Annotated in this window: 41 protein-coding genes and 2 pseudogenes; 21 read left to right on the top strand and 22 right to left on the bottom strand. The window is 44.2% G+C overall.

Translation table 11 applies throughout. The annotated features are described in order from the left end of the window. Positions 1-1,646 precede the first annotated feature (1,646 nt). From murI to pyk, 8 genes and pseudogenes are all read right to left on the bottom strand, one after another. Complete coding sequence (gene murI, locus H6G48_RS11440; RefSeq protein ID WP_190721794.1) at positions 1,647-2,498, bottom strand: glutamate racemase; 852 nt, start codon at positions 2,496-2,498, stop codon at positions 1,647-1,649. Between the two features lie 100 nt (positions 2,499-2,598). Continuing rightward, positions 2,599-4,497 (bottom strand): N-acetylmuramoyl-L-alanine amidase, encoded by a 1,899-nt coding sequence (locus tag H6G48_RS11445; protein ID WP_190721796.1) that lies wholly within the window; start codon positions 4,495-4,497, stop codon positions 2,599-2,601. A 253-nt stretch (positions 4,498-4,750) separates the two neighbouring features. Beyond that, the gene (locus tag H6G48_RS11450; protein WP_190721798.1) at positions 4,751-6,139 is read right to left on the bottom strand and encodes a cation:proton antiporter; all 1,389 of its coding nucleotides are present in this window, start codon (positions 6,137-6,139) and stop codon (positions 4,751-4,753) included. 95 nt (positions 6,140-6,234) lie between these two features. Further along, positions 6,235-6,510: pseudogene (locus tag H6G48_RS11455) on the bottom strand (zinc ribbon domain-containing protein); the annotation flags it as partial. Between the two features lie 272 nt (positions 6,511-6,782). Further along, a complete protein-coding gene (locus tag H6G48_RS11460; protein WP_190721800.1) occupies positions 6,783-7,235 on the bottom strand; it encodes a hypothetical protein in 453 nt (150 codons plus the stop codon). 118 nt (positions 7,236-7,353) lie between these two features. Continuing rightward, positions 7,354-9,192, bottom strand: coding sequence for a molybdate ABC transporter permease subunit (gene modB / locus H6G48_RS11465; RefSeq protein ID WP_190721803.1), 1,839 nt, complete (start codon positions 9,190-9,192; stop codon positions 7,354-7,356). A 3-nt stretch (positions 9,193-9,195) separates the two neighbouring features. After that, positions 9,196-9,993, bottom strand: a complete 798-nt coding sequence (gene modA, locus H6G48_RS11470) for a molybdate ABC transporter substrate-binding protein (protein WP_190721831.1) — start codon at positions 9,991-9,993, stop codon at positions 9,196-9,198. Between the two features lie 245 nt (positions 9,994-10,238). Continuing rightward, positions 10,239-11,660 carry a pyruvate kinase gene (gene pyk / locus H6G48_RS11475; protein WP_190721804.1) on the bottom strand — a complete coding sequence of 474 codons (1,422 nt, stop codon included), beginning with the start codon at positions 11,658-11,660 and terminating at the stop codon, positions 10,239-10,241. A gap of 210 nt (positions 11,661-11,870) precedes the next feature. On the opposite strand from pyk, the gene bchM reads away from it, so the two are divergent. From bchM to H6G48_RS11500, 5 genes are all read left to right on the top strand, one after another. Continuing rightward, positions 11,871-12,563: a magnesium protoporphyrin IX methyltransferase gene (bchM, locus tag H6G48_RS11480; RefSeq protein ID WP_002758172.1), complete on the top strand. Its 693-nt coding sequence runs from the start codon at positions 11,871-11,873 to the stop codon at positions 12,561-12,563. Between the two features lie 3 nt (positions 12,564-12,566). Beyond that, positions 12,567-13,334: a 3-methyl-2-oxobutanoate hydroxymethyltransferase gene (gene panB, locus H6G48_RS11485; RefSeq protein WP_147072148.1), complete on the top strand. Its 768-nt coding sequence runs from the start codon at positions 12,567-12,569 to the stop codon at positions 13,332-13,334. Further along, complete coding sequence (gene msrA, locus H6G48_RS11490) at positions 13,327-13,821, top strand: peptide-methionine (S)-S-oxide reductase MsrA (RefSeq protein WP_190721806.1); 495 nt, start codon at positions 13,327-13,329, stop codon at positions 13,819-13,821. Before panB ends, msrA begins: the two co-directional genes overlap by 8 nt. A 51-nt stretch (positions 13,822-13,872) precedes the next feature. Then, positions 13,873-14,181: a carbon dioxide-concentrating mechanism protein CcmK gene (locus H6G48_RS11495; RefSeq protein WP_002732196.1), complete on the top strand. Its 309-nt coding sequence runs from the start codon at positions 13,873-13,875 to the stop codon at positions 14,179-14,181. A gap of 104 nt (positions 14,182-14,285) precedes the next feature. Beyond that, positions 14,286-14,633, top strand: a complete 348-nt coding sequence (locus tag H6G48_RS11500; RefSeq protein WP_008200430.1) for a carbon dioxide-concentrating mechanism protein CcmK — start codon at positions 14,286-14,288, stop codon at positions 14,631-14,633. 104 nt (positions 14,634-14,737) lie between these two features. Here H6G48_RS11500 and H6G48_RS11505 read toward each other — a convergent pair. The 6 genes and pseudogenes from H6G48_RS11505 to H6G48_RS11530 form a co-directional block, all read right to left on the bottom strand. Continuing rightward, positions 14,738-15,926 (bottom strand): annotated as a pseudogene (locus H6G48_RS11505) (RNA-guided endonuclease InsQ/TnpB family protein). 97 nt (positions 15,927-16,023) lie between these two features. Then, the gene (locus tag H6G48_RS11510; protein ID WP_002782142.1) at positions 16,024-16,431 is read right to left on the bottom strand and encodes a 14-3-3 family protein; all 408 of its coding nucleotides are present in this window, start codon (positions 16,429-16,431) and stop codon (positions 16,024-16,026) included. 78 nt (positions 16,432-16,509) lie between these two features. Further along, the gene (gene cobA, locus H6G48_RS11515) at positions 16,510-18,027 is read right to left on the bottom strand and encodes a uroporphyrinogen-III C-methyltransferase (protein ID WP_190721808.1); all 1,518 of its coding nucleotides are present in this window, start codon (positions 18,025-18,027) and stop codon (positions 16,510-16,512) included. 53 nt (positions 18,028-18,080) lie between these two features. Next, a complete protein-coding gene (locus H6G48_RS11520) occupies positions 18,081-18,998 on the bottom strand; it encodes a phosphatidate cytidylyltransferase (protein WP_190721810.1) in 918 nt (305 codons plus the stop codon). A 42-nt stretch (positions 18,999-19,040) separates the two neighbouring features. After that, on the bottom strand, positions 19,041-19,631 hold the full coding sequence (gene cbiT, locus H6G48_RS11525; protein ID WP_190721812.1) for a precorrin-6Y C5,15-methyltransferase subunit CbiT: 591 nt from the start codon (positions 19,629-19,631) through the stop codon (positions 19,041-19,043). 626 nt (positions 19,632-20,257) lie between these two features. Further along, positions 20,258-20,710, bottom strand: coding sequence for an SRPBCC family protein (locus H6G48_RS11530; RefSeq protein ID WP_002758186.1), 453 nt, complete (start codon positions 20,708-20,710; stop codon positions 20,258-20,260). 104 nt (positions 20,711-20,814) lie between these two features. Here H6G48_RS11530 and H6G48_RS11535 point away from each other — a divergent pair, with 104 nt between their 5' ends. From H6G48_RS11535 to H6G48_RS11545, 3 genes are all read left to right on the top strand, one after another. Continuing rightward, positions 20,815-21,177, top strand: a complete 363-nt coding sequence (locus H6G48_RS11535; protein WP_190721814.1) for a cupin domain-containing protein — start codon at positions 20,815-20,817, stop codon at positions 21,175-21,177. A gap of 5 nt (positions 21,178-21,182) precedes the next feature. Continuing rightward, positions 21,183-22,028 carry a prephenate/arogenate dehydrogenase gene (locus tag H6G48_RS11540; RefSeq protein ID WP_190721816.1) on the top strand — a complete coding sequence of 282 codons (846 nt, stop codon included), beginning with the start codon at positions 21,183-21,185 and terminating at the stop codon, positions 22,026-22,028. Between the two features lie 67 nt (positions 22,029-22,095). Beyond that, the gene (locus H6G48_RS11545) at positions 22,096-22,554 is read left to right on the top strand and encodes a nitrate reductase associated protein (RefSeq protein WP_190721832.1); all 459 of its coding nucleotides are present in this window, start codon (positions 22,096-22,098) and stop codon (positions 22,552-22,554) included. Between the two features lie 285 nt (positions 22,555-22,839). Here H6G48_RS11545 and H6G48_RS11550 read toward each other — a convergent pair whose 3' ends face one another. After that, positions 22,840-23,031: a DUF2949 domain-containing protein gene (locus H6G48_RS11550; protein ID WP_002738067.1), complete on the bottom strand. Its 192-nt coding sequence runs from the start codon at positions 23,029-23,031 to the stop codon at positions 22,840-22,842. A gap of 265 nt (positions 23,032-23,296) precedes the next feature. Between H6G48_RS11550 and H6G48_RS11555 the strand changes: the two genes are divergently transcribed. Next, positions 23,297-24,253: a glycosyltransferase gene (locus tag H6G48_RS11555; protein ID WP_190721818.1), complete on the top strand. Its 957-nt coding sequence runs from the start codon at positions 23,297-23,299 to the stop codon at positions 24,251-24,253. Between the two features lie 183 nt (positions 24,254-24,436). On the opposite strand, the gene H6G48_RS11560 is transcribed toward H6G48_RS11555, so the two are convergent. Beyond that, positions 24,437-24,622, bottom strand: coding sequence for a hypothetical protein (locus H6G48_RS11560; protein ID WP_190721820.1), 186 nt, complete (start codon positions 24,620-24,622; stop codon positions 24,437-24,439). Between the two features lie 277 nt (positions 24,623-24,899). On the opposite strand from H6G48_RS11560, the gene H6G48_RS27470 reads away from it, so the two are divergent. The 3 genes from H6G48_RS27470 to H6G48_RS11575 all read left to right on the top strand — a co-directional run bounded on the left by H6G48_RS27470 (position 24,900) and on the right by H6G48_RS11575 (position 27,159). Further along, positions 24,900-25,064, top strand: a complete 165-nt coding sequence (locus tag H6G48_RS27470; RefSeq protein ID WP_423202540.1) for a DUF4351 domain-containing protein — start codon at positions 24,900-24,902, stop codon at positions 25,062-25,064. 70 nt (positions 25,065-25,134) lie between these two features. Continuing rightward, on the top strand, positions 25,135-26,607 hold the full coding sequence (locus tag H6G48_RS11570; RefSeq protein WP_190721822.1) for a BCD family MFS transporter: 1,473 nt from the start codon (positions 25,135-25,137) through the stop codon (positions 26,605-26,607). Between the two features lie 114 nt (positions 26,608-26,721). After that, positions 26,722-27,159, top strand: a complete 438-nt coding sequence (locus H6G48_RS11575; RefSeq protein ID WP_012267829.1) for a pentapeptide repeat-containing protein — start codon at positions 26,722-26,724, stop codon at positions 27,157-27,159. A gap of 387 nt (positions 27,160-27,546) precedes the next feature. Here H6G48_RS11575 and H6G48_RS11580 read toward each other — a convergent pair whose 3' ends face one another. Beyond that, complete coding sequence (locus tag H6G48_RS11580; protein WP_190721833.1) at positions 27,547-28,395, bottom strand: hypothetical protein; 849 nt, start codon at positions 28,393-28,395, stop codon at positions 27,547-27,549. Between the two features lie 65 nt (positions 28,396-28,460). Between H6G48_RS11580 and H6G48_RS11585 the strand changes: the two genes are divergently transcribed. Beyond that, on the top strand, positions 28,461-28,853 hold the full coding sequence (locus tag H6G48_RS11585) for a hypothetical protein (protein WP_147069247.1): 393 nt from the start codon (positions 28,461-28,463) through the stop codon (positions 28,851-28,853). A gap of 340 nt (positions 28,854-29,193) precedes the next feature. Here H6G48_RS11585 and H6G48_RS11590 read toward each other — a convergent pair whose 3' ends face one another. Beyond that, positions 29,194-29,457 carry a hypothetical protein gene (locus H6G48_RS11590; protein WP_190721823.1) on the bottom strand — a complete coding sequence of 88 codons (264 nt, stop codon included), beginning with the start codon at positions 29,455-29,457 and terminating at the stop codon, positions 29,194-29,196. 173 nt (positions 29,458-29,630) lie between these two features. On the opposite strand from H6G48_RS11590, the gene H6G48_RS11595 reads away from it, so the two are divergent. Further along, positions 29,631-30,170: a hypothetical protein gene (locus tag H6G48_RS11595; RefSeq protein ID WP_190721824.1), complete on the top strand. Its 540-nt coding sequence runs from the start codon at positions 29,631-29,633 to the stop codon at positions 30,168-30,170. Positions 30,171-30,195: 25 nt separating this feature from the next. Here the strand turns inward: H6G48_RS11595 and H6G48_RS11600 are convergent, their stop codons facing one another. Continuing rightward, on the bottom strand, positions 30,196-30,561 hold the full coding sequence (locus H6G48_RS11600) for a hypothetical protein (protein ID WP_004268810.1): 366 nt from the start codon (positions 30,559-30,561) through the stop codon (positions 30,196-30,198). 259 nt (positions 30,562-30,820) lie between these two features. On the opposite strand from H6G48_RS11600, the gene H6G48_RS11605 reads away from it, so the two are divergent. The 4 genes from H6G48_RS11605 to H6G48_RS11620 all read left to right on the top strand — a co-directional run bounded on the left by H6G48_RS11605 (position 30,821) and on the right by H6G48_RS11620 (position 34,675). Beyond that, positions 30,821-31,072 carry a DUF2283 domain-containing protein gene (locus H6G48_RS11605; protein WP_190721825.1) on the top strand — a complete coding sequence of 84 codons (252 nt, stop codon included), beginning with the start codon at positions 30,821-30,823 and terminating at the stop codon, positions 31,070-31,072. A 66-nt stretch (positions 31,073-31,138) separates the two neighbouring features. Continuing rightward, positions 31,139-31,363, top strand: coding sequence for an AbrB/MazE/SpoVT family DNA-binding domain-containing protein (locus tag H6G48_RS11610; RefSeq protein ID WP_012267820.1), 225 nt, complete (start codon positions 31,139-31,141; stop codon positions 31,361-31,363). Positions 31,364-31,367: 4 nt separating this feature from the next. Next, on the top strand, positions 31,368-31,598 hold the full coding sequence (locus tag H6G48_RS11615; protein ID WP_238141869.1) for a type II toxin-antitoxin system death-on-curing family toxin: 231 nt from the start codon (positions 31,368-31,370) through the stop codon (positions 31,596-31,598). A gap of 125 nt (positions 31,599-31,723) precedes the next feature. Then, a complete protein-coding gene (locus tag H6G48_RS11620; RefSeq protein WP_190721826.1) occupies positions 31,724-34,675 on the top strand; it encodes a CHAT domain-containing protein in 2,952 nt (983 codons plus the stop codon). 383 nt (positions 34,676-35,058) lie between these two features. Here H6G48_RS11620 and mnmG read toward each other — a convergent pair whose 3' ends face one another. Further along, entirely contained in the window at positions 35,059-36,966 is a 1,908-nt protein-coding gene (gene mnmG, locus H6G48_RS11625) for a tRNA uridine-5-carboxymethylaminomethyl(34) synthesis enzyme MnmG (RefSeq protein ID WP_190721827.1), read from the bottom strand. Between the two features lie 328 nt (positions 36,967-37,294). Here mnmG and H6G48_RS11630 point away from each other — a divergent pair, with 328 nt between their 5' ends. Both H6G48_RS11630 and cydB read left to right on the top strand, forming a co-directional pair. Continuing rightward, entirely contained in the window at positions 37,295-38,722 is a 1,428-nt protein-coding gene (locus H6G48_RS11630) for a cytochrome ubiquinol oxidase subunit I (RefSeq protein WP_190721829.1), read from the top strand. A gap of 8 nt (positions 38,723-38,730) precedes the next feature. Beyond that, entirely contained in the window at positions 38,731-39,744 is a 1,014-nt protein-coding gene (gene cydB / locus H6G48_RS11635) for a cytochrome d ubiquinol oxidase subunit II (protein WP_002753098.1), read from the top strand. An 82-nt stretch (positions 39,745-39,826) separates the two neighbouring features. On the opposite strand, the gene H6G48_RS11640 is transcribed toward cydB, so the two are convergent. Then, on the bottom strand, positions 39,827-40,321 hold the full coding sequence (locus H6G48_RS11640; RefSeq protein ID WP_039899628.1) for a phosphoribosyltransferase: 495 nt from the start codon (positions 40,319-40,321) through the stop codon (positions 39,827-39,829). Positions 40,322-40,343: 22 nt separating this feature from the next. Continuing rightward, a complete protein-coding gene (locus H6G48_RS11645) occupies positions 40,344-40,577 on the bottom strand; it encodes a hypothetical protein (RefSeq protein ID WP_002771307.1) in 234 nt (77 codons plus the stop codon). Between the two features lie 301 nt (positions 40,578-40,878). Between H6G48_RS11645 and H6G48_RS11650 the strand changes: the two genes are divergently transcribed. Next, the gene (locus tag H6G48_RS11650; RefSeq protein ID WP_190721830.1) at positions 40,879-41,568 is read left to right on the top strand and encodes a lecithin retinol acyltransferase family protein; all 690 of its coding nucleotides are present in this window, start codon (positions 40,879-40,881) and stop codon (positions 41,566-41,568) included. Positions 41,569-41,688 lie beyond the last annotated feature (120 nt).

Genomic DNA, 41,688 nt, shown 5'->3' on the forward strand with positions numbered 1-41,688 from the left:
GGCAGAGTTGGAAAAACAGATTAATCGACTTCCCCATTTGCCAAAGTGGTTTGTGGAAATCCCTTATCAAACCACTTGACTATTGGATCATCTTTTTTATGGAGTTCTCTTAAATAAATTTGAACAATGAACAATGGGGAGCATCTCACTTACGCGATGAGTAATTATACTTAGCTTAAAAGCCACTCTTAATCGTGTCTTGGAACGAAATAGAGGCTTTTAAAGACTGCGTACATAGAGAATTAAAACAAGAATTACCCTCGAAAAGCCTATTTTTCCCCTAAGTATTTATGCTCATTGCAAAGGTGAGATGCTCCCGAACAATGAACAATGAACAATGAACAATGAACAATCTAATTTTTTATGCTTGATATTCTAACAAATATCCTAGCTTCGCTGGTCAAATTATTCTCAAAGTATGATTGATTACGACGACAATCTTCTTCGCAAAATCTTGATTATTCTCCTTTCGATCGAGCTTAAAAAAATTTTTTCCCAGTCCTTGACAACTTATGTTAAGTTGATAGTGGCAGTTGCAAGAAATTAACCCCCAGTTCTCACCTAGGAATTGTTAAGATGAGGAATTTTTTCTCGTCGGTTTCTGGTGCGAAGAATGGAGTTGAAAACGATTACCTGTCCAACTCGATCCGGGTCCCTTGGTAGAGTGACTGACGGATAAGCTCGATCTGTTTGCAGATTTAGCTAGTTTTCTCGTCGCTAGTCATTCGATGATCAATGGGGAAAGATCGAGCCTACCTAATTTTAACTATCTTCTCTCCTCCCTAATCAAACAATGCCTACCATGACCTTAGTGTTACCAATGGTGTATTTACTGGTGATCTACCTCTTACTAGCGATCGCTAAAAAAGCTAAAATCAACTCCTAATCAGTGATCAGTGATCAGTTGATCAGATTTGAGTTTTAAGTGAGCAGTATTACAGCATTTCTCAGATACATGAGGTTCGTTCTTGCAGCTGAAATAGTTGATTAGCAGGTATTAGTGTCTGTGCTTCACCTTGACGAGAAAGGCTGTAAATAGCAGTTTCCTACTGTCTTTTCACTGATTACTGCTCCCTGATTACTGCTCCCTGAAAAAGGCTGACGGCTATAAAACGGGGACAGGCAATTGACGCTCCCGTCGCGCTCAAGCGAGGGATTCTTGATTCACCGAGTCCACTTAGACTAAGTACCTTGCGATTCTCAACCCAGAGGTGGTTCTCTCCTCAAGCGTTAACTTTGGGTGCGCCCCACCCTAGTTGTATTTCTACAAAATTTGCTTTAATTGAAGTGTTAGCTTCAAATACTGCTTTGTCTAGTTCCTGCAAAGATTTTACCTACCTACAGGTAGAAACTAGAACATTAGGTAGAACCCCATATCTTTGATTGTCAAGGTGCAGATAGCGTAGTGATTAGACTACAGGGGTTTTTCAAGCGGTTGTTTACCCTAGCCGCTATAGTTATATGGTAGCTATTTTTCGTGAGTACTTCAAACCTTTAAAGGAAAAAAGACTGCCAAGGCTAATGACCCCAAAAGAAGAGCAAGCGCACTTCGGCATACGCAACTAGAATGCCATTAACAATGTCAGAAGTCATTCGAGATTTCGCTCTTGAGACTAGACACTTATTTTTAGCTGTGGTTCGCTGTTCTATACTGGCCTTTGTTTCATCCCATCTGTAAAACCGAGGGTCTTCACCCGACATTGCAGATAAACCTTTTCTACCCGGGGAGAAAAACCGAGCCATTGACGAGATAAACGAGCAAAAGTGTCAGGATCACCGCTAACTGCGAAGTTGGTAGGTAGGGGTGTTTCGGGATTTTTTAGACCTAATAATTCTAGTTCTTTTTCCGCCGCTCGGACAACGGAAGCGGCGGGATCTACCAACCGCACGGAACTAGGTAAAAGACGACGTAAAACCGGGGAAAGATGGCGATAATGGGTACAACCATAGACCAGAGTATCAATATTTTCTGCTAGTAAAGGCTGAAGATATTCCCTAGCCACCTGCGTGGTGTAGGGGTCAAAAATGCGGTTAGCCTCGATCAAAGGGACAAATTCAGGACAGGGAATTTGCCAAACTTGGGCAGTAGGATCGATTTCTTGAATGGCTTGTTTATAGGCATTACTTTTAGCCGTAGCGGGAGTAGAAATCACCCCAATGCGCTTTCCTTTTTGCACGGCAGTTTTTGCCCCGGGTAAAATTACCCCCAAAATTGGTAAATCTTTAAATTCGGCCTGTACTTCTTCTAAAGCCAAGGCGGAACTGGTATTACAGGCCATAATCACCATTTTCACCTGGTGCTCGCTCATCCAAGTGAGAATTTCCCGGACAAATTCGATAATTTCCCCTTTAGAACGGGTTCCGTAGGGAAGTCTAGCGGTATCAGCGAAATAGAGAATTGATTCTTGGGGCAGTTGTCGATACAACTCCCTTAAAACGGTCAGTCCACCCACACCACTATCAAACACACCAATCGGACTAAGTTGTGATTCTCTCATAGATAATATCGAGGAAAACGCTGATCTAAAATAGCTTTATTTGATGATATTAAAACACGGATTTTTTGATCAGTAAACTAATGCTCCAATCATTTAATCATTAACGGAGATTTCGTTGAATATATTCAATAATTCCCCTTGCGATCGCCGCCGCCATTTGTCGTTGAAAGTTGACATTGGCTAATTTAGCAGCATCCTCAGCGCCGGTAACGAAACCCACTTCCACGAGGGTAGAGGGCATTTTCGAGGTTCTCAGCACATAGAAACGGGCCCGACGCACCCCCCGATCGGGCAGATCGACACTGCGGACAATATTGCGATGGATGGTGTCCGACAAACGGCGATCGCCAAAGTAATAAACTTCCAATCCGTTGACATCTGGTCGTCCTTTCCCCATAGAGTTAGCGTGGATACTGACAAACAGATCGGCATCGATCTGGTTAGCCAGATCCGTGCGACCTTGCAGGGTGACAAAAAAGTCGCTATCTCTAGTTAGACGCACATCGATGCCCTGTTGTTGCAGAATGCGGGTAACTTCTAGGGAAATGGGCAGAATTACGTTTTTTTCCTGAAGGCCACCAATTCCGATCGCCCCCGGGTCCTTACCACCGTGGCCCGGATCGATCACCACTAGAAAGCGGCTATTGCCTTGTCGGGGGGGATTAGGAGTGGGGTTAGAGGAGCGCGGCGGTGGGTTAAATTGCCCCGTATCTGGGGGTAAAGGGACAGGTATAGTGGTGTAGTCAGGAACCTGAGAAACGGGGCTAGAATTGCGGGAGGAAAGCAATTCTAGGGCTAGGGTTTGATTGCCCGTTTGAGTTAATTGTCCCAGTTGAAAACCCGCGGCCGTCTGTACCAAAATCAGCACCTTATTGGCGCTTTCCTGACGTACCCGCAATTGATAGATGGGACTAGAGCGACCAAAGCGCGGACCGCGAAAAGACTCGGCTAACTTAGCATTTTCGATGCTTAGTTCATAGACACCATCCCGGTTAACACTGCCGTTAGCTTTTAGGGGTAAATCCGCGCGAATTAACAGGCGATCGTTATTACCCGCCAGATCGATCGAGGAGATCGTGGCCAAACGATTGCTCGAAGGGGGATTATTGGCAGTTTTCGCGGGGGGATTATTGGGACGGGGATTGGGATTAGTGGCGCTAGTGGGGGGGGGAGAGGAGATATTATCCACGGAACCCAGACCACCCCTAGGCAGTAAAACCAAACCACCAAAACGACTATAGAGAGCTTGCCAATCGGGACTATCCTTATTAACGCTCAGGGAAATCTTGGCCCGTTGATTGGCAGTCTGACTGAATTGAATATCGCCGACCCCATAGCGATTGACGGGGATAGTTTGACCGGTGAGACTACTGGGTAAAGTGGCCCCGGGTAATTCAAATTCGATTTTTTTGCCGTCCCGGCTGCGTTGACTGCGGATTGATCGCTCATCACCATTTTGCTCTAAACGGACAAAAAGACCATTGCGAGTTACCTGAAAATCATCGTTGTTGTCCGTCTGGCTCACTGGAGGTGGGGGAGTGGGACGGGTGGAACCGCGATCGGGGGGAGGTGTGGGGTCAGGGGTGACGGGTGGTTGCGTTTCCTCCCTAATTGGTTGGGGTTCTGGCAATTCCACTGTCCATTGGGTGGGCGAAATTCCGCGAATTTTTACCTGTTGAGGATCAAAGGTGTAGCCTGGGGCCAATTCAATCACTAAACGGGTAGTTTCCGCATCAAATTGACCAATACGGACACTTCTGACGATATTGCCAATGGGCCGGTTAATATTGGGTTGCCCTAACTTGATCCCGGGCAGATCGATCACGATCCTGGTGGGGTTAGTGATCATTTGCGCTCGCGGTTGCACTCGATTGTCGGTGGTGAACACCAGACGATTCTCATTGGTGTCGAATCGCCAAAAGACGAGCTTGCCGGCCCAAGCAGGGGCCGCCACCAGCAACCAAGTTAATGCGCTTAGGAATAACCAATGAAATCTCACGATCGATGCTCCCGTTGCTCAGTTATCAATTACCTTTTTTCGGTAAAAATGGACAATTTTGTCGATTTTTGACCATCCATAGCTCCGTTAATGCTCTGAGAATGACTATCAATAAAAACAAGCTTATGGGACGTTGGCATGGTCTGCTATGTTTCTGATCAGTGATCAGGGATTGGTTGTTGGGGTGTTGGGGTTTTGGGGTTTTAGTTGAAATTACCCTATCTCCCTATCTCCCTATCCTCTAGCTCCTAACTCACTGCTCACTGCTCACTGATTGAGGGCTGGCGGTAGGTTCTTTAAATACTAACCTTAACAGGGGCGGAGCGATAAAGGTAGTCAAGATCACCATCATAATAATGGCCGCATCGGCAGCGGGGGATAAAGCGCCACTAGCAGCCCCGACTCCGGCAAAGACTAAACCCACTTCACCCCGGGGAATCATGCCAACTCCGATCGCCAAGCGATTGAGTTTTTCCTGACTGAAAACGGCTAACCCCGTTACCACTTTACCCAAAATAGCGACGACAATTAGGAAAGCGGCCAAGACTAATCCTTCTCGATTAGTGGGAATAGCGGGATTAAGGACACTTAAATCGGTTTTTGCCCCCACACAGACGAAAAATATCGGTACAAATAAATCGGCGATCGGGAACACTTGTTCTGCCAATTCCGAGCGCTTTTCCGTTTCCCCGAGGACCAGGCCCGCGGCAAAGGAACCGAGAATCGCTTCTAATTGGATAACTTGGGCAATATAGGCAAGAATAAAGGCGAAAATCAGGGAAACTAAGAGCAATTGTCCCCTAGTTTTCATGCTATTAACTAATTGAACGTAAAAGGGGCTTAAAAAACGACCGATCAGGATCGCACCCACCACAAAAGCGCTGGAACTAATCACTAGATAAATTACTTTGCTAATCTGCACTTCTCCAGTCTTCACCAAAGAAGCAACGACAGCGAGGATGATAATACCGAGAATATCATCGAGAACCGCTGCCCCGATGATAATTTGACCTTCTTTCGCCGATAACTGCCCTATTTCTGCTAAAACCTTGGCGGTAATGCCGATACTGGTAGCGGTTAGAGCTGCCCCGGCAAAAATGGCGGGAATGGTGGCCAGATGAAAGATATAGATTAAACCCAAAGTACCCACCAAAAAGGGAACCGCAACTCCCACCACTGCGACGACGGCTGCCTGCGGACCGACGCGAATTAATTCCTGCAAGTCTGACTCTAAACCGATCTCGAACAGCAGGATAATTACCCCCAATTCCGAGAGGACGGAAATCACCTCACTGGCAGCACTAAAAACGGCGGGAGATTGCTCCGGGGTGAGGGGGGAAGTGGATTGTAGGAAGTGAATTAGGAGAGAATCCTCGAATCCCGCTCCTCCTTCTGGAAAAACCAGTAATTTTAGGGCAGAAACCCCGATAATCACGCCACCGACTAATTCTCCTAACACGGGAGGCAAGTTGAATCGCACGCATATTTCTCCCCCCAGTTTACAGGCGAAATAAATAACGGTCAAACTCAGCAGCACGCAGGCTAAAACTAAGGCACTATCGGCAGTTTCGGCTGTAGCTGCCGAGGCTAACAGGGGAATGTTAAAACTCCAAGCGGAAGAAAGAAAAGGCTGTAGTATCATCGCTCGCTCAAAATTACTCTCAATACTCTAACAAGCTTGCGGCCTATTCAGTCATCCCTGCTCAAAGTTTGCCGTTCTATTAAACTTACTCAAATCTACTCATGAGCAAATTTGAAGCTAATTTCCTGCTTCAAGGTAGCAGTGTCGGCACTATCTACTCCCCAGGCTGACACGGTGGAACTCACCGCCAAAGAAGCTAGATTGAGACTAGCGTTCAAGTCTCTATCACAAACAAAAGAGCATTGTTCACAATCAAAAACTCTTTCGGATAAAGATAGAGACTCTTTTTTGTATCCACAATTGGAACAGATTTTGCTACTGGGGAACCATCTATCAGCTACGATTAACTCCGCACCATACAACTGAGTTTTTTTGTTGGCTTTTGAAACTATTTCAATAACTTGAACCTCCTTCTGAAGTGCGGAATGTAGCCCTCTAAAATACCTCTGAGGGGGTTGCGGGCTTTTTCTTCTAATTTTTTACCCCGCACCCAAAGGACAGCACAAAATCCGAACCGCTTCCTTGCCTTTTTCCCATATCCTAACTACCAATATAACACTATTTCATTAATCAGAAAAATTACTTAAAAAACTCTGTATCCTCTGGGTCTCTGTGGTGAGCAATCAATTACTCAATCGACACTTTAGACATCTTCCACTACTTTTACCATTCCTTCTCGACCAACTTCTCCTAACTTTTCTCCCCAAACCTCCCAGCAATCTTCACAGGATTTTCCTACTCGTTTTTTGACGTTAATTCGGTAATAAAAATGTGTTTCATTATCTCCCACTAATTCCCCTGAAAATATTTCCCAATTGGGACTAACTAACAGCAGGAGTTCGTTAATTGGATCGTAAATATCCACCTCTGGATGCGCTCTTTCGGCAATTCGTCTTAACTTGATATCTGGCAGATACATAAATTTAGGTTCACAGCAGGAATTGACCATCAGCCACAGACAACCTGGCCCCTCCACTCGGTAATTAACCCACGCAATTGCTGCTGCTATTTCTAACATTTCATCCGGCATTTCATCAGGAGTGGGTAAGTGTAAATCCACTCGCATTATCCAATCACAAGATTCCTTTTTAGCCATGATTTTATAACTCTATATAGAACATTTTTACTAACTAATGACACGAGCGGGTATTTAACGGGATGGTCTGGGATTTTAGAAGCTCTATATCTGTCAGCACTTGAGAAAAATTAACCCATTACTTTAATAATAATAAACGCTGGGGAGATAAAGTAACAGTCCAAGGCAAAGCTTGCTCCTTAATTTCTAACCATTTATCCTTATATAACTCTGCTTGGATATGAAAATCGCGGTCGTGGTTGGAGGGTTGATTAAGTTTCAGATAGAGAGTCACCCGATGGGGTCCTTCAATGGCATTAGCTAACCAACAGGGAAAAGTATTAATATCGCCTAAATCTCGACCAAAAATAATTTGATGGGCGCGAATTCCCGTATAGGCTAAATAGTCGGGAATTCTGGGGACGGTGTGTAATTTAACATCCCAATCAATGGCCTCCAATTGTTGATTATTAATGATTATAGCACGGGAAAAATTCTTACAGCCCGTAATTTTTGCCAAACTAACGCTATCTGGTCGCTCAAAAATTTTCTGTTTAGAATTATTAGCAATTGCCCGCCCTTTTTCCATAACTAATAAATTCTCACATATTCGATAGGCTTCATCCATATTGTGGGTAACAAAAATTGTCACGCCATCGTAATTACTTAAAGTTTTGATCATCTGACGTTCTAATTGAGCGCGTAGATGGGTATCAAGGGCAGAAAAAGGCTCATCTAATAATAAAGCTTCCGGACGACTAGCTAAAGCGCGAGCGATGGCGACCCGTTGCTGTTGTCCCCCCGATAATTGATGGGGATAACGGTTTTCCATGCCGGGTAACTGCACTAATTCTAATTGAGTGGCAATCTGCTGACGGATAATTTTTGTGGGTAACTTTTGCGAGAGACCAAAAGCGATATTTTCTGCCACGGTGAGATGGGGAAAAAGGGCATAATTCTGCACCACAAAACCGATACGACGCTGACGACTGGGGAGATTAATTCCCTTTTCGGAGTCGAAGAGAATGCGCCCATTTAAGACAATACGACCCCTTGAGGGCGTTTCCACACCAGCCAGCGATCGCAAAATCAGGCTTTTTCCCGACCCCGAAGCCCCTAATAGTCCTAGGGGCTGATTTTGGCAGTTAAAAGTTACCGAGAGGTTAAAACCGGGTAAAGATTTCTCTATATCGACAAATAAGCCTATTTTATCCCTATAATGATTATTTTCAGCTTCTAAAAGGGCAAAATCGCGACCCTGCCAGGGTGGCAGCCAGTCCTCCATCTCGTTAGGTTTGCTTTCTCCCGGTCGTCCTAATTGCTGTTTACGTTGACTTTGCCAGAGATTAACGGCGATAATCCCCGATAGGGAGATTAACATGATAATAAACACCCATATCCAAGCCTCAGTCATCGCTCCTGCTTCCACAGCGAAGAAAATCGCCATCGGGATAGTTTGAGTTTGCCCCGGAATATTACCCGCTAACATCAAAGTCGCCCCAAATTCCCCCAAAGCGCGGGCAAAAGCTAGGGTTAATCCTGCTAATACTCCGGGGAAGGAGAGGGGCAAAAGTACGCGCCAGAATATTTTCCCTTCCGATGCCCCTAGGGTGCGGGCAACCTGTAGGATGTTGGCATCCACCTGTTCAAAAGCCACTAGGGTGGTTTTGTACATCAGGGGAAAAGCCACCACCGTCGCGGTGATGATGGCGGCATACCAAGTAAAAACGACGCGAAAGTTAAATAAGTCTAATAACTGTCCTAATAGTCCGTTTTTGCCGAATAGGAGCAGTAAAATGAAGCCTAGCACCGTCGGGGGCAAGATTAAGGGCGCGACGAAAACTCCCTCGATTAGGGATTTCCACCGTCCACGATAACCTAACATCCAATAAGCGGCGGCAATACCGAGAAAAAAGATGATTATCAGGGCAATGGTGGCGGTTTTCAGGGATATCCATAGGGGGGAAAAGTCTGGCATTGTTTATCTGGCTATTCCGAAGCCGAATTTTTCAAAAATGTTTTTAGCGGCTTTCCTGATGAGATATTGGGCGAAAGTCTTGGCAGCTTGCGGGTTTTTACTGGCTTTGATCACAGCTATGGGGTAAATAATCGGAGAATGGAGATTATTGGCAGCCGTAGCCACTACTTTTACCCGGTCGGAAATTTTGGCATCGGTGATGTAAACAAGGCCAGCATCGGCGTTACCGGTTTCTACGGCGGCGAGAACATTACGGACGGAGTTGGAAAAGACCAGTTTTGGTCTTATTTGCTCTAAAATGCCGAGATTTTTCAGAACTTCTTCGCTGTACTGACCGACGGGAACGCTGCGCGGTTCACCCACGGCAATTCTTTTGACATTACTGTTAGTCAGGGAACGAAAATCGCTGATTTTTAGGGTGGAATTCTTGGGAACGATTAAAACTAGGCGATTAGTGAGCAGGTTTCTTCTGGTACTTCTATCGATTAAACCAGCTTTTGCTAAAGCGTCCATTTGCTTAGTCGCGGCCGAGACGAAAACATCGGCCGGCGCACCTTGTGTAATTTGCTGTTGCAAAGCTCCCGACGCACCGAAGTTATAGTTAACTTTAATGTTGGCATGGGCTTTTTCAAACCCCGGCTTGATTTCTTCTAGGGCATCTTTGAGACTAGCGGCGGCAGAAACTAGAATTGTCTGGGTTTGTGCAGTGGCGATAGTAGAGGAAAAAAGGTTTATGTCTGGAGATAATAAGCAACTAAGGACAATTGAGCCGATAAAAGCCAGAAAATATCGTCTTTTCATCAAGATTGATAGCAAGCGATCGATATTTATACATCTATCACAACCAATCCACCGCCCGAAATCTGTATCTAGGGTTTGCGGCAAAAAGTTTTTCTTGGGGAAGTGGGGAAGTGGGGAATGGGGAAGTGGGGAGATGGGGGAGTGGGGAAGTGGGGGTGTGGGGAGAAAAAAGCTGACTCCTGACTCGGAGAATACTGTCTCGGAGAATACTGTCTCGGAGAATACTGACCCCTGAATCCTAGAACTTAGGGAATCCTGTGAATTTTGAGGAAATTAGTGCCTTTAGTTTTCTGCATGGGAATTCCCGCCATAATCAGGATTTTATCGCCCGATTGCGCTAGATTTTTCTGAAGCAGAATTGATTCCGTTTGCTTTAACACATCCTCAAAGACGGACACCTGATGATCAAGAAGAATCGGGATCACACCCCAGACTAGATTGAGACGGTGATAGACTCGTTTATTGGGAGTCATGGCAATGACGGGAACCGAGGGACGTTCCTTAGAAGCCAGTAGCGAAGTGTAGCCAGAGGTGGTAAAAGTGACAATATAACGGAGATCAAGGGTTTGATCGATCGCCACTAAAGCCTCACTGAGAGCGTGAGTTTCATCGGACTGATTGGGGGGAGCATTATCAAACTTCACATCCGCTTCCACATCATGGGCGATTTTGGCCAACATAGCCACAGCTTTGACGGGAAAATCTCCCACTGCTGATTCCCCCGATAACATCACCGCATCGGTTCCATCGATAATCGCATTAGCCACATCACTAGCCTCGGCCCGAGTCGGTCGGGGATTGTTAATCATGCTTTCTAACATCTGGGTGGCAGTGATGACGGGAATAGTTTTCATGTTGCAGAGTTTGATAATGCGTTTTTGCAACATGGGGACTTTTTCGGGACTTAATTCTACCCCCAAATCGCCCCGGGCCACCATAATTCCGTCACATTCCTCGATAATTGACTCCAAATTTTCGATCGCTTGCGGTTTTTCAATTTTAGCTATCACTGGCACATCCGCATGATTTCTCTCGGCTAAAAATGCCTTAATCGCCTTGATATCTTCTCCTTTACGAACAAAACTGAGGGAAACCCAATCAACCCCCTGAGAAAGACCAAATTCTAGGTCTTGTTTGTCTTTTTCGGTCATGGAAGGTAAGCGCAAATTGAGACGGGGTAGATTGACTCCCTTGCGACTCTTGAGAATTCCTCCCTCCAACACTTGACATTTCAGGTCTTTTCCGTTAATTTCAACGATTTTTAGCTCTAATAAGCCATCATCAAGGAGAATTTGCTCACCTAACTTGGCTTCCTCGGCCAGATAGGGATAATCGATCGAAACGGTGTTCGCTTCTCCCCGATACTCATCCATGGGTACAAGGGTGAGATAATCGCCGTCGTTGATGGTAATGGAACCATTGGGGAGATTACCAACGCGAATTTTCGGACCTTGTAAATCTTGCAGGAGAGTGATAGGATTGTCTAATTCTTGAGAAATTTGCCGTAAAAGGGTAACAACTCTCGCATGATCTTCGTAGCTACCGTGGGAAAAGTTTAGCCGCGCTACATTCATCCCCGCACCGATCATCTGCTTGAGGACTTCTGGCGAATTACTGGCAGGGCCGATCGTGGCTACGATCTTAGTTCTATGGGTAATAATTGACATGGAACCCTTACTAATCGATCTTGGGACGATTACATGATATTCACTTTAGGTTAACTAAAAGTGAAGTGGAAAACAAATTAAGCTTTTCCACAGACTTGCAATCGCTCCCGGTCCGCTCCTGAGCAGTCAGGAGCCAGCTATCAGCAGCAACCGTTGATATCTTTAAGGTAGGATAAACTAATAACCATCTCCGCTCGTTTAGATTTCGTTATGACCAACACATTAGACGATAAAGCCATAGTCAAGGACTATTTTAACGCCACAGGATTCGATCGCTGGCGCCGGATTTATGGGGATGGCGAAGTTAACAAAGTACAAAAAGATATTCGCATCGGTCATCAACAGACGATCGATACCGTTATCGGTTGGTTAGAAAGTGATGACAATTTGCCCAATCTCTCGATCTGTGATGCCGGTTGTGGAGTCGGTAGTCTTAGTATTCCCCTCGCTCAAGCGGGCGCAACTATTTTCGCCAGTGATATTTCTGAGAAAATGGTGACAGAAGCCAAGGAAAGAGCAGCCAAAGAGTTAGCAGATACCAGTAAACTCACCTTTGCCGTTCAAGATTTAGAAGCATTAACCGGCCAATATCACACGGTCATCTGTCTTGATGTTCTCATTCACTATCCCACAGAAGAAGCATTAGGAATGATTAAACACCTGGGATCCCTAGCTCAATCCCGTTTAATCCTCAGTTTTGCCCCTAAAACCTGTTTATTAACCATTCTCAAGAAAATTGGTCAATTTTTCCCCGGTCCGAGTAAAACCACTCGCGCCTATCAACACAAGGAAAAAACTATTGTCGCCGCTCTCAACGAAAATGGCTTTAAAATTGAACGGACGAGCATGACTAGCACTCGTTTCTATTTTTCCCGTATCCTCGAAGCTGTCCGCAGTGAATAAATAATGGCAGTCACCACCAGCAAATTAATCGAGTGGAAACAGCAAAAACGCGCGATTGTCACCCTCACAGCTTGGGATTATCCGATCGCGCGACTGCTCGATCAAGCAGGAATTGATATTATCTTGGTAGGTGATTCCTTGGCTATGACCGCTTTGGGCTATCCTACCACTTTACCGATCACCCTAGAGGCGATGATTCACCACGCGGCGGCCGTGTCTCGTGGGGTAAAACAAGCTTTAGTTGTCTGTGATTTGCCTTTTCTCAGCTATCAGGAAAGTGTCAGTCAGGCAATTCACTCCGCCGGAAGGATGTTAAAGGAAGCGGGAGTGCAAGGGGTAAAATTAGAGGGAGGTTATCCCGCTATGATCGAGACTATTAGCCGTTTAACCGAGATAGGCATCCCTGTTATGGGTCATATCGGATTAACTCCCCAGTCAGTCCATCGGTTAGGATACCGTCAGCAGGGAAAAACTCCATCGGATGCACAAAGATTAATCGAGGAAGCTTTAGCCTTGGAGAAAGCGGGAGTATTTGCCCTGGTTTTGGAACATATTCCCGCCAATTTAGCCGCTACTATTACCGATAAATTGACTATCCCGACGATTGGTATCGGTGCGGGGGAAGATTGTGATGGTCAGGTGTTAGTAACGGCGGATATCCTAGGATTAACCGAAAAAGCTCCCCCTTTTGCCAAAGTTTATGCTAATTTAAGCGAAGCAATTACAAAAGCAGTGGTGGAATTTGCCAAGGATGTGAGGGGAAATGAATAGCGGCGAAAAAGCTACCTTTGGGGCCGGCTGTTTTTGGAAAACCGAGGACGCATTTCGGCGTTTACCTGGTGTTTTAGCGACTTCTGTGGGTTATATGGGGGGAAATTTCCCCAATCCTAGTTATCTCGATGTGTTATCGCGAATTACCGGTCATGCGGAAGTGGCACAAATTGCCTATAATCCCCAAGAGATAAGCTACGAGGCGTTATTAGCCGTTTTTTGGTCAATTCATGATCCGACTCAGTTAAATCGCCAAGGACCGGACCGGGGAGAACAATATCGATCGATTATTTTTTATCACACCCCGGAACAAAAGTTAATCGCCACTGCTGGCAAGCGTCAACTACAACTATCGGGAAAGTTTCAGCAAGATATCGTTACTTTTATCGAACCCGCAGGAGATTATTATCTGGCCGATCAGTCCCATCAACAGTATTTGGAGAAAAAACAGGCTCGATCGGTCGCGGATTTCCAGAAGAAAATATAAATACAGGTTCGGGGTATAATGTAAAGTTGCTTTCGCAGGAGATCAGGAAAAATGCCCGAGGCGGTCGGAGTCATTCAAACGTTGGGTTTTCCCCCCGTTTTAGCGGCGGCGGATGCCATGGTTAAAGGGGGACGAGTCACCCTAGTTTATTTTGATCTAGCGGAAAGGGGCGAATTTTTGGTGGCGATTCGCGGTCCGATTTCCGAGGTTAAACCAGCAGTAGAGGCAGGATTAGCGGCGGCGATGACCGCTTTTGGTGGTAATGTGGTCAGTCATTACATCGTACCGAATCCTCCAGAAAATGTACTGGCAGTTTTACCAGTGCAGCATACGCCTAAGTCAGACCGTTTTCGCAGTTAATTTCCCTAGCGATTTACCCCAAACTAGACTATAGTTAAAGACTGGAAAATAGATTGGATTCTATCAATTAAACTTATCTGATTTTTGTTATTAGGAGTTAATTTATGACAGCCCAACCCGCGGTGGGATCGATCGAGACCAAAGGTTTCCCCGGTATTCTAGCGGCCGCCGATGCGATGGTAAAAGCAGGACGGATCACGATTGTTGGTTATTTAAGGGCAGGAAGCGCCCGTTTTACCCTCAATATTCGTGGGGATGTACAGGAGGTAAAAACCGCTATGGCTGCCGGCATTGAAGCCGTCAATAAAACCGAGGGGGCAGCTTTAGAAACCTGGGTAATTATTCCCCGTCCTCATGATAACGTGGTGGCTATTTTACCGATCGATTATAGCGAGGCAGTGGAACCTTTTCGTGCCGCCGCCGACGGTGCGATCGCTCCGATTCGTCGTTAATATTCAAGGTCAATTTTTTGTTACTGGTTGGAACTTGTCTAGTTCCAACTTAGTTTTTGATGTTGACATCCTCACCGCCGTAAACGGACGGTGATTCCCAAACCTCACGATTTAGGTTTCTGCTTCTTTCCCGAAGGATTTTTCGCACCTGCCTTAACAGATTTACTCTGTTCTGGTCTTATGGTCGCTCCACAGACTGACACCGCAAGCCCTGCGGCCAAAATATTTTTACTGGCGTTAATATCTCGGTCATGGTGAGTCCCACAGTCTGGACAGTCCCATTCTCGAACATTTAACGGCATTTTCAAGGGCAATATACCCGCAATTACTACACCTTTTAGAGCTAGGAAACCATCTATCTATTTCGATGTAATTTCTTCCATACCAACGGCATTTGTAGGCTAATTGTCGGGTAATTTCTCCCCAGCTTACATCAGATATTGCCTGAGATAATTTCGGGTTTTTGACCATATTCTTAACGGCTAAATTCTCAATAACAATCGTTTGGTTTTCACGAACTAATTGAGTGGTTAGCTTGTGTAAATGGTCTTTTCTGCTATCGGTGATTTGAGCGTGAATTTTGGCTACTTTGATTCTTGCTTTTTCCCGATTTTTTGACCCTTTCTGTTTTCTAGAAAGGCTTTTTTGGGCCTTTCGCAGTCTCCGATAATGCTTTTTAAAGTGCTTAGGATTAGATACTTTGTCACCATCGCTGGTAATCACAAGGCTACTAATTCCTAAGTCAATTCCGATGGCTTTATCGGTTGGGGGTAATGGCTTAATCGTTGGGTCATCAAATCTTATTGAGATATGCCAACGTCCTGAGGGATGTAATCTGACTGTTACTGTGCTTGGGTCACAGCTTTCTGGTATTTGTCTTGACCATCGAATCGCTAAGGGTTCCGTGCATTTGGCTAAATAGATTTGTTTGTCTTTAAATTTAAAGGCTGATTTGGTAAATTCGGCACTTCCTCCTTGATGTTTTTTCTTAAAGTTGGGATACTTAGTACGACCAGCAAAGAAATTAGTGAAAGCTGTTTGTAAATGTCTTAACCCTTGTTGTAAGGGTACACAGCTAACTTCGTTTAAAAACTCTAATTCTTCTTGTTTTTTCCAATCGGTTAGCATTGAAGAAGTTTCAGTATATCCTACTCTTTCTTGTCTTTCGTACCATGCTTGTGTTCTGAGATGGAGTGCCTTATTGTAAACCAATCTTACACAGCCCAAAGTGCGCCGCAATAGCGACTCTTGTTCGGGTGTTGGGTAAAATCGGAACGAGTAGGCTTTTTCCATACCTCACATTTTAGCATATATTTTGTAAACGATGCTCATATTTAACAGTAAAGCCGTCGTAGAACGACGGGGTTTCAGACCCAAAATTTTCGATGATTTAAGTTTTAGTCAGAAAACCGAATTTGATAATTGCTGCAACAGTTGCACCGATAACAGTGACTATCAAAGCCCATATTTGAGCCGTTGCCCTTTCTTTCAAGTCTTTGACATCTTCTTTGATTTGGGAAACTTCGGTCTCTATTTTCGGCAATACTTCTAGTTTTGTTTCGATTCCCTTCAGGTTTCTGACATCTTCTTTGAGTTGGGAAACTTCGGTCTCTATTTTCGGCAATACTTCTAGTTTTGTTTCGATTCCCTTCAGGTTTCTGACATCTTCTTTGAGTTGGGAAACTTCGGTCTCTATTTTCGGCAATACTTCTAGTTTTGTTTCGATTCGCTCTAACCGATTGTCAAGTTTAGCGAGAATATCTTTTAAGTCAGTTTCAATGATAATAGGGTTACTCATGGGGAGATTCCTAGATTTTTATGGCTTTGTTTATCGTCAGGTTTGGGAATCGCCGTCTGTTTTACGGCGGCGAGGATGTCAGGTTTTACTCGACTCGATTAGAGCGCTAGTCAACCCTTCTAGGGTGTATTCTCGCGCCTCGATATCAACACGACCAAATAACTCTTGACAGGTTTTTGAAGTTTGCGGACCGATAGAAGCCAGACAAACTTTTTCTAATAGGGAATTAACCGATAATTCTGCCGTTTCTTGCAGCAATAACTGATAAAAATTCTGGACGGTTTTGGAACTAGCAAAGGTGACTATATCGACTTTCCCCTCTCGAAAGGCTTCCCAGATGCCCCTATCCATGCGCGCTGGACATCTGGAATCGTAGGCGGCCACTTCCGTCACCTGACCGGCTTTGGCCGTTAATTCCTTAACTAATATCTCTCTGCCTCCCGTTTCCACGCGAGGAAAGAGGAATTTTTGCCCCCTAATCGGGTCGGGAAACTCGTTTACCAAAGCATCAGCGACAAAATCCCCTGGGATGAAATCCGCCTTTAATCCCCGTGAGTGCAAAACTTGGCTGGTTTTTTTGCCCACCACGGCGATTTTTACGTTCGCTAAAGCCCTAGCATCTTTTCCCCAAAATGTCAAGCGATCAAAGAAAAAATTAACAGCATTGGCAGAAGTTAAAATCAGCCAATCAAACTCTTTTAACTGAGCGATGGCATCGTCTAAACCTTGCCAACGGTCGGGGGGACGAATCTCTAAAGCGGGCATTTCTAGGACTTCTGCGCCTTGATTTTGCAAAATTTCGCTAAATTGACTCGTTTGCTCGGCGGCACGGGTAATAACAATAGTTTTACCTCCTAGGGGTGGGGGAGAGGACATAATCGCCAGATCCACAACTTGACCAATGACCATAATAGAGGGTGAGAGGGACACCCCGGCGGTTTGAGCGAGAATATTTTCTAAAGTGCCGCGCCAAATTTGTTGATCCTTGCGTCCCGCCTGGCGGATAATAGCGATCGAGTCGTCAATATTCCGCCCATTTTGGCATAATTTCTCGATAATTTGCCCTAAAGACTGACCGGCCATCAATAGCACCAGCGTATCAATTTTAGCTAAAGCTGACCAATCGAGAGACTCGGGATCGTGAGCGCTCAAGACCGCAAAACAGCGACTAATATCCTTTTCCGTCAGGGGAATTCCGGCCAATAAAGGAGCGGCCAAAGCGGAGGAAATTCCAGTTATCAGTTCAAAATCACAGCCAGCCCGCTTTAGGGCCAACATTTCAGGATATACTCGCCCAAAAACCCCCGGATCACCACTTTTGAGCCGAATAACTCGTTTTCCCTCTTGACAATAATTAACCAATATCCGATTAATCTGATTTTGCTCGGCGCCGGGTTGTCCTCCCCGTTTGCCCACATCGACTAAAACACAGGTTTTCGGCACGAGGGAGAAGATTTGACTATCCACTAGGGCATCATACAGCAAAACCTCGGCCGTGGCTAAAATTGCTCGCGCTTGCAGGGTGAGAAAACTACTCTGACCGATTCCCGCACCGAGAAGATAAACTTTACCCCGGGGATAGACGACTCCTGACATAATCGCAAATTTGGGTTTAATCTTTAATTTAGCACTGGAGAAGAAACAAATTACTAACGCAACCAGGGCAGCAGTAAAGTGACGAAATAATATACTAGGGGAGCGGTGAAGACATAACTATCAGTGCGATCGAGTATACCACCGTGACCGGGGATTAACTGGCCGGAATCCTTGACCCCAGCATCGCGTTTCATCATCGATTCGGTCAAATCGCCCAATAAACTGACAATACCAATTAATAAGCCCAAAATTAGGCCCGTCAGCTGCCAATAGGGCCAATCTAAATACCAAGCACCCAAATCGGCCACCGCTATACTGCCTAAAATGCCAAAAAAGGAACCTTCCACGGTTTTTTTGGGACTAATCAGCGATAAACTGGTTTTCCCTAACCATTTTCCCATGATATAAGCTCCGATATCGGCGGCCCAAATGCAACCGAAAGCTAGAAAAGTCACCGTCAAAGCGGCCGGGAATAATTTCGGTTCCATCCACGATTCTGGCCAATATCCCATCAGGGGTAAGTTACTGGCCATAGCCACCGGACCACTTTCAGGAGAAAAACCGACCCGTAAACGAATCCAATAACTAGGTAAGTAACCACCATAAAACAGACCGAGAATTGAGGTGGAAATGTCGGCAATTGTCGCCATTTTGGGCTGAAAGAGCAGATAAAAACAAATTAACGCCCCAGCGAGGGGAAACATGGCATCGGTGAGGGGGGCTGCCATAGTTGCCGTCAGTAGTAATAATTGCGAAACTACGAGAGTGGTTTTAGCGGCCGGTTCAATGCCTTTAGCGCGAACTAAGCGAAAATACTCCAATTGTCCCAAAAAGACGATAACACCGATGCCGAGGGTGAAATACCAACCCCCAACGATAATAATTCCCAGTGCGAAGGCAATAGCAAAAATAGCGCTGACAATGCGTGGCCAAGGCATGGTTAATCCAGAGAAGTTAGGCGGCATTGTCATAATTATATAGATTAAGAAAACTTTATGGAAGGTTATCCCCAATTAAAGTTTATCGCCACTCAGGATGAACATGGGATCAACGGCGGCAAAAACTTGCTGAATACCCCTAGTTTCTAGGCGATTTACTGCCGCTTGTACGATCTCGATATTACGCGCCTGTAAATTAGAAAAGCCTTCGGAAAATTGATAGAGGGTTTCTAAATTATTGGCCGTAGCCACGATGCGGCCGTTGGGTTTCAGGTATTGCCACACTTCTTGCAGGACCGATTTAATCGGTTTGCCGCCCTCGATACAGACGCGATCGGGTGCTAGGGATATATTGGGCAGACAATCGGGAGCACTGCCTTCAAAAACTGTAACATTTTTTAGCCCGAAGCGATCGCAATTACGTCGGATTAAACTGGCCACTTCTTCATCCCTTTCAATGGCAATAATCGGACTATTGGGGCATAATAAGCCAATTTCAACGGGAATAGTGCCGGTTCCTGCCCCGATATCCCAGAAAACCCCCCCATCACCTAACCTCAAAGCGGAAATCATCAATAATCTCACCTCGCGTTTACTCAAGGGAATCCCGGGCAAACGTTCAAACAATTCATCGGGAATACCAGGGGTTTTATATAACCAAGTCATGGGGAATCAATTATTGAGAAGCTTCACTACCAAGCATTATTATATAAATTTGTCCAAGTTTCTTTATTAAGTAAACAGGGACTTTTCTAGTGGGACTTAGGCGTTTTCGGTCAGCAAAAAAGGCTCAAACCATTACGGGACAAAGGGTTAACCTCGATTGATGATTTTCCTTGATCTATCTGGGTTTCAGCGATTTTGGGCTTCTCGAAGTAAATCCCAAGCGGGGATTGGAGTTGAGGCTTTTCTCGATTTGTTTTTTGTCTAAGTCCCACTAGAGATAAAACCCTGATTATCGAAAAAATCGGGTCTAAAACCTCGCCTTAAGGCGAAAAGTTTTTGGAGCGGGGCATAAATTCCCGTTACAAAAACGGCCTCCTGCCCCCTGCCTTCGTTAACAGTTATCAGTTATCAGATGTGAGTTTTTAATTGTGCAGTTATCTTAATGGTGAGGTAGGAAGTTTTCCTTTTGGGGAGTCGGTCGTCGGTGGTCAGCAATAAGCTGTACTGCGTTCAAACCGCGCGGGGGAATTTTAGTACAAATGCTCACCACCCTCTCCCTGCTCCCTGCTCATAGACAGTCTTAACGAGCAATTTAGATAGTCAACAGCTTACTGCCGATCATTACCTCACCTTGGCGGCGTATTATTGACAATATTGAGAGCATAAAGGCGAAAACGCTCTAGATCGGCTTGCAGGGTTGATTCCACCACTCGACCGAGGAAAAGATTATCCATCAATTTTCCTAACCAACCTGGTATAGCATAGGCTGCTGTCAGTCGCACAATACTCCTACCATGACGGTCATAAAAACGAATTGCCCCGCGGTTAGGCAACCCGTCCACGGATTCCCATTGAATCATCTGGTGGGGGACAATTTTCAGTATCCGTGACAACCAAGTAAATTCTAGACCACCACTGGCTAACTTCCAACGGGAAAGCTCTGGCTCCTCCTCTAGAATTTTCACCGATTCGATCCATTTCATCCACTGGGGCATTTGTTCTAAATCTGACCAGAGAGCCCAAACCAGATCGATCGGCGCGTCCACTTCTACCTGTACACTATGTTCTAACCAAGTCATTCGTTAATTCTGGCGATGCTGAATATTTCTATGATAACGGCTATTAGTCTTTAGCTTTTGACTCAATGATAAAATAAAAACAATCTTCGAGGTTTAATTTTACTATGTTAATCAGAAAACTGCTCGAATGTGAGGAATTCATCGCCGGTGATCATACCCGATTGCGCGAGTTATTGCATCCCGATAAACAGCCGTTAAATCTACGTTATAGTTTAGCCCACGCCTGGGTAGATGTGGGGGAAACTTCTACTCCTCACGCTTTAAAAACTGCGGAAGTTTATTATATTTTGCAAGGACAAGGGGAAATGCACATCGATGAGGAAGTGCAATTAGTGACTGTCGGTGCTGCCATTTATATACCTCCTCTAGCTAAACAATATATTCATAATTGTGGGGAGGAACCCTTAATTTTCTTGTGCATTGTCGATCCTGCTTGGCGAGTGGAAGACGAAATTATCTTTGAGTAAAACTAATGAAGATTGGCATTATTGGACTGGGTTTAATCGGTGGTTCCTTGGGATTAGATTTTCGCTCACAAGGTTATAAGGTTTTGGGAGTTTCCCGTCAACAATACACCTGTGATATCGCTGTACAAAAAGGAGTGGTAGATGAATCTAGCACCAGTTTAGAATTATTAGCTACTGCCGATTTAATCTTTATCTGTACTCCTATACATTTAATTGTGCCAACTTTGGAAAAATTAACTCCCTATTTAAAAACCCAAACCATTGTCACCGATGTGGGATCAGTTAAAGGGGCAATTGTAGCCAATTGTGGCCAATTGTGGCCAAATTTTGTCGGTAGTCATCCTATGGCTGGGAAAACCGAACAGGGAATTAATGCGGCAGAATGTGGTTTATTTGTCAATGCCCCATATCTGATTACTCCCCTTGAATCTACCCCTAACTTTGCCGTGGAAATCTTAACTGAAATCGTGCAGAAATTAGGCTGTAAAATTTATTATTCCTCCCCCGAAGAACACGATCGAGCCGTGGCATGGATTTCCCATCTGCCAGTAATGATTAGTACCAGTTTAATCCAAGCTTGTGCGAAAGAACAAGACCTGAATATTCGCCAATTAGCGGAAAATTTAGCTAGTTCTGGTTTTCGCGATACCAGTCGCGTCGGTGGTGGCAATCCCGAATTAGGTTTAATGATGGCTAAATACAATCGTCAAGCTTTATTGATATCTTTGGCAAATTATCGGCAAAATCTTGATCAAATTGTTGACTATATTGCAGGAGAAAAATGGCAGGAAATAGAGGAAATTCTCGTTTCTAGTCATCAATATCGAGCCAAGTTTATTCAATCAAAATAACATTTTGCCAGCAATTATACCCCAAGGCTGTATTATAGATTTATCCTCAGTAAATCAAGGCAATAATATGAACACCTTTTTTGACTTTGAAGCCGAATTTGTGGACTCCTTACGTTGCATACCAATGACCGTGAGAATGAAACTAGATACCTGTGGAGTTAAATTAAAATTATCCCATTGGATGCAGTTAACTCAACCAGAAAGAATGGTATTAGTTAATATGGCTTGTACGACGGCAGCAGAAGCGAAAATCTATCGAGATTTTCTGCAAAAATTAATCACTGAAAAAACCGGTAATCCCCCGGAAGAACTAGCAATAGCTCCCCATCCCGCTTGGCTAGATGATAGCCAGATTCCCGATACAGTCCTAGAACAAGCTAGAGAATTCCAGATAGAAATTAGCTTAGAACAATGGCAAAAATTGCCACCATCCCAACGGTTTGCCCTGATTAAACTCAGTCGTCCGGGTCACGAAAATCTCAACTTCTATCCGGCCCTGAAAGAGTTCCATATAGTCGATGCCTAACTCAAGAACCTATGGTATATTAAGTTTGTTTCTACCTTACTTTCATGACAAGCAAAAAGGAGATCAAGGCGAGAAATTAGTATTTTATACCAGATCAATCTCGAATTAAAACGGCGGCAAATAGCGGCTGATAGCTGGTTTAATTAGTCCCAGCAAAGGTGAGATTTTCTGCCCTGGCAAACCTTAACGGGACTTAATAAATAAATTGCAGGAACTCGCTGCTCTGGAACTTGGTCAATTCTCTTAATAAAAATGATAATTAATGGGCATATTCTTGGAAAATAATTATACAGTTTCCATCCAGTCAAAAACTTGATTCAATTGCGACAAATCGATTAAACCGTACTGCCATAAAACCATCGGCAAAGAACCCACCGATGCTTCACAGAGACGCACAGCCATATCGAGGGAACGGGGGGAAATTGCTAATTTTTCCAAGAGGAAAGTGCGGAGTTGTTTTTGTTGATGAGCTTCCATGATTAAGGATCATTGGTAATGATAATCGGATTATTGAATAACTTATCCTCTATTAAAAAGAGATGCTTCCCTCACGGGGATCACCCAATTGGGTGATTTTGTCCACCAATCGGAATAATTTCAGAATTTATTCATAGTATCTCCTACTATCCCGAAATTGCCAGTGGGGATATCAACACTTCCTTTACTTAGAAAAACGAGAAAGGGGAACTTTTGGGATAAGCTATTGATAACCTAGTTTTTGATCGAGTAGGAGAGAACCTCAATGAGTCATGTTCCTCAAGTTTCCGTGATTATTCCTTGCTATAATCAAGGTCGCTATCTTGATGATGCGATCACATCTATTTTAGTACAAACATACCAAAACCTTGAAATCCTGGTCGTTGATGATGGATCCACAGAACCAGAAACCATCGAGATTTTACAAGATTATCAACAGCCAAAAACCCGGATCATCCGCACAGAAAATCAAGGGGTTGCCACAGCGAGAAATCTAGGAATTGCCCAAGGGCAAGGAACCTATATTCTTCCTCTTGATGCCGATGATAAAATTGCCGATTCCTATCTAGAAAAAGCGGTTACTTTGCTAGAAAGTAATGAGCAATTAGGTATAGTTTATTGCGAAGCGGAGTATTTTGGTGATAGACAAGGAATTTGGCCGCTGCCTGAGTATAAATTTCCCGATATATTAGTAGATAATATGATATTTTGCTCCGGTTTATTTCGGAAATCTGATTGGGAAACTGTGGGCGGCTATAATACTAATTTAATTTATGGTTGGGAAGATCACGATTTTTGGTTATCTCTGATCGAATTAGGTCGAGAAGTCTATCGTATCCCAGAAGTGTTATTTTTCTATCGACAAAAAGCTGATTCTATGAGTCGCTCAATGACCGCAGAACACTATATTTATTCCTATACCCAGCTTTTCTATAATCATCCCCAACTTTACTCCCAAAATATCCAAGCCATTTTTGCCGCTTTAGTCACCTTAAGAGTCGATATATTCGCTCAGTTAGAACAGGCTAGAGAACGAATTAAACAATTAGAAATTCATGAACAAGAATTACAACAAGACTTGCAAAAAACCCAATTGGATTATCGAGAAGCTGACAGCAAAATAGCCGCAATGGAAAAAAGTAAATTCTGGCAAATGAGAAGAGCTTGGATTAAAATGCAAAAATTGCTAGGTTTGCTGGAAAAAGACCCAATTTATTCCTAAGGGAACTTCAACGCTAAACAAAGATCGAATCGATTATAATCATTACAGAGTAAGCACTTGACGATTTGACTTCTGGATCACGGTGCAAAGATTTAGATCGTCGATAATTCCTCGCAGGTTGGCGATTCCTCCCTGTTTCATGGTTTCTTCTAGTTCTTTACTTTCGGTTTCCCCGTATTGAGTCTATTTTAGTCGGTCTTTGGGGTTGTAGATTTTGGCATCGGTGAGGACAATGGGGAAGATACGATCATAGAAATCTCCATTTTTTGCGATCTCGATTAACTCGAACATACAGTTACAGGAAAATGGATAATACAATAGGAAAATCTTGGCCAAAGTAGCCACAAAAATTGATAAGTAGGGAGGCACAATTATTTGTAGGATGGGTTAGCGGTAGCGTAACCCATGCTGGCGTTGGGTTTCATGCTTCAACCCAACCTACGTTCATCTTATATTTAATTCCACCCACCTACTTAATATCAAGGGGAGAACTGAAAAAAGCAATTTAGCCGCCGCTACAGCAATTCTGGCGGGGTTAGTATTAAGTAAGGAAATCATCAGAAGCTTATTAAGAGAAGAAATTATGGGCGAATCAGTCATTGATCAGGACATCCAAAAAAAAGGAAGACAATAAGAAGCGGTTGCTTTGATTCTACAACTACTTAACCGTCGTTTAGGTGAAATATCCTCAACTGTAAGCCAAAAAATCCAAGAACTATCTCTAGAACAATTCGCAACTTTAGGAGAAGCACTGCTCGATTTTACCAGCTTGACAGTTCTGACCACTTGGTTATTGGACACAGAAACTTAAATCCCCAGAAGATGTCTGCTCGTCCTGCGTTAAATTTTTAAATACTGGCTTTTTTTGTATTGATTTAACCATGGCTACCAGCGATATCTCCAATTCTACTCACTCATCCCCAAAACCCCTGCCAAAACTGGGACTTTTCACCATGTTTCGCTTAGGACTCTTTCAGATGGGACTAGGTATTATGTCCCTGCTGACTTTGGGGGTTCTCAATCGGATTATGATCGATGAGTTAAAAGTTTTACCCTTTCTCGCCACAGCTGCGATCGCTATGCACCAGTTTGTTAGTCCAGCGCGCATCTGGTTTGGGCAAAGATCCGACGGTAAAACTATTTTTGGTCATCATCGCAGCGGTTATGTCTGGATTGGGGCGGCAGTTTTTACCGCTTTAGCTTTTATTGCTTTGCAAGTAGTTTGGCAATTGGGACTTAGTATTCAAACTTCGGGATGGAATACCATTTCCTACGCCTGGATTGCCCTCTTAGCCTTAATTTTCGCCCTCTACGGACTCGCTTTAAGCGCCAGTTCTACCCCTTTTGCTGCCCTCTTGGTGGATGTGTCCGATGAAGATAATCGATCGCAATTAGTTGCTATAGTTTGGTCAATGCTGATGGTGGGAATCGTCGTCGGGGCGATCGTTAGTTCTCGTTTGCTGGATACTCCCAATATCTGCGGTACAAATATTTTGACCTATGATCCGACTCAATCAGCCCCTATAGCCAATATTCCGCAGCTACAGGCGAATATTAACCCCGTGTTCGCGATTATGCCCGCTATCGTTTTCGGTCTCTGTATTTTAGCGACTTTTGGCGTAGAAAAAAAATATTCTCGTTTTAGTAGTCGGTCCACTCTTGTGCAAAGAGAGGATCAAATTACCTTCAAAGATGCCCTACAAGTTCTCACCGCTAGTCGGCAAACTGGTTTATTTTTCACCTTCCTGCTGATGATGACTTTGAGTTTATTTATGCAGGATGCAATTATGGAACCCTTTGGCGGCGAGGTTTTTGGGATGTGTATCGCCCAAACCACCCAATTGAACGCTTTTTGGGGAACCGGAACCCTTTTTGGTATTGCTGCCACGGGATTTATGCTCATTCCCCGCATCGGTAAACAAAAAACCACTAAATATGGCTGTATTTTTGCAACAATTTGTTTTATTCTCTTGATTTTTGCCGGCTTTTCTGCTAACCAAAGTTTATTAAAATCAAGCTTGCTCTTTTTCGGTTTAGCTTCGGGAATGATTACCGCCGGGGCTACCAGTTTAATGTTAGATTTAACCGCTGCCGAAACCGCGGGAACTTTTATCGGCGCTTGGGGATTATCACAAGCGATCGCACGGGGATTAGCCACGGTTTTAGGCGGTACGATTTTAAATATCGGTAAAGTTGTCTTTTCTAGTCCGGTTTTAGCCTATGGCTTAGTTTTCCTCGTGCAAGCATTGGGAATGATCCTGGCAGTTTGGTTATTAAGTCGCGTCGATGTCAAGGAATTTAAGGAAAATGCCCGAGCAGCGATCGCAACAGTGATGAAAGGAGAGATCGACTAGCAAAAGCAAGCAAAAGTGAGATAACAGGAGAATTAGCCCGATCGGGGGAAGTTGGTTAGCAGCTTTTTTCCTATCCTAAAAGTAGAGAGGAAAACGAAAGAGGAGGCTAAAACGATGAAAAGGACTTTAATGATTGCCCTAGGTTCCCTAGCTTCCTTACTGCTGATTAACCCCGTCGGTGCGGAAAATCCCCAACAGGTACAACAATTATTGAATACGCGGGAATGTCCGGGCTGTGATCTCCGCGGTGCAGATTTAAGAGGGGCGCATCTAATCGGTGCTGATTTGAGAAAAGCGAATTTACAAGGAGCTAATCTGGAGGAAGCTAACTTAGAGGGCGCGGATTTGACCGATGCTAACCTAGAAGGCGCAAATTTAACCGCAGCTTTTCTGACTAATGCCAGTTTCAATCAAGCTGATCTCGATGGAGTCAATTTCACCAGTGCCGTGATTTATGATGCCGATGTGACAGGTGCATCGATGGAGAGAATTAACTTGACAAATGCTCAGATTTATGGTACTGGCATCGCTGTCGGTGGTGGCAATCCCTAGATAGGGCGGGCTGAATGAATCTAAAAACCTGGCGTTGTCAAATTGAAAGATGCTCCGAATCAGCACCGGAACTGAAATTACTTTGATAGGAAAGATTACATGGCATCTTGACAATTAGTGTTTAATGAACGAATAGTGCCGATAGTTGGGCTTAAGTGGGGAACAAGAGTCGCTCGATTTAGCAGTGGAATTAGCCCTACAATCGGCGTAGGGCTAATTCATGAATTAGCCCTACAATCGGCGTTGTCAAATGGAAAGATGCTCCGAATCAGCACCGGAGCATTGCATCTTTCCTCTTCTGATCTGACAACGCCGAAAACCTTGTGGGGTGCGACTTTTAGACTTTTTTTATTAACGATCGCTTTTGATAATTTCCCCGATTGACTCTCATCGGGATTTTGGGACATCCGGCGCGAGAATCATCAATTGTCCCTCCTTATCCTCGCGAATGGCTAGAATCGCCGGACGTTCATTGTCTGCCGACTGAGGGGATAACCCGCGAAAAACATAAGTCCAATTATTATTTTGAATTAATAAACGCCAGACTCGCGGGGGATTAACTTTACTATCATTCGTTTCTTTTCCCCGCAGCTCTTCGAGTAATTTAGTCTCACCGATAATTCGATAACCTTTGAGAGAAGGATCGGTAAAAACATCCTGCGGATTCCGACCGATCGCTATCTGTTTTTCCGGTAAAACTAAAGTGATAACTGGTAAGGTAGAACTATCATTAACTGCATCGCGACGGGCATCGCTCGATCCCTGAATTCGAGCTAACCAAAAAAGAATAATTAATAGCCAAATAACAGCGATCAAATCTTTTCGGAGAGATTCGGGAATTCCCCGGACTAATAAACCTAGAGGGTGAAATTTTTGATGAAATTTCCGTTTAAATTGACTGACAATTGAATAGGATGGCAGGGGAGACAAAATCCAGAGAGTAAATTGAATCGCAAAGGCAACGGCAACCAGTGCCAGAAACGTTCGCAGCAACGCCCCGAAATCGCCACAGAAGACCTGTATCGGCACGAAAAGGAAGGAACGCAAGGGCAAGTCCAGACGGTTAATCTCAAGGCTAAACCAGCCGAAATAGGCCCACCGATAGATCCATCCCGTAAAATAGAGAAAAATCCCCAGCAAACCGAGAAGACTGGCGAAGGTTCCTAGTATCTGTGTTCCGGGAGGGGGAGAATTCGGAGCGCTCACGGCAAAATGTCCCTGATTGGCGTTTTCGATCGCTATCCTACTCGATCAATCGGGTTCTATCGCCAGTTCTTTGTATTTTATCAAGGAGAATAACCATGTCCATCGACGATCCCCGACAAGTTCGTTTTTTAATTGAGAAAATGGAAGCGAGTTTACCAATCCCTGTGCGTGCAACTCCCGAAACGTTAAAAATAGCTGAAACAAAAGGCGAGCGATACAAACCCGATCACCAGTTTTTGATCGATAAAATTTTCTACACGGGAGACGAGGGGGGAATTATTTGTTTCCTAAAAAATGAATCGGGAAAACAAACGGGTCTTATATGTTCTTTAACCCATCTACGCATCGATAACGATCATCCCTTAGCGGCGGATATTCAATCCTACCAGAAAAAGCGATCGATGCGGATCGCACTACAGGATGGCAAAACCGGAAAAGCCCTCCGTATTGCCAAACAAAACCGCCCGAACAAAGGTTTCGGAAAGTAAAAATATATTGACAAAAACCGCAGGTTGGGTTACGAGTAGCGCTAACCCACCGCATCCAATTATATTCGGGGAATAGGAATTTGATTAGTTCGTTGCTACCAGATCGTATTAACCGTTGATAATTGAATTTTTCGATCTCGGCTAATTAAGGGACCGTTTAAATATAGGGCGGTTGCCGCAATAATTCGATGTAAAGATACCAGATAACCGCATGAGTATCTAAGTAGCTGGTTATAATTAAATTTAAAATGGATTTCAGGTTCGATCCCCCCTGCCCCCCTTGATAAGGGGGGTGTCTGATAATTTTTAACGCCTACCTACTTAAAACTGCTTTTAACACTTAAATATCCTCTGCCGTAAAATCTCCCCACGCTTCTCGTCGGGTTTTATCGATATCTTCAGCCGAGGGAGCCTGTCCTAAATCGGCGCATATACCCCATAAAGAGGGACGGGGTTGATTAACTTCTGCCGATTCCGATGCCATTTCTGCGGTAATTTTTTCGATCAGTTGCCGTTTCTCGATCGAGGATAATTTTTCCACCCACCGCATTAGCTCTTGTAGAGTCATATTTCTATCGCTTACCGCATAAAGGAGTACCTTCATAAGTTTTAACATAAGGAGAAGATACAACGCTTCCCCTTTGACAATCCCGACGCTAAAATATGGAAAAAACCCTCTAGAAAAAACCCTAGGTTGGGTTACTGTTACTCCTAACCCACCGCATCCAAGATCGAAAACAGAACCAACTAAATCCCGATCATTCAGGCAAGGTAAAGATGAAAAAACTCTACCCAATAATAACCGCAACTAGCCTAGTTTTTATCGCCTCTCTTGCTGGCTATCATCTACCAGCCACCGGCGATCGATCTCCCGTCAAGAAAATTCCCGTATTCATACCAGATGATACAAATGTATCTTTAAAAAATGGCACTTCTCTATCTGGGAGATTAATCAAGTTCGATTCCCAAGCAAAAACGATCGCTTTAGGGAGAGAATCAAAAACAAAAGAAGTGGCGATGAAAGAGATCAAACAGATAGAGTTTCAAGGCAAGGTTATTATCAAAAGCGGAGAGCTTGTTATTCGTGGGGAAGGGGGATCAAGCAATCCAAAAGAGAATAGAAACCGCTGGCAGGAACCTTTACAGAATTTCAAAATTGTTGATGTTAATGAAGGAAAAGCGGAAGTAACTATAACCTCGCTAGATCCTCTAGAAATAAGAGGGATCGAAGGGGTGGCGAGTAAGAGTTCCTACGTTGTTGAGGAAATTAAATTCAACCCCTCGGACAAAATTGAGATTCAAGTAAACCCGCATTAAAATTCACAAAGAAGAAGCCTATTTTTTAGGCAATTAAGGAAGACTTTAAATGGGAAAGTTGGCTGATGTATTGTTCGATTATTTTTGGTGCTAGTGGCTCATTTAGGGTCGGATTAGCGAGGTAAAAAATGATGTCATTGATGAGATTTTCCTCATCTGTTTTATAGGCGATATCTTCTCTGCATTCGATGGCATCGGCCCAGTTTTCTAAGTCGGTGGCAGATAGAGCGTTATTGAGATAGCGATCGAGAATATCGATCAGATGCTCTTTTTTTAGGGTGATAATTGCTTCGCTACTGTCCCAAGGAAAGGTTTTTAGGATAGGGAGGATAGTTGATAGGGGTTGGTCAAAGTTGACTAGGGCGTTGAGGTATTCTTGTCTATTTTTCATGGGTATTTTTGTTTGATGTGAACAGTATAAGTAGCTGGTTATAATTAAATTGAAAATGGATTTTAGGTTTGATCCCCCCTTAGTCCCCCCTTGATAAGGGGGGTGGCGATCCCCGCTTAGTCCCCCTTGATAAGGGGGGTGCCGGTCCCCCCTGCTCCCCTTGATAAGGGGGGTTTCTGATAATTTTTAACGCCTACCTACTTAGTAATTATAATCTTTTAGTAACTGTCCATTTTGAACGCCGATTAAAGGGGAAACTATGAAAATAGACTATGATCGAGCCGCTAATGCTGCTTATATTCGTCGTTTTGAGGGAAAGGTTATTGATTCTGAGGAACTAGCGCCGGGGATTGTCTATGATTACGATGAGACGGATAGGATTGTAGGGATTGAGATTTTAGGAGTCAAACAGAGAACGGCCGAACAATTCAAAAATATTGATTTTCCGTTGGAAGAGAGTGAAAAACAAGAGATTAGACAATGGTTCGGAAAGTTAATACTAAATTGTTAAGTGATGTGAGAAATTCAGGAAATATGGGAGGTGCTATAATTGACATATTTACTCAGTCAAAAAACGATGATTAAGTTAAAAGTCACAACGGTAGGGAACTCTATGGGGGTGATTTTCCCGAAAGAGTTGGTGGAGAAGCTGCGCCTTAGTAAAGGCGATATGCTCTACGTCTTGGAAACGCCGAATGGCTTTGAGCTTACACCCTACGACCCCGAATTTGTCCAGCAAATGGAAGTGGCGGAGGAAGTGATGCGCGAAGACTGGAATGTTTTGAGAAAGCTGGCAACTTAGGCTCATGAACCAGCTAATCTGGATAGCTGATGGGGTAGCTCTCGCGATTCATCACCGCCAAATAGCCGAGCATGGTGGATTAGAGGGTATTCGAGATGAGGGGTTGCTAGAAAGCGCACTTTCCCGACCGCAAAATTTTCTGGCTTATTCTGAGTCGCCTCCTGACATGGCTTCTTTGGCAGCAGCCTACGCTTATGGGATTGTCAAGAATCACCCTTTTGTAGATGGGAAGTAGTTATGATTGCCGCATCATTTTCTATTTGGAACGAGACGAGAAAACTTAAATAGATAGGATAGTTTTGATTAACATTGGAACTCATGATGAGGTGTATTAACTAATAACTGATAGCGGAAATAACTATGAATCCCAAAATTTACGCCTTACTTACCCTTTCTCTAGTGGCTACCGTCACCCTACCAGTTGTTAACGGGAAGCTACCCCCTCTCATCCCTGCGGTGATGGCGCAAAATACAAACGCGAGGAAAGCCGAAGCAGATAGGCTTTTACAACAAGGTATTCAACAATATCAAACCAGTCAATTTCGGGAAGCATTACAATCTTGGGAAAAAGCCTTACAGATTTATCGAGAAATCAAAAATCGCCAAGGGGAAATGCTTTCTTTAGGCGCTTTAGGACTTACTTACGACTCTCTCAGACAGTACCAAAAAGCGATTGAGTACCATCAACAGTCTTTAGCCATCGCGAGGGAGTTAGACTATCGGCAGGTGGAATCGCTTTCTTTAAGTAGTTTAGGACTCGCTTACCGTTCCCTCGGACAGTACCAAAAAGCGATCGAGTACCATCAACAGTCTTTAGCCATAGATAAGGAAATCGGCGATCGCTCTGGGGAAGCCAGTTCTTTAAATAATTTAGGAATCGCTTACGGTTCCCTCGGACAGCACCAAAAAGCGATCGAGTTCTATCAACAGTCTTTAAGCATTGCTAGGGAGATCGGCGATCAAGGAAGTGAAGCCAAAATCTTAGGCAATTTAGGGGTTGCTTACGATTCCCTGGGACAGTATCAGAAAGCGATTGAGTACCAGCAACAGTCTTTAGCTATCGCGAGGAAGATTAAAGATCGCTCCAATGAAGCCAATTCTTTAAACAATCTAGGCGACACTTACAACTCACTAGGACAGTATCAGAAAGCGATCGAGTACCTTCGACAGTCCTTAGTGATCGCGAGGGAGATCGGCGATCGCCAATGGGAAACCAATTCTTTAGGCAATTTAGGAATCGCTTACGGTTCCCTCGGACAGTACCAAAAAGCGATCGGATACTATCAACAGTCTTTAGCCATCGCGAGGGAGTTAGGCGACCGACGGGGGGAAGCCTATTCTCTAGGCAATTTAGGAGCCGCTTACCTATCCCTCGGACAGTATCAGAAAGTCATCGAGTACCATCAACAGTCTTTAGCCATCGCGAGGGAGATCGGCGATCGCTCTGGAGAAGCCGCTTCTTTAGGCAATTTAGGAATCGCTTACCGTTCCCTCGGACAGTACCCAAAGGCGATCGAGTACCAGCAACAGCATTTAACTATCGCCCGCGAGATCGGCGATCGCCAAGGGGAAGCCAATTCTTTAGGAAATTTAGGAAACGCTTACCAATCCCTCGGACAGTACCAAAAGGCGATCGAGTACCTTCAACAGTCTTTAGCCATTGCGAGGGAGTTAGGCGACCGACGGGGGGAAGCCTATTCTCTAGGCAATTTAGGAGCCGCTTACCTATCCCTCGGACAGTATCAGAAAGTCATCGAGTACCTTCAACAGACTTTAGCCATCGCGAGGGAGATCGGCGATCGCTCTGGAGAAGCCGCTTCTTTAGGCAATTTAGGAATCGCTTACCGATCCCTCGGACAGTACCAAAAAGCGATCGATAATTTAGAAGCATCCCTAAACATTACTTTAAAAACCCGTAGCGAATTATCCCGCGATGATCGCAAGGATTTTTTAGCCGCTAATGAGAATCAAACTCCGGTAATCACCCTCGCCGAAGTCCTCATCCAACAAAATCAACCAGAAAAAGCCTTTCAATGGCTTAACCTCGCCACTACTGCCGATCTCGCCGATTACAATCGCCTGATTAATGCCAAAGTTGCCGATCCCGATGCACAAAAAGCACTTGATAACTGGAACACCGACAATCGACAACTCGAAGGAATGCGCCGACAACTACAGGATAAATACTCCCAAGAACTGGCACAACAGCTCCGACAATTCGAGGAAAAAGTGTATAAAAATGCGGAAACTATCGGACAGAAATATCCTGAAATTGCCGAACTTTTTGAAACAAAACCCACTGACATCGCCCAACTCCAGAAAAATATCGCTCCTGATACCCTCGTTATTCAACCCGTTCCCCTCCGCGATAAAGTCGCCCTATTTCTCGTTACTAGAGAAAAATTAATCGTTATTCAAAGTGATACAAAACGCGAGGAATTGAATAAACTCGTCAGCGAATACCGTACCCAATTAGCCGATCATAAAAATAGCGATGTGGATGTTACCGGTGGCAAACTCTACGAGATTTTAATCCGTCCCATTGAATCACAAATCGCCACCAGTTCCCCGAAAAATATCGCTATTATCGCCACTGGACAACTGCGCTATATTCCCTTTGAAACCCTCTACGATAAAAAAAATGACCAAGTTCTCCTAGAAAAATATCCGATTTATTATTTAACTCGCATCTCCACATCTACTCCTCCCGCGACCGAAAGAAAACCCTTACAAGGCCTAGCATTTGCTAACCCTAAACCCACCCAAAAAGAACTTAAAGGCACAGAAATAGAAGCAGAAACTATCAGCAAACTCTTTCCGGGAAGTGAAAAATATCTCGGTACAAACGCAACTCTAGATATATTCAAAAAACAAGCCTTTCGCTTCTCGATTTTACACTTAGGAACTCACGGCTGTTTTAAGCGTGCTGGCTGTCCTAATTTGGGTATGCAAGCTAATACTATTTTGTTCGCCAACAAAGAGCAATATAACATCGCCGATGCCGCATTATTAGGCTTAAAAAATACCGAATTAATCACCCTGAGTGCCTGTCAAACCGCCAAGGAAGCCAACGGAGACGGTCAGGAAATATCGGGACTTGCTTACGTCTTAGAAAGAGCCGGTGCTAAATCAGTAATAGCCAGTCTTTGGGATGCTGAAGATAATACCAGTGCGGAAATTATGACCCAATTTTATCAAAATCTCAAGAATGGTATGACTAAAAGTGAAGCCATGCAAAAGGCCAAACTAAGTCAAATTAAAAGCCATCCTTATTTTTGGTCGCCCTTTATTTTGATTGGGGCTGCTAATTAAGTAGGTAGGCACAATTATTTGTAGGATGGGTTAGCGGTAGCGTAACCCATGCGGGCGTTGGGTTTCATGCTTCAACCCAACCTACGTTCATTTTATATTTAATTCCACCCACCCACTTAGGGTTTGCGGCAAAAAGTACGGGCGAAGCATTCGGATAGAAAATCTACGGTTTCACCGATAGGTTATTGCCCGAATGCTTCGCCCCTACAGGAGGCGGGCCGATGAAGACGCAAGGTTTTGAAGCATGATTCTCTCAAAATCTTGCACCTGTTTCGCTCGTAAAGCCACAAAACCCTTACCTTGCCTACATTTCACATTTATTCAGCAAACCCTAATTAAGCAGCCGATGATAACTCTTGATCGCTTAAAATCGAGATTATTTCCTAACTTTTAACTGCCGACATCTGCCGCATTTCTAAATATACTAATAAAGCGTTAATATCAGCAGGATTGACTCCGCCAATTCGCGAGGCTTGACCGATGGTGGCGGGTTTAATTTTTGTTAATTTTTCCCGCGATTCCATTGACAAAGTTTCAATTTTCATGTAGTCAATATCGGGGGATAAATGACGGTTACTGTGGCGACTAATTTGGTCAATTTGATTTTGTTGTCGTTTCAGATAACCGGAATATTTAATCTCAATTTCTACCCCTTCTCTTTCGGCTAAATTTAAATCGGGATTACCTAAACCATAGCGATCGAGATCGAGATAATGCAAGCTAGGACGACGCAGTAAATCCGCTAAAGAGAGAGAACCTTTGATTTTTTGTTCCGTATCCTTAACGATGGCGATTGCCACCTCATCCCGTTCTTTAATTCTCGTTTCGTGTAGGCGTTCTTTTTCAGCGATAATATTAGCTTGTTTGCTCTGGAATAATTGCCAACGCCGGTTATCAATTAAACCAATTTCTCGCCCTAAAGGTGTTAATCTTTGATCGGCATTATCCGATCGCAATACTAAGCGATATTCAGAACGACTGGTTAACATTCGATAGGGTTCCCGCAGATCCTTGGTACACAAATCATCGACCAAAGTTCCTAGATAACTTTCCTCCCGGGGAAAAACAATTAACTCTTTTCCTAAAGCAAACCGGGCCGCATTAATCCCCGCCACCAGTCCCTGGGCTGCCGCTTCTTCATAACCGGTTGTCCCGTTAATTTGTCCCGCACAAAATAACCCCTCAATCTTTTTCGTCATCAGGGTTGGATAACACTGGGTTGCCGGTAAATAATCGTATTCCACTGCATAGGCAGCACGCAACATCACACAGTTTTCTAAACCGGGTAAAGTCCGCAGCATTGCTAATTGAACATTTTCCGGCAGTCCCGTTGAAAAGCCTTGGATATAAAGTTCGGGAATATCGCGCCCTTCCGGTTCGATAAAAATTTGATGACTTTCTTTATCGGCAAAACGGACGATTTTGTCCTCAATACTAGGACAATAACGCGGACCTTTGGAGTCAATAAAACCGCCATAAATGGGGGATAAATGTAAATTATCTCTGATTAATTGATGAGTTGCCGCCGTGGTGCGGGTGAGATGACAGTTCATTTGTTCTCGTTCGATCCACACCTCCGGATCAAAACTAAACCAACGCACCTCGTCATCGGGCGGTTGCGGTTCCATGCGGGAGTAATCCACCGAACGCTTATCCACACGGGCAGGAGTGCCAGTTTTTAGGCGACCAGTCTCGAATCCGAGACGATTTAGGGTTTCTGTTAAACCCACCGCCGCAAATTCGCCCGCCCGTCCGGCTGCCATAGACTTGCCGCCGATCCAGATTTTGCCGCCTAAAAAAGTGCCAGTGGTTAAAATGACGGCTTTAGCGGAGAAACAAGTGCCGAAATAGGTTTCTACCCCTAAAACTTGCTCATTTGCCCCTAAAATCAGGTCTGTGGCCATGGCTTCCCGAATAACCAGATTTGCCTGGGTTTCGACGATACCTTTCATCACCGCCGCGTATTCCCGTTTATCGGTTTGGGCCCGTAGGGCCCAGACTGCCGGTCCGCGAGAGGCATTAAGAACCCGTTTTTGCAGATAGGTGCGGTCGGCCATTTTGCCAATTTCGCCGCCCAAAGCGTCCACTTCGTGGGTTAATTGGGATTTAGCCGGACCACCGACGGCGGGGTTACAGGGTTGCCAAGCGATTTTATCGAGATTAAGGGTGAGGAGAAGGGTACGACAACCGAGACGGGCGCAAGCTAGGGCCGCTTCACAGCCGGAATGGCCCGCCCCGACGACGATGACATCAAATTCATCTTGAAAGTCTGCGGCTGAGGAGAAAGTCATAGTCGAGCGAGGGGAAAATTAATTAATCAGGCTAATATTCTAGCAATTTTTCTGAGTTTTCCCTCAAATATAATACAAGAATACTAGCTAACGCATAAATCTAAAAACAATCTGTATAATCCCTATTTACCCTTGCCTTTTCAGGGCATTACTGGCTAAGTATTATAGGTGCTTATCATAAGTAGGGAGGCACAATTATTTGTAGGATGGGTTAGCGGTAGCGTAACATAATCGGGCGTTGGGTTTCATGCTTCAACCCAACCTACGTTCATCTTATATTTAATTCCACCCACCTACTTATCTTCACGATCGTTTAAAGATTATAATCATGGATTTACTTGCCAATCCCGTCGCTTTGTCGCGGATACAATTCGCCATCACCGCTATTTTCCATATGCTTTGGCCGGTGTTAACCACTGGTATGGGCATTTATCTAGTCATTGTCGAAGGATTATGGCTAAAAACCCGCAATCCTGACTACTATCATCACGCTCGCTTCTGGTCAAAACTCTACATTCTCAATTTCGGCATTGGAGTTGCTTCTGGTTTACCCATGGCCTTCCAGTTTGGCATGAATTGGGCGCCTTTTTCGGAAGCGGTGGGGGACTTTTTCGGAACTATCCTCGGTTTCGAGGGAACCATGGCCTTTATGCTAGAGGCTAGTTTTCTGGGAATTATGTTGTTTGGTTGGGGACGAGTTCCCCCGTTAATTCACTTCCTAGCGACAATTCTCGTCGCTTTCGGGGCTAATCTTTCCACTTTCTGGATTTTAACCGCTAATTCTTGGCTGCAAACCCCCGCCGGCGGCATTTTCGTGGATGGTAAATTTATCGTTCAGGATTACCTACAAGCGATTCTCAATCCCTTCATGGTTAATAGTTTCCTGCATATGTTTTTCGCTACTCTGGAAACTTCTTTATTCGTCATTGGTGGTATTAGTGCTTGGTATTTGCTCAATAAACGTCACATTAGCTTTTTTAGTCGTTCTCTCAAAATTGTTCTTACTCTAGCGATTGTTATCGCCCCCTTGCAAATTTTTGTCGGTCATCTTAGTGCCGAACAAGTGTATCACTATCAACCGGCTAAATTAGCCGCCATGGAAGCGCAATGGGAAACCATTCCTGCGGGAGAAACTGCCGGTTGGAGTTTGGTTGCTTTACCCAAGGATAAAGCGGAGACAAATAGCTGGGAAGTGAAGATTCCTAATGCTTTGGGTTATCTTTTGGAATTAAAACCCAAGTTATCGGAACCTGTTCTCGGCTTAAAAACGTGGAAATACGAAGACAGACCGCACATGGTGGGGCTAATCTATTATTCCTTCCGGATTATGGTCGCTATCGGTCTTTTTCTCGCGTCTTTAATGGCTGTAACTGTCGGGCAATGGCTGCGCGGTCAACTGAGTAACGAAAAAATCGACAGTCAAAAATGGTTACTGCGCGCTTGGGTTTTTGCAGCCCCTCTGGGTTATCTTGCGGTTGAAACCGGTTGGATTGTCCGTTGTGTCGGTCGTCAACCCTGGACAGTTTACAATCAAATCCGGACAGTGGATGCTGCTTCTAAACTGCCCGCAGGCGAGATTTTAACCTCTTTAATCGGAATTACGGCGATTTATGTCGTTTTCTTGGTTTCTGCTCTCTATTTTGGCAGTCTTATTATCCGTCAGGGACCCAATCTTAACTTACCACTGCCGGGGACTCAAGAGGAAAAAGTGACCTCACCCGAACTAAATCCTCGTTCCCTAGAAGCGCAACAATAGGAGGAACTATGGAACCGTTACAGTATTTTTTGCCACAAATTTGGTTTTTTATTCTGGGTTTATTCCTGTTTCTCTACGTCCTTCTCGATGGTTTTGACTTGGGGGTGGGAATTCTTTCCCTGACTTCCTCCTCCGAGAAGCGTCGCAGTATTTTAATGACCAGTTTGGGCAATGTTTGGGATGCTAACGAAACTTGGATTGTCTTGATGGGTGGTTCCCTGTTTGGGGCGTTTCCCCTAGCTTACGGGACAATTTTAAACGCTTTATACCTGCCGGCAGTGATTATGGTGGTGGGGCTGTTATTTCGGGCTGTTTCCTTCGAGTTTCGTGAACATTCTCGTCGCAAGTTGTTCTGGAATTATGCCTTCGGACTCGGCAGTTTTTTGGCCGCTTTGGGGCAAGGATTCGCCCTCGGTGCGGTTTTTGAGGGCATTAAAGTGGATGAATTGGGTCATTTTGCCGGCGGCCCCTTTGATTGGTTAACATGGCGATCGATTCTAGTTTCTTTAACTTTAATCCAAGCTTATGTTTTAGTGGGTTCCACTTACCTAATTCTGAAAACTACGGGTAATTTACAGGAAGTTCACTATAAAACGGCAAAAATTGCCGCTATTACCACTTTTATCGGTGCTGTCTTTATCACCATCAGTACGCCGCTGCTTTCTGACCATATCCGTCAGCGTTTATTTGACCCTCGACTAATTTACATCTTTATCCTCATCCCGATTCTAGCTGTGGTCTTACTGGGTTTATTACTGCGGAGTTTGCAACTAAAAGAAGAAAACACCCCCATGGTCTGGACAGTATTGCTGTTTATGCTCTCTTTTATCGGTTTGGGATTGTTGATTTTCCCCGATATTATTCCCCCGTCAGTGACAATTTATCAAGCGGCGGCCGCCCCTAGTTCTTTGGTGTTTATGCTGACTTTTGTGGGTTTTTTAATCCCAATTTTACTAGCTTATACAGTTTATAATTACATCGTTTTTCGGGGTAAAATTACTGCTGAATCCTACGGAGAATAGATGGCGTTGCCGATTTCAGATATGAATCTTCTTTGGTGGTATTTTTAAGGGGAAACTCTCTACCGCTGATGCTAAACTGAATTTATTCTAGGAGGTCTTTGGGTGTAATTAACTCGTAACGCTCGAAGGGTTGATGAATCCAAGGATTATCGGGGTAATATTCCACATAATAGTCAGGTTTGATTCTTGATGCCGCTTTGTACCAGATCACCGCAGTTTTGATATTGGTAATCCCGTATTTTTCCTGCAATAAAATCGAGGTTTTTTGGAGAGTGATTCCCGAATCGACTAAATCATCCACTAATAACAAGGGACTCTTTAATTTGGCTTCGATCATAGCTAAATTCGAGGAAATAGTTAATTCTCCCCGAATTTGATGATTTTGCCCCCCGTAGGAAGCAGCGTAGAGAATGGCTAGGGGTTGACGAAAAAGACGACAGAGAATGTCACCGACGCGCAATCCTCCCTTAGCTAAACAGACAATCTGAGCAAATTGCCAACCAGAATGATCGATTTTTACTGCTAATTTTTCGATCAGACGATGGTATTCATCCCAAGAAACATAAACATCGGCCATATTTTCCATTCCCGATTCAGAATTACTTATTTTCGGCAGGTCGATCACTACTCCAGGCCCACCAAACTCGATCGCATTGACAATGATAGAATTCCTGCCATTTACGTCGAGAATCTTCTCCTAAAACGGGAGCGCGGCGATTGATCCAAACGGCCTGAGCTTCTTTAGCTTTTGCCCCACAGTAAGGACAACAAAAATTGTAGGCGTGAACAGCATTCTCTGTCCAGTCAGGGGGAAAGGGACTAAAAGCATCCATAATCTCTGGGTTAAGGGGGTTAACAGTCAAAAAGGGGCTTGAATCGCTGGTGTTTAGGCTATAGTTCTCAATTTCTGCTTCGATAATTTTTACAGCGTTTCCCATAAAGATGAAGTGTAACCTAATTTGGTATTGACGACCGACTCCCCCAAAGGAAAACTTTGTACCTCATCATTAAGATAAATGCTATAATAGGTTTTGACAAATCGCGATCGGGAATATTTTCATGAAAACGAAGATTAATAACCAGAAAAACTGACTCAATAGACAATCTCCTTGTTTACTTTATCACTAAAAAAATATGGCTAAAGGGGATCAAATATACGCCTATCGGGAATTGCTCAATCTTCAGGGTGTTTATGCCCATCATGGCATCGATTGCGGTGATGGTAGCGTCATTCATTACCGAAAACCGAGCGAAATTGTCGAACGAACTTCCCTAGAAACCTTTGCTAGGGGTGGTAAAATCCATCTGGTGCGCCATGTAGAGGTGGGATTTTCCTTTATCCCCGATGTGGTGGTAGAAAGGGCGCTAAGTCGTCTGGGGGAGCAGAAATATAATCTTCTTTTTAACAACTGCGAACATTTTGCCACTTGGTGTAAGACCGGTATTAGCAAAAGTCAACAGATAGAAGAATTTATCCCGATTATTACCCATTTACAAGCGGTGGGACTCTACGAACCTCTGAAAAAATCCCTCATCGGAGCCGACCCCAACAATGCCCAAACCCTGTTAAAAGGGGCTTTAAGCAATCTTAAGGTGAGTTGGGATGAAATTCAACCCCAGTACAAAAAAGCCATTCAAGAAGCAGAAACATGGAATCGAGTAGCGATGGAAGCTTTAAGCAGAAATCGCGATGATTTAGCCCGGGAAGCCCTGAAACGCAAGGTAGAAGCCAAAAAACAGGCAAAACGCCATCAGGAACAATTGGATCAACTAGCGGCCATGACCGAAAATGTTCTTAAAAGTCTGGTGATTGCTAACGGTTAGTCTGGATTTGACACTCCCCGCTCTAAAGAGACGGGGATTCTTGGTTCACAGAGATTACTTGCTTAGACAGAATTGCTTCTGAAAAAGTAGAGGTATTCTCTCCCCAAGCGTTTATTGGAT

This window comes from Microcystis flos-aquae FACHB-1344 (assembly GCF_014698375.1).
Taxonomy (GTDB): Bacteria; Cyanobacteriota; Cyanobacteriia; order Cyanobacteriales; family Microcystaceae; genus Microcystis; species Microcystis aeruginosa.

Excerpts from the sequence above, each read along its gene's own strand:
- H6G48_RS11495 (WP_002732196.1), top strand. The coding sequence starts at position 13,873 with ATGCCCGAGGCGGTCGGAGTCATTCAAACGTTGGGTTTTCCCCCCGTT.
- H6G48_RS11595 (WP_190721824.1), top strand. The coding sequence starts at position 29,631 with ATGAAAAAACTCTACCCAATAATAACCGCAACTAGCCTAGTTTTTATC.
- cbiT (WP_190721812.1), bottom strand. The coding sequence starts at position 19,631 with ATGACTTGGTTATATAAAACCCCTGGTATTCCCGATGAATTGTTTGAA.
- H6G48_RS11600 (WP_004268810.1), bottom strand. The coding sequence starts at position 30,561 with ATGAAAAATAGACAAGAATACCTCAACGCCCTAGTCAACTTTGACCAA.
- H6G48_RS11520 (WP_190721810.1), bottom strand. The coding sequence starts at position 18,998 with ATGACAATGCCGCCTAACTTCTCTGGATTAACCATGCCTTGGCCACGC.
- bchM (WP_002758172.1), top strand. The coding sequence starts at position 11,871 with ATGACCAACACATTAGACGATAAAGCCATAGTCAAGGACTATTTTAAC.
- H6G48_RS11460 (WP_190721800.1), bottom strand. The coding sequence starts at position 7,235 with ATGGCTAAAAAGGAATCTTGTGATTGGATAATGCGAGTGGATTTACAC.
- H6G48_RS11585 (WP_147069247.1), top strand. The coding sequence starts at position 28,461 with ATGTCCATCGACGATCCCCGACAAGTTCGTTTTTTAATTGAGAAAATG.
- H6G48_RS11450 (WP_190721798.1), bottom strand. The coding sequence starts at position 6,139 with ATGATACTACAGCCTTTTCTTTCTTCCGCTTGGAGTTTTAACATTCCC.
- modB (WP_190721803.1), bottom strand. The coding sequence starts at position 9,192 with ATGCCAGACTTTTCCCCCCTATGGATATCCCTGAAAACCGCCACCATT.
- panB (WP_147072148.1), top strand. The coding sequence starts at position 12,567 with ATGGCAGTCACCACCAGCAAATTAATCGAGTGGAAACAGCAAAAACGC.
- H6G48_RS11510 (WP_002782142.1), bottom strand. The coding sequence starts at position 16,431 with ATGAGTAACCCTATTATCATTGAAACTGACTTAAAAGATATTCTCGCT.
- H6G48_RS11645 (WP_002771307.1), bottom strand. The coding sequence starts at position 40,577 with ATGGATGCTTTTAGTCCCTTTCCCCCTGACTGGACAGAGAATGCTGTT.
- H6G48_RS11575 (WP_012267829.1), top strand. The coding sequence starts at position 26,722 with ATGAAAAGGACTTTAATGATTGCCCTAGGTTCCCTAGCTTCCTTACTG.
- pyk (WP_190721804.1), bottom strand. The coding sequence starts at position 11,660 with ATGTCAATTATTACCCATAGAACTAAGATCGTAGCCACGATCGGCCCT.
- msrA (WP_190721806.1), top strand. The coding sequence starts at position 13,327 with ATGAATAGCGGCGAAAAAGCTACCTTTGGGGCCGGCTGTTTTTGGAAA.
- H6G48_RS11500 (WP_008200430.1), top strand. The coding sequence starts at position 14,286 with ATGACAGCCCAACCCGCGGTGGGATCGATCGAGACCAAAGGTTTCCCC.
- H6G48_RS11640 (WP_039899628.1), bottom strand. The coding sequence starts at position 40,321 with ATGGCCGATGTTTATGTTTCTTGGGATGAATACCATCGTCTGATCGAA.
- murI (WP_190721794.1), bottom strand. The coding sequence starts at position 2,498 with ATGAGAGAATCACAACTTAGTCCGATTGGTGTGTTTGATAGTGGTGTG.
- cydB (WP_002753098.1), top strand. The coding sequence starts at position 38,731 with ATGGAACCGTTACAGTATTTTTTGCCACAAATTTGGTTTTTTATTCTG.
- H6G48_RS11550 (WP_002738067.1), bottom strand. The coding sequence starts at position 23,031 with ATGGAAGCTCATCAACAAAAACAACTCCGCACTTTCCTCTTGGAAAAA.
- H6G48_RS11555 (WP_190721818.1), top strand. The coding sequence starts at position 23,297 with ATGAGTCATGTTCCTCAAGTTTCCGTGATTATTCCTTGCTATAATCAA.
- H6G48_RS11590 (WP_190721823.1), bottom strand. The coding sequence starts at position 29,457 with ATGAAGGTACTCCTTTATGCGGTAAGCGATAGAAATATGACTCTACAA.
- H6G48_RS11535 (WP_190721814.1), top strand. The coding sequence starts at position 20,815 with ATGTTAATCAGAAAACTGCTCGAATGTGAGGAATTCATCGCCGGTGAT.
- modA (WP_190721831.1), bottom strand. The coding sequence starts at position 9,993 with ATGAAAAGACGATATTTTCTGGCTTTTATCGGCTCAATTGTCCTTAGT.
- H6G48_RS11605 (WP_190721825.1), top strand. The coding sequence starts at position 30,821 with ATGAAAATAGACTATGATCGAGCCGCTAATGCTGCTTATATTCGTCGT.
- H6G48_RS11620 (WP_190721826.1), top strand. The coding sequence starts at position 31,724 with ATGAATCCCAAAATTTACGCCTTACTTACCCTTTCTCTAGTGGCTACC.
- H6G48_RS11630 (WP_190721829.1), top strand. The coding sequence starts at position 37,295 with ATGGATTTACTTGCCAATCCCGTCGCTTTGTCGCGGATACAATTCGCC.
- H6G48_RS11540 (WP_190721816.1), top strand. The coding sequence starts at position 21,183 with ATGAAGATTGGCATTATTGGACTGGGTTTAATCGGTGGTTCCTTGGGA.
- H6G48_RS11650 (WP_190721830.1), top strand. The coding sequence starts at position 40,879 with ATGGCTAAAGGGGATCAAATATACGCCTATCGGGAATTGCTCAATCTT.
- H6G48_RS11615 (WP_238141869.1), top strand. The coding sequence starts at position 31,368 with ATGAACCAGCTAATCTGGATAGCTGATGGGGTAGCTCTCGCGATTCAT.
- cobA (WP_190721808.1), bottom strand. The coding sequence starts at position 18,027 with ATGTCAGGAGTCGTCTATCCCCGGGGTAAAGTTTATCTTCTCGGTGCG.
- H6G48_RS11610 (WP_012267820.1), top strand. The coding sequence starts at position 31,139 with ATGATTAAGTTAAAAGTCACAACGGTAGGGAACTCTATGGGGGTGATT.
- mnmG (WP_190721827.1), bottom strand. The coding sequence starts at position 36,966 with ATGACTTTCTCCTCAGCCGCAGACTTTCAAGATGAATTTGATGTCATC.
- H6G48_RS11530 (WP_002758186.1), bottom strand. The coding sequence starts at position 20,710 with ATGACTTGGTTAGAACATAGTGTACAGGTAGAAGTGGACGCGCCGATC.
- H6G48_RS11570 (WP_190721822.1), top strand. The coding sequence starts at position 25,135 with ATGGCTACCAGCGATATCTCCAATTCTACTCACTCATCCCCAAAACCC.
- H6G48_RS11545 (WP_190721832.1), top strand. The coding sequence starts at position 22,096 with ATGAACACCTTTTTTGACTTTGAAGCCGAATTTGTGGACTCCTTACGT.